This is a genomic window from Acinetobacter sp. YH12251, from assembly GCF_013417465.1.
GTDB classification, from domain to species: Bacteria; Pseudomonadota; Gammaproteobacteria; order Pseudomonadales; family Moraxellaceae; genus Acinetobacter; species Acinetobacter amyesii.
In genome coordinates this window covers 57,672-115,342 of sequence record NZ_VPDZ01000005.1, presented here as the reverse complement: position 1 = coordinate 115,342, position 57,671 = coordinate 57,672, and the positions used below count along the sequence as shown (strand labels likewise).

58 protein-coding genes (2 of these 58 cut by a window edge) are annotated in these 57,671 nt (G+C 40.9%); 34 read left to right on the top strand and 24 right to left on the bottom strand.

Annotation, left to right across the window (positions count from 1 at the left end; translation table 11 throughout):
- Positions 1-363: the 3' end of a TonB-dependent siderophore receptor gene (locus FTV27_RS05695; RefSeq protein WP_180077449.1), read on the top strand. It extends 1,836 nt beyond the left edge of the window; 363 of the gene's 2,199 nt are visible here — the last part of the coding sequence; the start codon falls outside the window, past its left edge; its stop codon occupies positions 361-363.
- Between the two features lie 65 nt (positions 364-428).
- Here the strand turns inward: FTV27_RS05695 and FTV27_RS05690 are convergent, their stop codons facing one another.
- Positions 429-1,493, bottom strand: coding sequence for an aldehyde reductase (locus tag FTV27_RS05690; RefSeq protein ID WP_257229973.1), 1,065 nt, complete (start codon positions 1,491-1,493; stop codon positions 429-431).
- 437 nt (positions 1,494-1,930) lie between these two features.
- Between FTV27_RS05690 and FTV27_RS05685 the strand changes: the two genes are divergently transcribed.
- From FTV27_RS05685 to bfr, 3 genes are all read left to right on the top strand, one after another.
- Positions 1,931-2,098, top strand: coding sequence for a hypothetical protein (locus tag FTV27_RS05685; protein WP_180035875.1), 168 nt, complete (start codon positions 1,931-1,933; stop codon positions 2,096-2,098).
- Positions 2,099-2,479: 381 nt separating this feature from the next.
- A complete protein-coding gene (gene rlmF / locus FTV27_RS05680) occupies positions 2,480-3,454 on the top strand; it encodes a 23S rRNA (adenine(1618)-N(6))-methyltransferase RlmF (RefSeq protein ID WP_180077446.1) in 975 nt (324 codons plus the stop codon).
- A 361-nt stretch (positions 3,455-3,815) separates the two neighbouring features.
- Positions 3,816-4,280 (top strand): bacterioferritin, encoded by a 465-nt coding sequence (gene bfr, locus FTV27_RS05675; RefSeq protein ID WP_067762676.1) that lies wholly within the window; start codon positions 3,816-3,818, stop codon positions 4,278-4,280.
- A 57-nt stretch (positions 4,281-4,337) separates the two neighbouring features.
- Here bfr and FTV27_RS05670 read toward each other — a convergent pair whose 3' ends face one another.
- Entirely contained in the window at positions 4,338-4,904 is a 567-nt protein-coding gene (locus FTV27_RS05670; RefSeq protein WP_180077444.1) for a peroxiredoxin, read from the bottom strand.
- Between the two features lie 190 nt (positions 4,905-5,094).
- On the opposite strand from FTV27_RS05670, the gene FTV27_RS05665 reads away from it, so the two are divergent.
- The 6 genes from FTV27_RS05665 (at position 5,095) to FTV27_RS05640 (ending at position 10,294) form a co-directional block, all read left to right on the top strand.
- Positions 5,095-5,826 (top strand): YqiA/YcfP family alpha/beta fold hydrolase, encoded by a 732-nt coding sequence (locus tag FTV27_RS05665; protein WP_180077442.1) that lies wholly within the window; start codon positions 5,095-5,097, stop codon positions 5,824-5,826.
- Positions 5,827-5,912: 86 nt separating this feature from the next.
- Entirely contained in the window at positions 5,913-7,205 is a 1,293-nt protein-coding gene (gene bioA / locus FTV27_RS05660) for an adenosylmethionine--8-amino-7-oxononanoate transaminase (RefSeq protein WP_180077440.1), read from the top strand.
- The gene (locus FTV27_RS05655; RefSeq protein WP_180077438.1) at positions 7,202-8,359 is read left to right on the top strand and encodes an 8-amino-7-oxononanoate synthase; all 1,158 of its coding nucleotides are present in this window, start codon (positions 7,202-7,204) and stop codon (positions 8,357-8,359) included. Before bioA ends, FTV27_RS05655 begins: the two co-directional genes overlap by 4 nt.
- Before the next feature lie 7 nt (positions 8,360-8,366).
- Entirely contained in the window at positions 8,367-9,155 is a 789-nt protein-coding gene (gene bioC / locus FTV27_RS05650; protein WP_180077436.1) for a malonyl-ACP O-methyltransferase BioC, read from the top strand.
- Positions 9,152-9,796, top strand: coding sequence for a dethiobiotin synthase (gene bioD / locus FTV27_RS05645; RefSeq protein WP_180077434.1), 645 nt, complete (start codon positions 9,152-9,154; stop codon positions 9,794-9,796). Before bioC ends, bioD begins: the two co-directional genes overlap by 4 nt.
- 39 nt (positions 9,797-9,835) lie before the next feature.
- On the top strand, positions 9,836-10,294 hold the full coding sequence (locus tag FTV27_RS05640; protein ID WP_180077432.1) for a nucleoside deaminase: 459 nt from the start codon (positions 9,836-9,838) through the stop codon (positions 10,292-10,294).
- 103 nt (positions 10,295-10,397) lie between these two features.
- Here the strand turns inward: FTV27_RS05640 and FTV27_RS05635 are convergent, their stop codons facing one another.
- The 5 genes from FTV27_RS05635 to FTV27_RS05615 all read right to left on the bottom strand — a co-directional run bounded on the left by FTV27_RS05635 (position 10,398) and on the right by FTV27_RS05615 (position 15,720).
- Positions 10,398-10,811, bottom strand: a complete 414-nt coding sequence (locus FTV27_RS05635) for a biopolymer transporter ExbD (protein ID WP_078190075.1) — start codon at positions 10,809-10,811, stop codon at positions 10,398-10,400.
- An 18-nt stretch (positions 10,812-10,829) separates the two neighbouring features.
- Positions 10,830-11,255 carry a biopolymer transporter ExbD gene (locus FTV27_RS05630; RefSeq protein ID WP_078190074.1) on the bottom strand — a complete coding sequence of 142 codons (426 nt, stop codon included), beginning with the start codon at positions 11,253-11,255 and terminating at the stop codon, positions 10,830-10,832.
- Positions 11,256-11,269: 14 nt separating this feature from the next.
- Positions 11,270-12,133, bottom strand: coding sequence for a MotA/TolQ/ExbB proton channel family protein (locus tag FTV27_RS05625; protein WP_078194237.1), 864 nt, complete (start codon positions 12,131-12,133; stop codon positions 11,270-11,272).
- A 28-nt stretch (positions 12,134-12,161) separates the two neighbouring features.
- Positions 12,162-12,860: an energy transducer TonB gene (locus tag FTV27_RS05620; protein ID WP_180055273.1), complete on the bottom strand. Its 699-nt coding sequence runs from the start codon at positions 12,858-12,860 to the stop codon at positions 12,162-12,164.
- Positions 12,861-13,008: 148 nt separating this feature from the next.
- Positions 13,009-15,720, bottom strand: coding sequence for a TonB-dependent receptor (locus FTV27_RS05615; protein ID WP_078194235.1), 2,712 nt, complete (start codon positions 15,718-15,720; stop codon positions 13,009-13,011).
- A 773-nt stretch (positions 15,721-16,493) separates the two neighbouring features.
- On the opposite strand from FTV27_RS05615, the gene FTV27_RS05610 reads away from it, so the two are divergent.
- The 6 genes from FTV27_RS05610 (at position 16,494) to FTV27_RS05585 (ending at position 25,940) form a co-directional block, all read left to right on the top strand.
- A complete protein-coding gene (locus FTV27_RS05610; RefSeq protein WP_180077494.1) occupies positions 16,494-18,221 on the top strand; it encodes an ABC transporter substrate-binding protein in 1,728 nt (575 codons plus the stop codon).
- Between the two features lie 67 nt (positions 18,222-18,288).
- On the top strand, positions 18,289-20,052 hold the full coding sequence (locus tag FTV27_RS05605) for an ABC transporter substrate-binding protein (protein WP_373687146.1): 1,764 nt from the start codon (positions 18,289-18,291) through the stop codon (positions 20,050-20,052).
- A gap of 23 nt (positions 20,053-20,075) precedes the next feature.
- A complete protein-coding gene (locus FTV27_RS05600; RefSeq protein ID WP_180077428.1) occupies positions 20,076-22,091 on the top strand; it encodes a M3 family metallopeptidase in 2,016 nt (671 codons plus the stop codon).
- Between the two features lie 10 nt (positions 22,092-22,101).
- Positions 22,102-23,040: an ABC transporter permease gene (locus FTV27_RS05595; protein WP_078190067.1), complete on the top strand. Its 939-nt coding sequence runs from the start codon at positions 22,102-22,104 to the stop codon at positions 23,038-23,040.
- A 7-nt stretch (positions 23,041-23,047) separates the two neighbouring features.
- On the top strand, positions 23,048-24,187 hold the full coding sequence (locus tag FTV27_RS05590; protein ID WP_180077426.1) for an ABC transporter permease: 1,140 nt from the start codon (positions 23,048-23,050) through the stop codon (positions 24,185-24,187).
- Between the two features lie 13 nt (positions 24,188-24,200).
- Entirely contained in the window at positions 24,201-25,940 is a 1,740-nt protein-coding gene (locus tag FTV27_RS05585) for an ABC transporter ATP-binding protein (protein ID WP_180077424.1), read from the top strand.
- Between the two features lie 51 nt (positions 25,941-25,991).
- On the opposite strand, the gene rluB is transcribed toward FTV27_RS05585, so the two are convergent.
- From rluB to FTV27_RS05570, 3 genes are read right to left on the bottom strand one after another with little or no spacing between them, the layout of a single operon-like run.
- Positions 25,992-27,110: a 23S rRNA pseudouridine(2605) synthase RluB gene (gene rluB, locus FTV27_RS05580; RefSeq protein WP_180077422.1), complete on the bottom strand. Its 1,119-nt coding sequence runs from the start codon at positions 27,108-27,110 to the stop codon at positions 25,992-25,994.
- 41 nt (positions 27,111-27,151) lie between these two features.
- Positions 27,152-27,748, bottom strand: a complete 597-nt coding sequence (scpB, locus tag FTV27_RS05575; RefSeq protein ID WP_078190063.1) for an SMC-Scp complex subunit ScpB — start codon at positions 27,746-27,748, stop codon at positions 27,152-27,154.
- Entirely contained in the window at positions 27,745-28,539 is a 795-nt protein-coding gene (locus FTV27_RS05570; protein WP_180025022.1) for a ScpA family protein, read from the bottom strand. The genes scpB and FTV27_RS05570 overlap by 4 nt, the downstream gene beginning before the upstream one ends.
- A gap of 339 nt (positions 28,540-28,878) precedes the next feature.
- Here FTV27_RS05570 and FTV27_RS05565 point away from each other — a divergent pair, with 339 nt between their 5' ends.
- Positions 28,879-29,598, top strand: coding sequence for a GNAT family N-acetyltransferase (locus tag FTV27_RS05565; protein WP_180077420.1), 720 nt, complete (start codon positions 28,879-28,881; stop codon positions 29,596-29,598).
- 14 nt (positions 29,599-29,612) lie between these two features.
- Here the strand turns inward: FTV27_RS05565 and FTV27_RS05560 are convergent, their stop codons facing one another.
- The 3 genes from FTV27_RS05560 to FTV27_RS05550 all read right to left on the bottom strand — a co-directional run bounded on the left by FTV27_RS05560 (position 29,613) and on the right by FTV27_RS05550 (position 31,409).
- Entirely contained in the window at positions 29,613-29,939 is a 327-nt protein-coding gene (locus FTV27_RS05560; protein ID WP_180077418.1) for a hypothetical protein, read from the bottom strand.
- A 100-nt stretch (positions 29,940-30,039) separates the two neighbouring features.
- Positions 30,040-30,657 carry an L-threonylcarbamoyladenylate synthase gene (locus FTV27_RS05555; protein WP_078190059.1) on the bottom strand — a complete coding sequence of 206 codons (618 nt, stop codon included), beginning with the start codon at positions 30,655-30,657 and terminating at the stop codon, positions 30,040-30,042.
- An 89-nt stretch (positions 30,658-30,746) separates the two neighbouring features.
- On the bottom strand, positions 30,747-31,409 hold the full coding sequence (locus FTV27_RS05550) for an elongation factor P hydroxylase (protein ID WP_180077416.1): 663 nt from the start codon (positions 31,407-31,409) through the stop codon (positions 30,747-30,749).
- Positions 31,410-31,506: 97 nt separating this feature from the next.
- Here FTV27_RS05550 and FTV27_RS05545 point away from each other — a divergent pair, with 97 nt between their 5' ends.
- From FTV27_RS05545 to FTV27_RS05510, 8 genes are all read left to right on the top strand, one after another.
- Positions 31,507-32,064, top strand: a complete 558-nt coding sequence (locus tag FTV27_RS05545; protein WP_078194223.1) for a DUF177 domain-containing protein — start codon at positions 31,507-31,509, stop codon at positions 32,062-32,064.
- Positions 32,065-32,141: 77 nt separating this feature from the next.
- On the top strand, positions 32,142-32,324 hold the full coding sequence (gene rpmF, locus FTV27_RS05540; protein ID WP_004279227.1) for a 50S ribosomal protein L32: 183 nt from the start codon (positions 32,142-32,144) through the stop codon (positions 32,322-32,324).
- A 205-nt stretch (positions 32,325-32,529) separates the two neighbouring features.
- Positions 32,530-33,510: an ACP S-malonyltransferase gene (gene fabD, locus FTV27_RS05535; protein WP_180077414.1), complete on the top strand. Its 981-nt coding sequence runs from the start codon at positions 32,530-32,532 to the stop codon at positions 33,508-33,510.
- On the top strand, positions 33,507-34,241 hold the full coding sequence (fabG, locus tag FTV27_RS05530) for a 3-oxoacyl-ACP reductase FabG (RefSeq protein WP_078190055.1): 735 nt from the start codon (positions 33,507-33,509) through the stop codon (positions 34,239-34,241). Before fabD ends, fabG begins: the two co-directional genes overlap by 4 nt.
- Positions 34,242-34,326: 85 nt before the next feature.
- On the top strand, positions 34,327-34,563 hold the full coding sequence (gene acpP, locus FTV27_RS05525; protein WP_078190054.1) for an acyl carrier protein: 237 nt from the start codon (positions 34,327-34,329) through the stop codon (positions 34,561-34,563).
- A 191-nt stretch (positions 34,564-34,754) separates the two neighbouring features.
- Positions 34,755-35,228 carry a peptidoglycan-binding protein LysM gene (lysM, locus tag FTV27_RS05520; RefSeq protein ID WP_078190053.1) on the top strand — a complete coding sequence of 158 codons (474 nt, stop codon included), beginning with the start codon at positions 34,755-34,757 and terminating at the stop codon, positions 35,226-35,228.
- Between the two features lie 203 nt (positions 35,229-35,431).
- Positions 35,432-35,869, top strand: a complete 438-nt coding sequence (locus tag FTV27_RS05515; RefSeq protein WP_180077413.1) for a hypothetical protein — start codon at positions 35,432-35,434, stop codon at positions 35,867-35,869.
- Between the two features lie 203 nt (positions 35,870-36,072).
- Entirely contained in the window at positions 36,073-36,303 is a 231-nt protein-coding gene (locus FTV27_RS05510) for a hypothetical protein (protein WP_180077411.1), read from the top strand.
- Between the two features lie 364 nt (positions 36,304-36,667).
- Here FTV27_RS05510 and hemJ read toward each other — a convergent pair whose 3' ends face one another.
- Complete coding sequence (hemJ, locus tag FTV27_RS05505; RefSeq protein WP_180077409.1) at positions 36,668-37,120, bottom strand: protoporphyrinogen oxidase HemJ; 453 nt, start codon at positions 37,118-37,120, stop codon at positions 36,668-36,670.
- 68 nt (positions 37,121-37,188) lie between these two features.
- Positions 37,189-38,418 carry a beta-ketoacyl synthase N-terminal-like domain-containing protein gene (locus tag FTV27_RS05500; protein WP_111885033.1) on the bottom strand — a complete coding sequence of 410 codons (1,230 nt, stop codon included), beginning with the start codon at positions 38,416-38,418 and terminating at the stop codon, positions 37,189-37,191.
- Between the two features lie 273 nt (positions 38,419-38,691).
- Here FTV27_RS05500 and FTV27_RS05495 point away from each other — a divergent pair, with 273 nt between their 5' ends.
- From FTV27_RS05495 to rimI, 7 genes are all read left to right on the top strand, one after another.
- Complete coding sequence (locus tag FTV27_RS05495; protein WP_180077407.1) at positions 38,692-40,152, top strand: EcsC family protein; 1,461 nt, start codon at positions 38,692-38,694, stop codon at positions 40,150-40,152.
- Positions 40,153-40,307: 155 nt separating this feature from the next.
- The gene (gene rpsL / locus FTV27_RS05490; RefSeq protein ID WP_000246374.1) at positions 40,308-40,682 is read left to right on the top strand and encodes a 30S ribosomal protein S12; all 375 of its coding nucleotides are present in this window, start codon (positions 40,308-40,310) and stop codon (positions 40,680-40,682) included.
- A gap of 178 nt (positions 40,683-40,860) precedes the next feature.
- Entirely contained in the window at positions 40,861-41,331 is a 471-nt protein-coding gene (gene rpsG / locus FTV27_RS05485; protein WP_005011815.1) for a 30S ribosomal protein S7, read from the top strand.
- 131 nt (positions 41,332-41,462) lie between these two features.
- Positions 41,463-43,598 (top strand): elongation factor G, encoded by a 2,136-nt coding sequence (gene fusA, locus FTV27_RS05480; protein ID WP_111885035.1) that lies wholly within the window; start codon positions 41,463-41,465, stop codon positions 43,596-43,598.
- Between the two features lie 93 nt (positions 43,599-43,691).
- Complete coding sequence (gene tuf / locus FTV27_RS05475; protein ID WP_180077405.1) at positions 43,692-44,882, top strand: elongation factor Tu; 1,191 nt, start codon at positions 43,692-43,694, stop codon at positions 44,880-44,882.
- A gap of 216 nt (positions 44,883-45,098) precedes the next feature.
- Positions 45,099-45,980 (top strand): metal-dependent hydrolase, encoded by an 882-nt coding sequence (locus FTV27_RS05470; RefSeq protein ID WP_078193116.1) that lies wholly within the window; start codon positions 45,099-45,101, stop codon positions 45,978-45,980.
- A 117-nt stretch (positions 45,981-46,097) separates the two neighbouring features.
- Positions 46,098-46,556, top strand: coding sequence for a ribosomal protein S18-alanine N-acetyltransferase (gene rimI, locus FTV27_RS05465; protein WP_180077402.1), 459 nt, complete (start codon positions 46,098-46,100; stop codon positions 46,554-46,556).
- An 85-nt stretch (positions 46,557-46,641) separates the two neighbouring features.
- On the opposite strand, the gene FTV27_RS05460 is transcribed toward rimI, so the two are convergent.
- The 3 genes from FTV27_RS05460 to trxB form a co-directional block, all read right to left on the bottom strand.
- On the bottom strand, positions 46,642-47,457 hold the full coding sequence (locus tag FTV27_RS05460; RefSeq protein WP_180077400.1) for an arginyltransferase: 816 nt from the start codon (positions 47,455-47,457) through the stop codon (positions 46,642-46,644).
- Positions 47,458-47,478: 21 nt separating this feature from the next.
- Complete coding sequence (gene aat, locus FTV27_RS05455; protein ID WP_180077398.1) at positions 47,479-48,210, bottom strand: leucyl/phenylalanyl-tRNA--protein transferase; 732 nt, start codon at positions 48,208-48,210, stop codon at positions 47,479-47,481.
- A gap of 110 nt (positions 48,211-48,320) precedes the next feature.
- Positions 48,321-49,274: a thioredoxin-disulfide reductase gene (trxB, locus tag FTV27_RS05450; protein WP_180024006.1), complete on the bottom strand. Its 954-nt coding sequence runs from the start codon at positions 49,272-49,274 to the stop codon at positions 48,321-48,323.
- Between the two features lie 253 nt (positions 49,275-49,527).
- On the opposite strand from trxB, the gene FTV27_RS05445 reads away from it, so the two are divergent.
- On the top strand, positions 49,528-52,641 hold the full coding sequence (locus FTV27_RS05445) for a DNA translocase FtsK (protein ID WP_180077396.1): 3,114 nt from the start codon (positions 49,528-49,530) through the stop codon (positions 52,639-52,641).
- A 41-nt stretch (positions 52,642-52,682) separates the two neighbouring features.
- Here FTV27_RS05445 and FTV27_RS05440 read toward each other — a convergent pair whose 3' ends face one another.
- Complete coding sequence (locus FTV27_RS05440; RefSeq protein ID WP_180077492.1) at positions 52,683-53,579, bottom strand: LysR family transcriptional regulator; 897 nt, start codon at positions 53,577-53,579, stop codon at positions 52,683-52,685.
- A gap of 104 nt (positions 53,580-53,683) precedes the next feature.
- Here FTV27_RS05440 and FTV27_RS05435 point away from each other — a divergent pair, with 104 nt between their 5' ends.
- A complete protein-coding gene (locus tag FTV27_RS05435; protein WP_180077394.1) occupies positions 53,684-54,586 on the top strand; it encodes an AEC family transporter in 903 nt (300 codons plus the stop codon).
- 82 nt (positions 54,587-54,668) lie between these two features.
- On the opposite strand, the gene FTV27_RS05430 is transcribed toward FTV27_RS05435, so the two are convergent.
- The 5 genes from FTV27_RS05430 to FTV27_RS05410 form a co-directional block, all read right to left on the bottom strand.
- On the bottom strand, positions 54,669-54,956 hold the full coding sequence (locus FTV27_RS05430) for a PA4642 family protein (protein WP_067766167.1): 288 nt from the start codon (positions 54,954-54,956) through the stop codon (positions 54,669-54,671).
- Positions 54,957-55,242: 286 nt separating this feature from the next.
- Positions 55,243-55,515: a cell division topological specificity factor MinE gene (gene minE / locus FTV27_RS05425; protein WP_078190039.1), complete on the bottom strand. Its 273-nt coding sequence runs from the start codon at positions 55,513-55,515 to the stop codon at positions 55,243-55,245.
- 2 nt (positions 55,516-55,517) lie between these two features.
- A complete protein-coding gene (minD, locus tag FTV27_RS05420; protein WP_067670152.1) occupies positions 55,518-56,330 on the bottom strand; it encodes a septum site-determining protein MinD in 813 nt (270 codons plus the stop codon).
- Positions 56,331-56,395: 65 nt separating this feature from the next.
- Positions 56,396-57,115, bottom strand: a complete 720-nt coding sequence (gene minC / locus FTV27_RS05415) for a septum site-determining protein MinC (RefSeq protein WP_078193110.1) — start codon at positions 57,113-57,115, stop codon at positions 56,396-56,398.
- Between the two features lie 125 nt (positions 57,116-57,240).
- A protein-coding gene (locus tag FTV27_RS05410) for a preprotein translocase subunit SecA (protein ID WP_373687145.1) crosses the window boundary here: on the bottom strand, positions 57,241-57,671 show its 3' end. 634 nt of this gene lie beyond the right edge of the window; only the last 431 of its 1,065 coding nucleotides appear in the window; its start codon lies beyond the right edge, outside the window; its stop codon occupies positions 57,241-57,243.

Genomic DNA, 57,671 nt, shown 5'->3' with positions numbered 1-57,671 from the left:
AAAGCAGCGGTGAAAAAGCGTGTAACTAATCAAGGTAATTCGGTATATGGTATTCCTGACTTTACCGCAACGCTTGGCTTAGATTATGCAGTACCTTATGTAGATGGATTAAATGTGAATGCGCGTGCAAATTATGTGAGTGAACAATATTTAAATGAAACTAATAGTCTTAAACTACCAGACTATACAATCTTAGATTTAGGTGCGCGTTATAAAACCAATTTGGGTGGTGTAAATACTACATTCTTAGCCAATATTGCTAACGTGACTGATGAGAAATATTGGGAAGGTACATTCAACTCAGGTTATGCCTTAGTGGGTGGTCCACGTACCTATAAAGTCGGCGTGACTTTTGATTTCTAAGTTAGTTTAATTTTTTTAATATAAAAAGCCACCTATTTAAGGTGGCTTTTTTGTTGATGAGTTATTCACGGAATATATTGCTTCACCACACCGTCATCGAGGAGTTGTTGGAAATGCTCAACCACACTGTTTTGAATATTGCGGTACTCAATGCCTAATTCTGTTTTACTTTTTTCAGCATTAAAGTAAATTGGGTAACCCATATTCAGTTCAACAAACTTACGTGGGAAACCTGCAAGAGGGCCAAATGCTTTAAAGGCAAACTTCGGTAAGGTATTGCGTGGAAAAGGAAATTTATTACCAAAATGCGAGCGTAATATTTTCCCCATTTCTAATAAACTTAAAGTACCACCGCTAATGATATAACGACCTGATGCTTTAGGGTTTAATGCTGCTTGTACGTGCGCATCGGCGACATCACGGACATCGACAATTCCATTCCACATTGGTGGAACACCCGCCAAAGTCATACCGTTGGCAAACTGCTGTAAAACCTCAACACTGCCAGACTGAGTCGATGCTGTTAATGAAGGGCCCATCACTAAGGCTGGATTTACACAAACCAAATCCCAGCGTTGTTGTGCTTTTTGCATATCCCATGCTTTGCGCTCAGCCATCACTTTTGAATATGGATAAGGCTGATGAGTTTCTGAACTGGAGGTATTCCAATGCGATTCATCAAATTCATTATGCTCGGTCTGTAGAATATCAATGGCATCACCATAGGTTGATGCGATGCTTGAAGTCACGACAACACGTTGTACAGATTCTGTTATATTGACACTGTTGAGTACATTTTCAGTGCCTAAAATAGCCGGCTCAATAATGTCTTTTATTGCGTCTTTATAGTTGGTCACTACAAAAGGGGATGCCATGTGGATCACAATGTCACAACCTTGCATGGCTGAATCAAATGCACCCTCATCTAATAAATTGGCTTGGAACAGTTTTAAAGTGCCAGTTGTATCAGCTGCAATTTTTTCGAGATGTACAAATCCTGATGTTTTATTCAGATCACGAACTGTGGCATGTACCGTGTGCCCTAATTCAAGTAAGTTTTTAATGACCCAACTGGCAATATAGCCTGTCGCGCCTGTGACGAGTATCTGTCTTGTTGTCTTGCTATTCATATTCTTCAACTTTAATAGACGCATTTTTTTATCATATTGAGAATATTTAGTTTTGTCTTTGATTGATTTGAAAAAATATATGTTGATGATTGGGTTTAATGCGCACTAAATTCAGCAGAGAATGCATGTGAACGCTGCAAAAGTACTTTATATTGATTGTAAAAAGCGCGAAGATGGGGGGAGTGTTGGATAGATGGCTATTCTTATGATTATGGATGCAAAACCTCACAGATTAATGGACAAAGAGTCATATCTAACTTGTGCGCTTTAATTTAAAGCCTAGATCAGAGTTATAGGCTTCTTCATTTCGTATAACAGCCATTATGTTAAATGGGATGTTTCATATTTGGTCGTTAAATAAACGTATAGAAGCGACCTAGAGTAAATTAAATAATTATTATATTAAGATAATGATTTATAAGATATTAGGCTAAAAAATGTTATCTAATCTAAAGAAATATTGTCTGGGATGGGGATTAATCATTTTAGGTGTGCTTGCTTGGAAAAGCTTTTTCTTCGCAGGAACGGGATTTGCATTTTTAATTTGTGCAGCAATGGTTATTGGTGGAATTGTAGTTTTGAATAAAAAAACTGACGAAGATTAGTATTAGATCTAGTATTTGTTAAGACTATCTAAAATTAACATAATACACCTTATATAAAATTAAAAAAATTATTTTATATAAATCATTGTGTTATGTGATAAAAAAAGCCCAATCAACACTGATTGGTTTTTTTTGTTGATTCTTCATGTTTCGCGACTATTATTCAATCAATGTTCTGCGGTTTTGTTTAATGATATAGCAAACAAAAATGTCTAGATAAAATAAGAATAGATATTCTAGTCGTTATTAATTTTGCAGATAGATAAATAAAAGGATTGGGGCGTCATTACGGTCAAATTCACGTACAATATTGACTAATTTGCAGGTATAGATCCTGCCTTATCAGTTGATTCTGTTCTCCCGTTGAATATTGGCATACACATGGCGCAAGTAAAGAAATCTTTTCCGCAGCAAAAATCGGAATTACATGCACGAAATCTGCATCGCAGTCGTTACGATTTTCCTCAGTTAATACAGAGCTGTCCGGAACTTGCACCTTTTGTCAGCCCAAATAAATATAATGATTTATCGGTAGATTTTTCTGATCCACACGCTGTGAAAATGCTCAATAAAGCATTGCTTAAGCATTTTTATGGCATTCAATATTGGGATATTCCCAAAGATTTTCTTTGCCCGCCTATTCCGGGCAGGGCTGACTATATTCACTATTTGGCTGACTTGTTAAGTGCCAACAACAAAGGGCAGATTCCAACAGGACACACCGTTCAAGTCTTAGATATTGGGGTTGGTGCGAACTGTATTTATCCGATTATTGGTCATCGCAGCTATGGCTGGAAATTTGTAGGCTCAGACATACATGCTGCATCGGTTAAAAGTGCTCAATTTATTGTGGAGGCCAATCCGAATCTGCGTAAAGGCATTCAGATTCGATTGCAAAAAAAAGCGAGCAATATTTTTAATGGTGTGATTAAACCTTCAGATCGTTTTGATTTGACCATGTGTAATCCACCATTTCATGCCTCGCAAGATGAAGCCAACGCGACAGCAACGCAAAAATTAAGAAAACTGGGCAAGCCAGTTGATCGGAGCAAGGTGGTATTAAACTTTGGCGGTCAAAAGAACGAACTCTGGTGTGATGGCGGCGAAGAGCGATTTGTCTGCCAAATGGTACAAGAGAGCATCCAGTTTGCTGAACAATGTCTTTGGTTTAGTACGCTGGTTTCCAAGAAAACAACATTGCCAGTGCTTTTAAAGGCCTTAGCGAAGAGCGGTGCAGTGGATGTGAAAACCATTAAAATGACGCAGGGACAAAAAGAAAGCCGTTTTGTCGCTTGGACTTTTTTAGATTTAAGGCAACAGCAAGCGTGGAAGAAAGCACGTTGGACTTCAGCTTAAGTCCGTCTTCTTTGGAGATTTTCGCCTTGTCTTTGACAGCAATGCATAGGGCATCAGTATAAAGTTTCCTATAGCGATAAGCACAGTGTGTTGAATCAATCTGGAGATATTTTTGCTAAACAAGACGTATTGTTAATTGTTACAAAAAACAGCATCCAGCGATTTTTGATTATTTCGTGTTCTAAATGCCTTGAATATTCTGCAAGGGCTTCTTTTATATGTGAAAAATGCGCGGAATTGAACTGCAAATGCGTATGTTTATCATTTAAATTATATAAAAATCATAAGCTTACAAAAATTATATTTTGCATTCATTTTGAAACTTGTCCATAATATTTGAAAAGGGTATGGAGTGAAGAAAATGCGTGGCAATCCAGAAGTCGTAGACTACTTAAATATGCTGATCGGTGGCGAACTGGCTGCTCGTGATCAATACTTAATTCATTCCCGTATGTATGAAGATTGGGGCTTAAGTAAAATCTTTGAACGTATCGATCATGAAAGCCAAGAAGAAGGCTCACATGCAGATGCATTGATTCGTCGCGTATTGTTCCTTGAAGGAACGCCGAATATGAATCGTGATGATATTGAAGTCGGTACAGACGTTGTGACTTGTTTAAAAGCGGATTTGGCGCTTGAATATCATGTTCGTGAGAAACTTGCTCAAGGCGTAAAATTGTGTGAAGAAAAGGGTGACTATGTGACCCGTGATATGCTCCGTCAGCAAATGTCAGATACTGAAGAAGATCATACCTACTGGCTTGAAAAGCAAATGCGTTTGATCGAACTCATTGGCCTACCAAATTATATTCAGTCTCAAATGTAATTTAAAAAATATCCAAAAAACTCAGCAGAAGCTGGGTTTTTTATTGGGCCATGAAAACTATTGTTGTAGTTTTTTAATATCTGTCAGGACCTTCGCCGCGTGTGTCTGTGCATTCACGCTGGTATAGTGATAAACAATAATGCCTTTCGGATCAATGAGAAAGGTTTCACGTTTGGCAACTTTCAAAATCCCTAAGTTTCGTACAATACCTAGCTGTGTCGCCAGCTTGTGCTGTTGGTCGGCAAGAATTGGAAAGGGAAGTTGTAGTGCTTTAGAGAACTTTTGATGTGATGCAACATCATCTAAGCTTGCGCCCAAAACAACCGCCTTACTTTTTAAAAATTGTGGATATAGGGTTTTAAATTGATTGGCTTCTTCTGTACAACCGGGTGAGTTGTCTTTGGGATAAAAGTACAGAACGAGCCATTTCCCTTGATATTGCTTCAGTTCGTGCCATTTTCCGTTTTGATCTTGTAATTTAAAGTTGGGTGCGGGTGTGCCTACCCATTGTTTTTGTTTGTTTTGACTGGTGCTGAGTATTGATGTTTCGGCAACTGTGATTTGGGTGGTTGCTATTAAAGCACATGTCATGAAACAGATTTTTAGCAATGAAGAAACTTTCATAGAGCATCAGTTTATATTGTTCTTTATTCGATCTTAACAAATTTTAAAGCGCTGTAGGCTAGCTGATTTTATATTTATTGAAGTTGATTTCGAATGTCTTTTGGCAAATCGGTTGATGTGCTGAAATGCCACTATCAAACGTGCTCTGAACTTTTATACTATTTGGAATCGTTTAATTTTAGAGTTTGTATTGAATCAACATATTTTACTTATTACTGGCTGGGGCGGCGGTCGTAAATTACTTGCTCCTTTACAGCAGGCATTGATCACCCAAGGTTATCAGGTCGAATTATGGAATATTTTTGATGCCTTAAATCTAGCAGTGCTGGAACAGAAAGTTGAATTGGCGCAGCAATTTGATGTGATTATTGGCTGGTCCCTTGGTGGTCAATTGGCGACGATTTTGGTAGATGAAATTCAAAAAAAATATCAACAACAGAAAGTGCTGATCACATTAGGCTCAAATCCAAGTTTTGTAGCTGATGAACAGTGGCCTGCTGCGATGGATCAAGCGAGTTTTCAAAGCTTCAAACAATCTTTCGAGCAAGATGCAATTTCGACCCTAAAGAAGTTTGGTTATATGGTTTGTCAGGGTACTGATAGCACTAAGCAGGATTTCATCACCTTGCAAAGTTTGATTCAAGCGCAAAATTTAGATGTGCTTCGAGCAGGATTGAACTGTTTGGAGAAGCTCAATAATGTCAGTATCTTGAAAAATTACACTGGTCATCAATACCATTTTTTTGCTAAGCAAGATTATTTGGTTAGTTACAAAGTTGGACGCTTACTGCATAATTTAGCTGTAAAGTTTTTGGAGACTGAATTGGTTTCTGGCTCACATGGCTTTCCCTTGTTTCAATCTGAAGTCATAAGTTGCAAAATCTGCCAATATTTAAAGAAAATAGAACAAATCTCTGAATAGCTGGGCTTTATGGCAATTTATTTTTCATTGGCGTGGGGGTAACATCTTGCCACATTGATGTTTAAGCCTGATACATGGAGTGAGGGATGGCCAATTTAACCGATCTACAATTTGATCAGCAGCATATTTGGCATCCCTATACATCGATGACTCAGCCCCTTCCAACGTTTAAAGTGAAACGTGCGCAAGGGGTAATGATTGAGCTTGAAGATGGTCGTCAATTGATTGATGGTATGTCTTCATGGTGGTGTGCAATTCATGGTTATAACCATCCCGAGCTAAATCAAGCTGTGACCGATCAACTGCAACAGATGTCTCATATCATGTTTGGTGGATTGACACATGATCCCGCGATTCAACTGGCTAAATTACTGTTAAAAATCACCCCGCCCAGTTTAGATAAAATTTTTTATGCAGATTCAGGCTCAGTGGCTGTAGAAGTGGCATTGAAAATGGCGGTGCAATATTGGTCGTCATTGGGTCAAACCCAAAAGACTAACTTTGTGACGCCGCGTTCGGGCTATCACGGTGACACTTGGAATGCCATGTCGGTTTGTGACCCTGTGACTGGGATGCATCAAATTTTTGGCCCAAGTTTGCCCAATCGAATTTTTGTTTCTGCGCCGCAAATTGGCTTTGAGCAAGCGTGGAATCCTGCGGATATTGCTGAACTAGAAAAGACTCTCTCAGAACAGCATGAAAATATTGCGGGATTGATTCTAGAGCCGATTGTGCAAGGTGCAGGAGGCATGCGTTTCTACCACCCTGAATATTTGCGTCAAGCTAAATTACTCTGTGAGAAATATCAGGTCTTATTGATTTTTGATGAGATCGCGACAGGTTTCGGGCGAACAGGAAAACTCTTTGCTTGGGAATGGGCCGCAGTTGAGCCAGATATTATGTGTATTGGCAAAGGACTGACAGGCGGTTATATGACCTTGTCTGCAACCCTGACTACGCAGAAAGTCGCGAATACGATTAGCCAAGGCGAAGCCGGCGTGTTTATGCATGGCCCAACCTTTATGGCAAATCCTTTGGCTTGCGCTGTGGCTGTAAAAAGTACCGAACTGCTACTTTCTCAAGATTGGCAAGCCAATATTCGACGTATCGAAACTCAATTGAAGTTTCATTTACCAACACTTTCATCGCTTGAACATGTCAAAGATGTGCGAATACTTGGTGCTATTGGTGTGGTGGAATTGACCTTTAATGTAGATATGAAAACCCTACAACAGGAGTTTGTCCGTCGTGGTATTTGGATTCGTCCATTCGGTAAGCTGGTTTATGTTATGCCCCCATATATTATTTCAGAGCATGAATTAAAAAATTTGTTAGAACACATGGTTGAGGTGGTGAAAAACATGGTGCAGCCAGCATGAATCTGCTCAACCATTTTTCAGATCAACTTGATCAACTAAAACAGCAAGGCAACTTACGTCAGTTCACTTCAAATCATCAGCATGATCGTTACATTAGTATTCACGATCATACCATGTTGAATTTAGCGTCAAATGACTATTTAGGTTTGGCTTCAAACCTACACCTACGTGAACAATTCTTTGATGAAACCCCGAACGCACAGCGTTGGATGAGTTCATCCTCATCGCGTTTATTGACAGGAAACTTTTCTGAATATGAACAACTTGAATCAACATTAAGTGATGCCTTTCATGGTCGATCTGCACTGTTATTTAACAGCGGCTATCACATGAATATCGGGATTTTACCTGCACTGGCAGACAGTAAAACCTTGATATTGGCGGATAAGTTAATTCATGCCAGTTTGATTGATGGCATCCGATTATCGACTGCGAAATATGTACGTTATCGCCATAATGATTTGGCGCATCTTTCTCAGCTTTTATGCAAATATCATGAAGATGAGGCTTTTGAGCGGATCATTGTGGTGACTGAATCGATTTTCAGTATGGATGGTGATGAAACCGATTTGGCTGAACTGGTACGGATCAAAAAACAATTTTCCAAAGTGATGTTGTATGTCGATGAGGCGCATGCGATCGGTGTGCGCGGTGAGCGTGGTTTAGGCTGTGCTGAGCAATATCGGGTGATGGATGATATTGATCTTTTAGTCGGGACATTTGGTAAAGCACTGGCTTCAATAGGGGGATATCTCATCTGTCATGCGATTATTCGTGACTATTTGATTAACTCGATGCGACCGTTGATTTTTAGTACCGCACAGCCCCCGATCTGTATGGCGTGGACAGATTTTATTTTCAAGAATGTTTTAAATTTAAAAGCAGAGCGTCACCATTTACAGCAAATCAGTCAAAATTTGCAACAAGCTGTGCAAGCCAAAGGTTTTGATTGTCCATCTACATCACATATTGTGCCTGTCATTATTGGCGAGTCGAATAAAACAGTTGCCAAGGCTCAAGCTTTGCAAGCGGCAGGTTTTTATATCATGCCTGTACGTCCACCCACTGTGCCGCAGCATAGTTCGCGCTTACGCATTTCACTCACTGCTCAGATTACACAAACTGATTTGGATCAGTTGACTCAATTGTTGTGAGTGACTTGTGAATAATTTTGAGATTGATAAATCCCAAGTGGCGTTACGCTTTGCTCAGGCAGGGCACAGCTATGCTGAACATGCCGTAGCACAAAAAGAGATTGCTCAACATTTATTTGAGTTGATGCAGCAGTATTGTCCAAAGTTGCAAAATCATCCTGTGGAAACGCTTTTTGAAATTGGATGTGGCTCGGGGAATTTAAGCCATTTAATGCTGGAAAATATGCAAATCAATCGTTTGGTTTTAAATGATCTATATGCAGAAATTCAACAGCATTTTCAGTCAAGTCCGCAGATTCAGTACAGACTTGGAGATATCGAACAACTTGAATTTCCACAGCATATCGACTTGATCGCATCGAGTTCGGCTTTGCAATGGGTAGGGAACTTTGCGGGCATTGTCGAAAAAGCCTTTCAAAGTTTAAATCCAGAGGCATATTTTTGTTTTTCGACCTTTGGACAGCAGAATTTACAGGAAATAAAAGCTTTGACTGGGCAGGGTTTGGACTACCTCGATATCGACATGCTTCAAGCTATATTAAGTCAAAATGGTTTTGAAATTCTGCATCTTTCAGAGCAGACAGCGGCATTATATTTTGATCATCCAAAGCAGGTTTTGCAGCATTTAAAAGCGACAGGTGTGACTGCGACAGCCTCACATTTTCGTTGGACGAAACAATCGCTCTTTGATTTTTATTCAGCATATCAACAGTTTTCTTTGCGTGATGAAACTGGGCAGATGCGTTATACACTGACCTATCATCCGATTTTTTGTATTGCACGGAGAATGCCATGACAGGGCAAGTTTATTTCATTAGTGGGATCGATACAGGCATCGGTAAAACATATACCACAGGCTATTTGGCTAAAATATGGAATGAGCAAGGGGCGCGAACGATCACGCAAAAGTTGATCCAAACAGGCAATGTCGATATTTCTGAGGATATAGAACAACATCGTCAAATTATGGGTACAGGGTTGTTGGTCGAAGATGAAACCAAACTCACGATGCCTGAAATATTTAGTTATCCTGCATCGCCACATCTCGCCACCAAAATCGATGGACGTGACATTGATTTTGCTAAAATCGAATACGCGACAAAACGTTTAACTGAAAAATATGACAACGTTTTACTCGAAGGTGCGGGTGGGTTGATGGTGCCATTAACCACGGATCTTTTAACCATCGACTATGTTGTAGAGAAAAAATATCCCGTTATTTTGGTGACATCAGGTCGTTTGGGCAGCATTAACCATACGATTTTAAGTTTGGAAGCACTAAAAAGTCGTGGCTTGGCACTTTATGCACTGGCTTATAATTTAAATCATGAATCGCAAGATGCATTGATTTCTAAAGATACTGCTGAATATTTAAAAGCATATTTAGCCAAACACTTTCCAGAGGCGTTATGGATTGATGTTCCTGTATTGGCATAATGGGCTAACTCTTTATATTAACAATGATTGGGCGTATTTATGACGGATCATGCGTTTATAGAACTTGCGATTCAACTTGCGAAAGAAAATATTGAGCAAGGTGGTCGGCCATTTGGTGCTGTGATCGTTAAGCATGGCGTTGTGGTGAGTACAGGGGTGAATCAAATATTAATCTCGGGCGATCCGACATCTCATGCCGAGTTAAATGCATTAAGACAAGCCGGACAAAATTTAAATACGACGTCTTTGAAGGACTGTGTCGTTTATGCGAGCGGACAACCGTGTCCAATGTGTTTGGCAGCTCTGCGAATGGTTGGAGTTGAAAAAATTGTATATGCCTATTCAAATGCTGATGCAGAAGCCTATGGCTTATCTACAGCAGAGATTGCCGAAAAATTAAGACATGAACCTCATGAACAGCAAGGGTTGAGTTTTAGTCAGTTAAAGCCAAACTGTGATCATGAGCTATATGAATTTTGGAAGCAGAAAAATACTTAATAAATAATAAGAGTTTCTTTCTGAGTCACTAACTGTATAGATTTCTGTGAAGAATTAAAAAAGCCAACTGAGGTGATCAGTTGGCTTTATTGTTGGGGAGCAATTATTGATTTGCTGAGACCCCAATTTTTTTGACATTCAAACGTTGTGCTGCTGCCATCACCATAGCGACATCTTTATATTCTGTCATTTTGTCAGGTTGCACTTTTATCGTATCTTGATCTGCTTGTTGTGCAACACCAGCAAAAAGTGTTTCTAAAGCTTGTTTATTGGCAACGGGTTGACCATTCCAAAATAATTTACCCTGCGCATCAATCCGTAAAGTGACTGGCTCAGGCGGCTTTTCATTGGTTGGCGGTGGCGTACCGTTTGGCAAATCAATATTGATCGAATTATTTGGAATTGGAATTGTGATAATAAACATAATAAGCAAAACCAACATCACATCGATCAATGGCGTCATGTTGACGTCCAACATAACATCATCGTCTTTATCGGAACCGACATTCATTCCCATACCTTGTCCCTCATCCGATTATGGTGCGGCAACAGGAGTAGTGACAAAAGCAATTTTGCCAATTCCTGCTGCTTGTGTCGCACTAATGACTTCATCAATCGCTTCATATTTTGTCACCTGATCGCCACGGATATGAACTTCAGGTTGCGGACGCTTTTTAGCTTCCGCTTGTAGTCGACTGATCAGCGTATCTTTATCTGCAATGTATTTTTCATTCCAGAAGATATCGCCATTTTTATTGACAGCAATCTGAATATTGATCGGTTTAGTTTCATAAGGCGTGTTCTTTTCCTCAGGCAACTTCACCGGAACTGTATGGATTGCAACAGGTACTGTAATTAAGAAAATAATGAGCAGCACCAACATAATATCAACCAAAGGTGTTGTATTAATGGCTGAAATTACATCATCTTCGTCACCATCTGAATTGACCATCATTCCCATGGCTGATGCCTCTCTTATTTTGTGTCGTTATTATTGTTTTTGATCTCACCGCTTAAAAGTACGGTGTGTAGATCTGAACCAAAGGTCCGAACATTATCTAGAACTGCTTTATTACGACGCGTTAACCAGTTATAGCCAAGAACCGCAGGTACTGCTACAGCCAAACCAATTGCCGTCATAATTAGGGCTTCACCGACTGGGCCTGCAACTTTATCAATAGATGCTTGACCTGAAATACCAATTGCCGTTAAAGCATGGTAAATACCCCAAACTGTACCGAACAAACCCACAAATGGTGCAGTCGAACCGACAGTTGCGAGGAAAGCTAATCCACCACTTAAATGGCTTTGAATTTTATCGATAGCACGCTGGATTGAAATAGTCACCCATGTGTTGAAGTCGATACGTTCCAGCAGATTACCGCCATGTTTTTTAGTTGAATTAATGCCTTTTTCTGCAATAAAGCGGTATGCACTCGATTCGTCTAAGGTTTCTGCTGCGCTATCAATTGAAGCAGCATCCCAAAATTTAGCTTCGGCTTCTTTGCCTTGACGTTTAATTTTAGCTTGTTGAATAAATTTAGTGACCATGATGTACCAAGTTCCAATCGACATCAGGACCAAGATAAAGAGTGTCGATTTAGCAACGATGTCACCTTCACGCCATAGTGCTTCTAAGCCATACGGGTTATAGACTTCTTTGGTTGCTGTAGGCATTGGTGGCGGTGCAGGTGTATTTGTTGTATTCGTAGTTTCTACTTGTGTTGTTGCAGTATTTGCAGATTCTTCAGCAAATGCTGCTTGCAGTGGGAGTAATGTACTTGTTACTAAAACTGTAGCAGATGCAAAAATACGCGCAGATTTCATCATTTTATTCATTTATATTCTCCAAATTTTTGTAGATTCATTAATCAAGTTTAAATTCGTATTCAATATCAAACCAATCTTCAACTGGCTCACCATTTTTGAGTGCAGGCTTAAATGTACATAAGCTGAATGCTTTGCTAGCAGCCTTATCTAGAGATTTAGTACCACTCGATTTTTTGACCTTCACTTGTTTCGCACTGCCGTCAGGCCCAACCAATACAGAGATGCGGACAGTTCCTACTTCTTCTGCCATTGCAGCTTCACGAGGGTAATCTGGTTCTTTACATCCAACGCTTCCCTCAGATGCACCACGTGTTTCCCCAGCTGGTTTTGGAGCAGGGGCAGGTGCTGGAGCTGCTGCAGCTACAGGTGCTGGTGCTGCCACAGGACTAGGAGATGGGGAAGCTGTAGGCGTAGGTGTTGAAACGGCTTTAACTGTTTGAGTTGGTGCAGCTTTTTCAACGACCTTTTGTTCAGGTTGAGGGTCTGGTGTTTTGAGCACTTCCTTAACGAGTTTTGGTAATTCAGGTGGTTTTTCAATTGGTTTCGGTTTTTCTGGCTCAGGTTTTTTATCTTGAATAATGATTAATTCAACAGGTTCTTCTACAGTTTTCTCACCTTTTTTGGACAGGCCAGTAATTAATCCGTAGAGTACAATGAGATGCAGAAGAATGACTGCCCCAATTCCGATCAGGCGTTTGCCGGAATTATTTTCTAATTCGGAAAAGCTTTTGCCCATTACTACTCCTGAAATGTGAGACAAACAATCAATAGTGAAATTGGCACTTGAGATATAAGTGTTTTTTGCATTTTTTATGTTTGACTAATTAATTAAATAAATAGTGCAAGTACGATTCCTATTGGAATCGTACTTGCAAATTTAGCTTTTAGAACTTGTAAGTACCGCGGACATAGAATGTACGACCAGTAGGATCGCTATAACGTGGGTCATAGCCATATTGGAAGTTATCTAAAACGTTCGATGCTGCAGGTTCTTCAGCAAAGATATTTTTGATACCACCAGTGAGCTCTAAGTTTTTAAATCCACTGTAAGTTGTTGCAATGTTATAAAGGGTGTAGTCAGGAACACGATGTTTGTCGAACTGTGCTTTCCCAGTTTGGTTTTGGTCGTCATAACCACGGAAGAACTGTTGTTCAAAAATCATTTTCCAGTTTTCATAACTCCAGTTTAGATTTGCTGTGTGTTTCCAACGTAAAACAGCTGGATCGTCATACACGCCAACTAAGCCTTCCCAAGCACCATCTTTTTCTTCTTGATAGTCATTTTTGATGACATAGGTACCATTAATGCCAAAGCCGAAACGACCTGTCGCGGTTAATGGTGAAAGATAATCTAAGCTAATGTCGATACCTTGAGTTTTAATACCCCCTGTATTCATTAGAATGGTATTGATGTATTCAATACGACCATCGGCACCACGCACGAATAATGAAGCATATTTCTCAGGATCTTCAAAAATTGAAGTTTCACCCACTTGGCCAACTAATTCGTCAATTTCAATGTTGTAATAATCAACAGCTAAAACTAAGTTTTTAATTGGTTCGTAAACAAAGCCGGCTGTAAATGTTTTAGATTCTTCTGGTTGAAGATCTGGGTTACCACCTTGCATACGGTAGAACTGAGTATTACATTCGGTTTGATATTGAGTTGAGGTTGGTTTACCGCCTGGGCAAAGGACAGGGTCGTTATATTTTGCGCCAGTGTAGGTTTTACTTTGTTGCGCATTAATTTCCCAAAGGCTTGGAGCACGGAAACCAGTACTGTAGGTACTACGGAACATAAGTTGCTTCATTGGTTCCCAACGAATACCGACTTTTGGATTGAAAGTGTCGCCAAAATCGCTGTAGTCGTCATAACGTGCTGCAAGTTGAGCTTCAATTGTTTTGGTAATTGGAATTTGAAGCTCAGCAAAAGCGGCAGTAATATCTCGGTCACCTTTACTCAGAGGTTTGTCAGGGTCAATACCACTACCTGGTACAAGGCGTACTAACTCAGAGTTTACTTTTGCTTCCCAATCTTGAGTTGTAAAACTTCCACCAAATGCAAAACCAACATCACCAGCTGGTAAGGTGTAAATCGGGCGGCTCACGGTAAAGTCAAATGTTGTGGAATCAAGTGTTGCTTCGTTTGTTGTACCACTCACATTTAATGAGGTCCAAACGTTAGCATCTGCAGATGGACCAAATGGGTTGATTGTGCCGTCATTTAATCCTTCTTGTAGTTTGTTACGATTTAAGTATCCACTAACAAAGCTATCTGATGCTTCGCCTTTTGCGTAAGTTACGCCACCGTTGATATCCCAACCGTATGCTTCACCTTCAAGTCCAGCAAAAATACGATGAGATTCATTGATAGATTGTGAAACACGGTTGCCCGCTTGAGAGCGTAAGTAAAGTTGTAATGGATCACCACTTAGACCATCAACACCAGGGGTAATACCCTCGCCTGGATAATATTGACTGCTTTTAGGAATCGTGACAGAGCGGCTGTAGACGTCTGGAGCAATAGATGTCGTCACTTTGCTTTTTGCATAGACATATTCACCAATAGCGTTGAAGTTATCGCTAAGTTTGATGGTTGCACGACCAATTGCAGACAAGTCCTCAGTTTCTGGCTGAATACCAATTAAAGCTTGCGTATTAAGGAAGCAGAGTCCGCCATCTTCAGTGACATTGGTTAAATTATTACAATTGGCTGCACCACCATACGGGTTCGCTAATACACCTTCAGGATTTCCGTCAGCATCTAAAGGCCCGCCGTTTGGATCAAGAAAGTTAGCAGGGAAGCCATTTGCTGAACCAGCATCGATACCTAACTCAGGTAGAAGGCCACCACGACGGCTGACTTTACGGTCTTTTGCCATAATTTCTTTGGCTTTACGGTAGTCAATTGCGCCATAAACGTTAAAACCTTGTTCATCTAAGTCGCCATAGCCACCAAAAATCGAAACATCGTATTCTTCGCCGCCTTTATCTTCTGGTTTGAGTAAACCACCGCTAATACCTAAGCCAGTGTATTGTTTTTTTGTAATAAAGTTAATTACACCTGCGATTGCATCTGCACCATAAATTGCAGAGGCACCATCACGTAAAACCTCAATACGTTCAACCATTGCAAGCGGAATAGTATTTAAGTTGGTCTCAGATGTACTAAATGGGCTATAAGCCAAACGACGTCCATTAAGTAAGACGAGGGTTTTATCTGATCCTAAGCCACGTAAGTTCGCTGTTGAGCCTGACGTATTACTTGCACCAACGTTTTGCGCTGTACTGTAGCCCGCTTGGTTCGCACTAATTTTAGTTAAGGCTTCTTCAGTCGTTGTAACCCCTTGTTTAGTTAATTCTTCAACTTTAATCACCGTAATAGGTGAAGAACTTTGAGCAGAAACCCCTTTAATGGATGAACCAGTCACAGTTACTTTGGCTACTTTCGTTGGCTTTACTGTTTCTTCTTCATTTGTTTCTGCTGCATGCGCTAAAGATAAACACAGCATACTTAAACTAAGAGTACTTAATTTTAGTATTGTTTTGCTAAATGGTGTGCCCCCCACAGATTTAGCATTTTTTTTCTCTTTCATAGTAAAAGTATTCCTTTTTGTTGTAGTTAGCGATATTGCTTGATTCTTTTTAAGCAATTCAAGTGCCAAATTTATATTTAAATTTTATTTTCAAATATAAAATACTGATAAATATCTACATTATTGAGTTTAAAGTGGAGAACTTTAAGATGAACGGTAAGTATATTTTTTTTAAAGTTATCCTTTTAATTAGGTTTTATCAGGAATTTAACTTTTGATCAAAATTTTTTTAAAAATATGATTAGGTGCAAATTAAACCTTAAAAAGTGTGAATTAATTCATATTTATGTGTTTGATTTATAAGATTAATCAGTGGAATAAATAAAAAATAAAAACATATAATTCATTGGTTTATATGCTGATGACTTGTCATTTCATCTGAAGGTGATCCATTATGAATCAGGAGTGTATTATATTTGTGCAAAATATGCTTGGATGCGTTCAACAACAAGAGTTGAATTTTTGATAAAAACGAGCTTTACTCGGAAAGTCGCTATTAGTATAAATTTATCTTAAAAAATGAATTTAAAAGGATATTTAATTCAGATAACTTTCAACCAAGGAGTGGTGGCATGAATTTCGCTTTATATTAATTACTGTATTAAGTTCTACGTTTAAAACTTAATTTAAACTGGTTCATTTTATTTTAGTAAAGGTGGCTTTATTTAAAGTCTGCTTGCGGCTTTGTATTATTAAAAAATCATCAGAAAGGAAAAGGTTTGGAAACTAGAAAATTTAAAATAGCGCTCCTTGCATTATTAATTTCAACAGGGATGATGGCCGAGGTTCAAGCTTCTGCACAATCGAATAAAGTTTTAAATATTGCATTTGAAGCACCGGATGATGGTTTTGATATGGTCAAAACCTATAATTATTATAGTGGCAATATTGCGGAAGCCATTTTTGAACCCTTATTGAAATATGACTATCTAGCACGTCCTGTTGTTCTTGTTCCAAATACTATTGAAGCGATGCCAAAGATTGAACAAGAAGGAAAAGTCTATACCTTCAAAATCAAACGAGGCATCCATTTTTCAGATGATCCAGCCTTTAAGGGAAAAAAACGCGAGCTAGTTGCGCAAGATTACATTTACGCGATTCAACGAATTTTAGATCCAGCTAACCGTTCTCCGACCTATTCATTTATTGATGGCAAAATCTTAGGCGGGGATGCGGTCGTTGCGGATGCAAAGAAGTCAGGAAAATTTAATTACAATGCGGCTATTGCCGGCCTAAAAGCGATAGATCCTTATACTTTGCAAATTACTTTGACGCGCCCTGACTATAATTTTCAATATATTTTGGCCTATGTTACGTTTGGTGCAATTTCAAAAGAAGTTGTTGAATTTTATGGCAATAAAATTGCACAGCATCCTGTGGGAACAGGACCGTATCAGCTCAGTAAATATGTTCCACGTAGCAAGATAGAATTGGTTGCAAATCCGAATTATCGTGGTTTTGTCTGGAATTTTAAATCGACAGGCACCGCTTGGGACAATCAGTTAGTCAAAGAAATGAACGGGAAGAAAATGCCACAAATCGGCAAGGTTTCCGTCAGTATTATTGAAGAAGAACAGTCACGGTGGTTAGCATTTAAAACAGGGCAGCTAAATTTTGATAAATTGACCTCAAATGCTGTCCCACAAGCCTTAGATTCTCAAAATAAACTTAAGCCTGATATGCAAAAGCTCGGCATTAAGCATTATCCAAATAAAGACGCTGAAATCACCTACAGCATGTTCAATATGCAAGACCCGCTTGTCGGTGGTCAAAGCCTTGAAAAGATCGCTTTACGCCGTGCCATCAGCATGTCATACAATCAAGCTGAATCGATTAAACAGTTATATCAAGGGCAGGCCGTAAAGGCTGAAATGTTTTTACCAGAAGGCGTGAGTGGCTTTAATCCAAAATATCGCAGTAGTTTGGGATATAACCCATTGCTGGCCAATAAATTACTGGATCGATTTGGGTATAAGAAAGGTGCTGATGGTTATCGAGCCTTGCCCGATGGTAAAGCGTTGATCTTAAAAATAAATACTGAAAATAGCTCTAAATCGGTGATTCAATCTGAGTTGTGGAAAAAAAATCTCGATGCCATTGGGATACGGGTACAGTTTAAGGTCAGTAACTTTGCTGACAATTTAAAAGAAGCAATGCAATGTAAATATATGATGTGGTCTGGAGCGTGGATTGCAGATTATCCTGAAGGGGAGAACTTTGCTCAATTACTATATGGGCCAAATTCAGGACAAGGGAATTTAAGTTGTTATCAATCTAAAGCTTATGACGCATTATATAAGCAAGCTATTGTGTTGAAACCTAAAGATCGTGAACCTTTTTATGAAAAAATGAACCGTCAAATTGAAGCGGATAACCCTTGGATTATCCATTCTACACGGATTCGTAATTGGTTAATTCACCCTGAAATTCAGGGGTATAAAACACATCCAATGATGAACACCAGTTGGCAATATCTCGATATTCAGCCTAGTAAAAAATAATTGAGTCAGGATTACAATGAAGCGAAATTCGAATTTTACGCTAACCAAATTTGCTACAGCGTGTTTGATGGGGGGAGTGTTGTTCAATGCGATGCCGACATTAGCATCGGCAAAGAATCCAGCAGATCCAAATAAAGTTTTACGTCATATTTTCCCTGTCGCAGAAACAGGTTTTGACCCAGTTGGCGTACATGATCTGTATTCTGCACATGTGAATACCTCAATCTTTGAAACCTTATATACCTATGATTATTTAGCATCTCCGGCAAAGTTGGTTCCTAAAACGGCTGCTGCGATGCCAGAAATCAGTGCTGATGGTTTGACTTATACCATTCGCCTGCAAAAAGGCATTTTTTTTGCTGATGATCCTGTATTTAAAGGCAAAAAAAGAGAATTAACCTCGGCTGATTATGCATATACCTTTAGACGTTTAGTCGATCCACAACTTCGTTCACCAAACAGTTGGCTACTTGATGGTCGTATTTTAGGGATGGAGAAGGTTCTAGAAAAGGCGAAAAAAACAGGTAAGTTTGATTATGATGCGCCCATTGAAGGCATACAAACCCCTGATCGGTATACCCTTGTCATTCGTTTAAATTCTCCAGATCAAAACTTTCCAATGTTATTGGCTCATCAACCTGCATCGGCCATGGCACGTGAAGTGGTCGAAAAATATCGAGACAAAGCGGGTTTTGTGATGGGTAAACCTGTGGGCACAGGGCCATATATTTTGACACGCTGGACACCTGGTTCACGAATTATTTTAAAGGCCAATCCCAACTATCGTGGTTTTGTCTGGGACTTCAAGGCATCAGATGCCAAAGATGAAAAGATTGTAAAAGCCATGCAAGGCAAAAAAATGCCGCAAATTGGCGTGATTGATATTCAGGTGATGGAAGAATCACAATCACGTTGGTTGACCTTTGCAAAAAATGAAGCGGATTTGTTGGTGCTCGATGGAGATTTGTCGGTACAAGCCTTAAAAGATGGAGAGTTAAAGCCTGAGTTGGCTAAAAAAGGCATCCAAATGTCGCGGATTTCTGACCCCTCTATCGACTATCACTATTGGAATATGCAAAACCCTGTGGTTGGAGGTTTTAGTAAAGAAAAAATTGCATTACGTCGTGCAATGGCGATGGCTTATTCAGCAGATAATCAAATCAAAATTTTGATGAATGGTGATGCACAAAAATTACAAAGCCCAATTCCACTCGGCGTTGTCGGCTATGACCCGAATTATAAGTCGAGTATTCCATACTCAGTTAAAGCGGCAAATTTATTGCTCGATCGTTATAACTATAAAGTCGGCGCAGATGGCTGGCGTACTCAACCGAATGGTAAACCACTTACGATTGAAATGACGATATCGGGCAATAGTAGCCGTAGTCAGCAGTTGGGCGAATTTTGGAAGAAAACTTTAGATAGCATCAAAATTAAAATGACAACAAAGTCGATGCCATTTGCAGAAGCTTTAAAAGCCGAAAAACAGTGTAAAACCATGTTTAAAGCATCTGCATGGATCGCAGACTATCCAGATGCAGACAATTTTATGCAATTGTTCTATGGCAAAAATATCAATGTCACCAACAACGGCTGTTCAAAAATTCCTGAATACGACCGTTTATATGAACAGACGCAGCGTATGAAACCGGGACCGGAGCGTGATGCAATCTATCGGAAAATGTCACGCATATTAGAAGTGTACATGCCTGTCCAAATTAATTATGCACGTTACCGTAGTGTGTTGTCGCAACCACGCGTGATTGGTTATAAAAAGCATCCAATTTTGGCAACAGAATGGATGTACATCGATATTGACCCGAAAAAATAAAATGGAACAAAACTGGAGAAATTATGAAAAATAAAGCTTTGAAACTCACCACCCTCAGTATGTTGATGATCGGCGCTAGCCAATTCGTTCAAGCCGAAGATTCAATACGGAGTACTTTGCCAAAGTTCCAAGCCAAAGAAATACCTGCGCTGTGTGATGCCAAAATTCAGCAAGTGAAAACAGATTTGGCGGCATTTGAGCAAAAAAAGATAAAAAATAATGCAAAAGCAGCACCTGTTTTGGCGGAGTGGGATCAAATTTTTGCCAAATTTGAAGATTTTTATGGACCAATCGGACTGTATAGTAACGTCGATCCTGATGAGGCTTTACGTAAGGCCGCGGAAGATTGTGAAATTAAAATTATGGAGTTTCAAACTTCGGTTTATCAAAATCCAAAACTTTATGAGCAAATTAAAAAACTCAAAACCAATGACGAAATTGATAAAAAAATGCGTCAAGACATCTTGGATGGTTTTGAAAATACAGGGGTGCAATTTACACCTGAAAAACGTGCTCGTTTGAAAGCTATCTTTGATGAATTAGCAAAAATTGAACAAGAATATGCGCGTAATGTACGAGATAATAAAGAAAAACTGGAGTTTACACCGGCGGAGTTGAAAGGCTTGCCAGATAACTATATTTCGGGCTTAAAGAAAAATGAAAAGGGCAATTATTTGCTCGGTTTTGAATACCCAGAATACCGTCCATTTATGGAACTAGCAGAAAGCGATGATGCGCGTAAGCGTTACCAAACTGCATTCACGCGTCGTGGTACTGAGAAAAACTTAGTATTGTTAAAGCAAGCAATGGATTTACGTTATGAAATTGCGCAGCTCTTTGGCAAAAAAAGCTATGCCGAATGGGTGTTGCAACACCGTATGGCAAAAGACCCTGAAACAGTGAATAAGTTCTTAGCCGATGTTCATCAAACGGTGGCACCTTTAGAGAAAAAAGAAGTTGAGACTTTACGTGAATTCAAAGCGAAAAGCCTGAAAATTCCACTCGAAAAAGCTGAAATCAATCGCTGGAGTGAGAGTTATTGGAGTGAAAAACTTCGCAAAGAAAAGTATCAAATCGATCAAGAAAAATTGCGTGACTATTTCCCAACCCAAGCATCTCAAGAATGGATTTTTGCCATTTCATCTGACCTTTATGGCATTGAATTTAAGCCTGCGAAAGTCGATGTTTGGCAGTCAGAAGTTGAATATTACGATGTAAAAGATAAAAAGACTGGTGAACTGCTTGGTGGTTTATATATCGATAAATACCCACGTGAAGGGAAGTATGGTCATGCGGCTGTTTGGGGCGTAAAAGGTGGTAGTACCTTGACTAAGCGTAAACCGATTTCTGCTTTGGTGACTAATTTTAACCGTAAAGGTCTAAATAGTGATGAACTTGAAACCTTTGTTCATGAGTTTGGTCATGCTTTACACGGTATTTTGTCCAATACACGCTATGCATCCCAATCGGGGACTTCAGTAGAGCGCGACTTTGTAGAAGCACCTTCACAAATGTATGAAGAATGGGCGCGTCGTAAAGAAACTTTATCTACACTCGCAAATTACTGTAATCCAGCGTGTCCACCTGTAGATGACGCACTGATTAATAAATTAAAAGCGGTTCATAGCTATGGACGTGGTTTGCATTATGCACGTCAAGCCTTGTATGCAAAATATGATATGGCACTTCACTCATCAGATGCTTTGAGTGTTAAACCCTTAGATGTCTGGAAGAAAATGGAAGGCGAGACAGCTTTAGGCTATGTCCCAAGCACTGAATTCCCAGGACAATTCAACCACATCATGGGCGGTTACCAAGTTGGCTATTATGGTTATATGTGGTCTGAAGTGATGGCACTCGATATGTTGTCTGCTTTCGGAGATAACCTAAATAACCCTGAAGTGGGACAACGCTACCGTAAAACGATCTTGTCGCAAGGTGGTCAATTTGAAGCCGAAAAACTGGTGCATGATTTCTTAGGTCGTAAACCTGATAACAAAGCTTTCTTTGATGAAATTACAGGGCAACGAGTGAAGTAAGGACAACTTTATGCTGGCATATATCATACGGCGTATATGGCAGATGATCCCAACGATGTTGGGGGTTGTTCTGCTCATATTCTTCTTATTTAACTGGGTAGGTGGAGACCCTGCATATATTCTAGCAGGCAAAATGTCGAACCCAGAGCAAATTGAAAACATCCGTCAACAGTTGGGGGTTGATCAACCCTACTATGTCCAATTGTGGATTTTCATTAAGCAGATTTTAACTTTTGATTATGGAATGAGTTGGAGTACAGGTGAGTCGGTGTCAGATATTATTTTGACCCGTCTAGGACCATCACTGACGATTTTAATTCCTTTAACCATTTTGCAAACGATCATTTCAATTGGTTTGGCACTTGCTGTGGCTTCAGTTCGTGGCACATTAACCGATCGTATGATTATGATGCTATGTACGATTGGTATGTCGATTAGTATTTTAGTTTACATTATTGTTTTCCAATACGTTTTTGCATATCAGTTAAGCTGGTTTCCGGTTCAAGGCTGGAGTGATCACTTTAGCGAAAACTTATTTAAATACGGTTTACTGCCTATCTTAATTATGTTGGTGGTAAGTATTGCGCCAACTTTGCGCTTATACCGCAGTTTTGTATTGGATGAAGTCAATCAAGACTATGTTCGAACTGCGCGTGCAAAAGGTGTGGGTGAAAGCCGTATTTTAGGTGTACATGTACTGCGTAACGCCTCAATTCCAATTATTACCGATGTCATGTCGAGTCTACCGGCACTGCTGATAGGCGCTTTCCTGATTGAACGATTCTTTGGTATTCCGGGTATTGGTCGTGAAGTCATTATTGCTGTTGAGCGCAGTGACTTCCCTGTCATTAAGGCGATTACAGTCTACGTTGCAGCGGCTACAATGATTTTTAACTTAATCGCGGATTTGATTTATAAACTTGTCGATCCACGCGTTCAGTTGAAGTAGGTGGCCTATGCTAGGAATATTCAATAAGACCAAAGCAACGGCATCAACACCTGCATCGACTGGCTTGTGGAAGTTGGCGATGCGACGCCTAAAAGCCGATAAATTAGCGATGGTGTCGTTGTTCGTTGTACTGTGTTATTTCGTGGTGTTGCTATTGTCGATGACAGGCTTGGTTGCATCCAATTGGAATAAAGAAGTGGCTGTGAGTTATGCACCTCCAAGTTTTATTGGGGCGAAACTTAATGAAACAGCCAAAACCAAAGCATCAGCAGAAGATATGGCATTGCCTGAAAATCCTGTTGATCCTTTAAAAGATGTAATTGCTGAACTGAATGCAGAGATTGCGACTGAGCAAGGTGGTACCAATGCAATTGACTACTATGGCGTTGTCGATCCACTAGCAGAAGATATGAAAGTGATTGATCAGCAATTGGGTGGTCATTTGTTAGATCAACAAAGCGAGCTAAAACAAACTTTACCGTTTGGTGCGGATAAATGGGGGCAGGATGTTCTGCAAAAAACCATTAAAGGTGCTGAAACATCTATTATTGTTGGCGTGGTAGCTGCATTACTTGCTGTCGTGATTGGGACAATTTTAGGGGCAATTTCTGGCTATTTCGGTGGTTGGGTTGATGACATTTTAAACTGGTTTTATAACATTTTTACTTCGATTCCGTATTTGCTCTTGGTTCTTGCGATTGCAGCTGTATTACAACAAAAGGGGATTTTATCGATTGTCCTCATTCTAGGGCTTACTGGATGGACGGGGGTGTATCGCCTGATTCGTGCAGAGTATATGAAACATACTTCGCGTGAATATGTACTCGCTGCCAAAGCGATAGGAGTGAGTCATTTCCGACGCATCTTTGTGCATATCTTTCCGAACGTCAGTCATATTGCATTGGTGCAAATCTCGATTTTAGTGGTGGCCTTTATTAAGTCAGAAGTGATTTTGAGCTTCTTGGGATTTGGCGTTCCTGTTGGGGTTGTGTCATGGGGAAGTATGCTTAATGAAGCACAAAGTGAATTGATTTTAGGTAAATGGTGGCAACTTATCGCAGCATCTGTAGCGATGGCGGTTTTGGTTACGGCATTTTCGATGTTTACTGATGCATTGCGTGATGCATTAGATCCAAAATTGAAATAAGGAGGAGTAAAGGATGACGGAACAAAATCAAACTGTTAAACCAACGCTCCTCAGTGTTCAAAACCTGAAAGTGAGCTTTAAAGCCGAAGATAAAAGCTATATCGAAACGGTCAAAGGAATATCTTTTGACATTCCTGCCAATACAACTGTGGCACTTGTGGGAGAATCTGGCAGTGGCAAGTCGGTGACCTCGTTGGCAACCATGGGGCTGTTGCCACGTGATCAAAGCCGTATAGATGCAAGCAGTAAAATAGTTTTTGAAGGGCAGGATTTACTGAGTCTGTCTCCAAGAGAAATGCGTAATATCTGTGGTAAAGATATTGCGATGATTTTTCAGGAACCGATGTCGTCACTCAATCCAGTCTTTACGGTGGGTGATCAAATTGCCGAAGTATTACGACTTCATCTAGGTATGGGACGTAAGCAGGCAAGAGCACGGACTTTGGAATTATTGAAGGAAGTGGGTATTCCTTCTCCTGAAACGAAAATTGATGCCTATCCTAGCCAAATGTCAGGTGGCCAACAACAGCGGGTCATGATTGCAATGGCAATTGCATGTGAGCCGAAGTTATTGATTGCCGATGAGCCAACCACGGCACTTGATGTGACAATTCAAAAGCAAATTTTAGATTTACTTGAAGCCTTGCAAAAGAAACGTGAGATGTCGATGCTGTTCATTACGCATGATTTAGCATTGGTAAGCGAAATTGCCGATCAGGTGATTGTTATGCGTCATGGAGAAATCCGAGAACAAGGCTTGGTCAATGAAGTGCTGGATCATCCTAAAGATATCTACACTCGAGCTTTGCTTAAGTGTCGTCCACAGATGTCAGAGCGTCCTTATAAATTACCGATGATCAGTGATTTTATGCGTCAAAATGGTGATGAGCTGATTGAGGATGTGCATTTATCTGAGGAAACCCGTAGACAACGAACGCGTGGTCTTACGGGTAATGAACAGATTATTTTAGATGTCAAAGACTTAAAAAAATCGTTTTATAGTCGCAAGGGTTTATTTGGTAAGGATGAGTATCAGGCGGTCAAAGGTGTCTCGTTTCAACTGGCGAAAGGTAAAACGCTCGGGTTGGTTGGAGAATCTGGCTCAGGTAAAACTACAATCGGCCTTTTACTGATGCGTCTACAGGAAGCGACAGGTGGTCAGGCGCTGTTTGAAGGTCATGATATTTTGGCGATGAGCGAAAAAGAGTTTACCCAATATCAGCGCAAAATACAGATCATTTTCCAAAACCCTTACGCTTCACTTAATCCACGTTTTACTGTGGGTCAAATTCTGATGGAGCCAATGCAAGTGCATCAGATAGGAAAGGATGATGCAGAACGAGAGCAAATGGCGTTTGATTTACTAGAGCGAGTCAGTTTGCCTTCCCAAGCATTTTATCGCTATCCACATGAGTTTTCTGGTGGTCAGCGTCAACGTATTGCCATTGCACGATGCTTGACCTTAAAGCCAGAAATTTTGATCTGTGATGAGTCTGTCTCTGCATTAGATGTTTCGGTTCAAGCCCAAGTTCTGAATTTATTGCAAGATTTACAAGATGAATTTGGTTTGAGCTATATCTTTATTTCACATGATTTATCTGTGGTGAAATATATTTCTGACCAAATCATGGTGATGAACCATGGTGATATCGTTGAAATTGCAAACTCGGATGAGTTGTATCGATCACCTCAGCATGAATATACCAAGCGTTTGCTGAGTGCGATTCCACAAACCACTGAACAATTTGTTTAGTATTGGTATAAAAAAACCGCTCAAATGAGCGGTTTTTTTATACTTAAGAAATTAAAATTTCTTAAAGCCTTTGTTGTTTCCGCTAAATGCGCGACTTGGCACAGAGTCATTACGACGCTCACGATTGCCAAAATTGTCGTTACGACGTTCACGGTTACCGAAGTTTTCACTGTTGCGATCATTACGGTTATTGTTGAAACCGTCGTTGCGACGCTCTGAACGATTAAATCCATTGCCATGGAAACCACCTTCAGTACGACCAGTACGACGTTCGCCACGACTGTCTTGATAACCATTGCTTTGTTGTGGCTGGTTTTCGTCACTGTCACGACGTTGTTGGCGTAAGTAACCACCGCGACGTGCTGCCATTGGTTTGTCTTGCATACGTTCAGTACGACGTTTCGCCATACCAAACAGGCCAGTACCTTGACGTGGTTTAAGTTCAACGGACTTGGTTAAATTGTCGATATCTTGTTTATCTAGCTCGATCCAGCGACCAGTACGCAGTTCGCGTGGCAGAATTACTGAACCATAACGTGTACGTAAAAGACGACTCACTTTTAAACCTTGAGACTCGAAAATACGACGAACTTCGCGGTTACGACCTTCTTTTACAATCACTTGATACCAACGGTTAATACCGTCACCACCAATTTCAGAGAATGACTCAAATTTTGCTGGACCATCATCTAAAACAACGCCTTGTAACATGTTGTTTTTTAACTGAGGGGTGACTTCACCCATGACACGAACGGCATATTCACGTTCGATTTCGCTAGATGGGTGCATTAAACGGTTCGCCAGTTCACCGTCATTCGTGAACAGCAATAGACCTGTAGAGTTAATATCTAGACGACCCACCATCACCCAACGATCACCTGTAATTTGAGGTAATTGTTCAAATACCGTTGGACGGTTTTCAGGGTCATTTCGTGAACAAATTTCGCCTTCTGGTTTGTAGTAAATCAACACACGGCGACGAATTTCGTCTTCAATTTGGAACTGAACTTTACGACCATCGATGCGAAGCTCATCACCTGGTTCGATACGTTCACCCACTTGGGCAACTTGCCCATTTACGCTCACACGACCAGCGGCAATGACTTCTTCCATATAACGGCGAGAACCCAAACCAACGCGTGCGAGCACCTTTTGCAATTTTTCACTCATGACAGCATAACCTTAGAAATTATCATCAACAGTTCACCTATTTATGACTTCGGTGCATTCGCATCGAGGGCCATAAAAGCTTCCTTGGCATCCTGCAGGGGAGGCAATTGGCCCAAAGAGGTTAGACCAAAAGCATTTAAAAATTGAGGCGTTGTAACTAACAACGCGGGTCGTCCTGGGAGTTCACGAAAACCAGATTCTTTAATCCAGTTCCAGTCAAATAGCGTACGTAAAATTTGACTATTGTTGGTCACCCCACGGATTTGCTCAATATCTGCGCGGGTTACCGGTTGATGGTAAGCAATGACAGAAAGAGTTTCGAGCAAGGATGGCGATAAACGAGTTGGTCGTTCAGGCCAGGTCTGTGCAATAATATTACGATATTTTGCACGTACTTGAAAACGGAAACCTTGAGCGGTTTCAACAAGTTCAATTGATCTGCCGTGTTGCAGCATTGAAAGTTGCTGCAAATATTGGCGTAATTCGGTTTTACTGAAACGGTCTTGGAAAGCCTCTTTTAAACGGGCAATACTCACTGCCGCTTCACTGGCAAAAATAATGGCTTCAAGCTGCATCAAAATTTCATGCAGATTATCTTCTGAAGACACCGCAGTCATTTGTTTAAGTTCAGTGTTCATGCACGTGCTCCTTGAATTGCAAGCGGTGCTTCTACACCTGATGCGACAATTTGAACTTTTTGTTGGCGTGTCAGTTCCAACACAGCCATAAATGTCACGACAACACCCATGCGGCCTTGGCTTGGCTTGAGTAAGTCTTCAAAATCTAATACTTCACCTGACTCAAGCTTAGTTTCAATATAAGCAATACGTTCTTCGAGTAAGACAGGTTCTTGTAAAATTTGGTGGGTAACTGGTTCTGGTCGATTAAAAACACAGAGTATGGCATCACGAAGTAATTGAATGTCATAACCGTCATTGGTTTCGACAATCGTTCCTAAACTGACATTGGTATCGAATGTATCTCGATCCAATACTGACATTTGACCTAATCTTTCCGCAGCTTGTTTGATGCGCAAATACGTTTCTAAACGGTCAATCAATTCTTGTTTAGGATCTTGTTCATGTGCTGCGGTCGATTTAGGTTTTGGCAATAATAGACGCGATTTTAAATCGGCCAATAGGGCTGCCATCACCATATAGTCTGCAGTTAATTCAATATCTAGAGATTTCATTGCATCCATATAAGACAAATATTGGGATGCAATCGGGGCAATATCGACTTGTAATAAGTCGAAGCCATTTTTTTGAATCAGGTAAATCAGAAAGTCGAGTGGTCCTTCGAAATGCTCTAATAGAATTTCAAATGCAGCGGGTGGGATGTACAAATCTTCTGGAATAGCTTCTTGCCACTCATCCAAAACGCGAATGTGTGGAGCATCTTCCATAGAATTATGGACAGTTTGGTTCATTGCAATTATAGGCCACGCGAATTTTCAAAGGCATGCAGACAGCTTTCGCTTCGATCTCACATCGAAAGTAAAAGCACAAAAGTTATAGGGAATAGTGTAATGGAAAAATGCGTTTAAAGAAATTACTGAACGGTTGAATTGGGTAAAAAACTTAAAATTTATAGGGAATAGGCTTTATTTATACACATGTAAAATTTTAAAGCTGTGATATCGATCACATCTTGTGTTAATTATAAAAAATACACTCATCAATCCGTGAGCGCATTTAAGCTGTGATGTCTGGATGATGGGCGTCCAACATGAAATGATTTGAATGAACTGACTAAAAGAATATTAGCTATGCCACAACAATATAATCAATGGGGTCAGTCTGTAGGGATGACGTTGACGCAGTTTGAACCTTGCCAGTTCAGATGTAAAACCGAAGTGGGGCAATCTGTTCGGCTTATTCCGATGTTGCCCGATCAGCTTGATGATAGTCTTTTACAGCGGCTATGGCAGACAGTACAACAAGAACCCGATGAACGTTGTTGGACGTATTTGCCTTATTCTCAAATTCAAAGCATGCAGCAATTGCTTGATTATTTTCAGCAATCCTTTCATTTTGCCGGTTCGATGCATTATGTCATTGAGGTTGGTGATGCCATTGTAGGATGGGTTGGTTTGCTTAATGTACGCCCAGCACATGCTGTCATTGAAATTGGCAATGTCTATTTTTCAAGTTTAATGAAGCAATCAACCGCAGCAACAGAAACCATTTATCTATTGTTAAAAGCATGCTTTGCAGCGGGATATCGACGGGTGGAGTGGAAGTGTGATGACTTGAACACGCCTTCGAAAAACGCTGCTTTGCGTTTTGGCTTTCAATTTGAAGGGTTGTTTCGTCAACATGTGATAGTGAAAGGTCGTAATCGTGATACTGCTTGGTTTGCGATGTTGGATCAGGATTGGCCAATGTTGTCTCAAGCATATGAAGCTTGGCTCAATACAAATAATTTTGATGAGCAGGGACAACAAAAAATTCACTTAAAAGAATTTATGCAGCTTTATTGCGCTTGAGCAAAAGCACACTATCAAGGTTTTAAGCCTGTTAGTAAGACCCTTTGTTCAAGTGCAAATTCGATAATGTGTTGGCACTGTGCTTGCGAGCAGAGATTTTGACTAGCTCTACGTTTAAACAGCGATTTGACCATTGATGCATGTAGAAAGTAAGAAAAAGCCTGCGGCTGTGTTGTCGCTATTGGTGAAATTAAATTTTTATCTATTGCCCTTAGTTGAGCCGTGGATTCTAAAGTCCAATGCTCAGTGGCATATATAGCAAGATGATTGAGACTGCTTTGCTCGGAGACACTGAGGTCTGTCGCATTTTGGAGCTTGAGTAAAATCTGAAATAAAGTCATCAGGTCGATTCCTTTATCGAAAGGTGCTTTAACCGCGTTTTGAGCCGATGTATTTTACATGCTGTGCTTCTAATCGACAGCATGTATTTAATAGTACATGCTATTCAAATGCACTGACATCACCGACACCACGGCGAATCACTTCAGGGTATTCACCTGCAAGGTTTACAACGCTAGTGGTATTTAAAGTACCTAAACCGCCATCAATCAATACATCTATGCGTTTGCCGATTTGCAGTTCAATTTCGTAAGGATCATCAATCGGTTCTTTTTGGCCCGGTAAAATTAAGGTCGATGTTAATAAAGGCTCACCCAATTCTTTGAGTAATAATTGGCAAATCGGGTTGCTCGGAATACGCAGTCCAATGGTTTTCTTTTTAGGATGCATTAAACGGCGAGGAACTTCACTGGTCGCAGGCAAAATAAAGGTGGTGACCGCAGGGGTGTTATTTTTCAATAGACGATACATGGCATTGTCGACTTTGGCATACGTGGCAATGTCAGATAAATCTGCACAAATAATCGCATATTGATGTTTAGCATCGAGCTGACGAATTTGGGCAATGCGTTCCATGGCATTTTTGTTCCCAATCTGGCAACCGATGGCATAGGCGGCATCTGTAGGATAAACCACCACATCGCCGGCACGAATCCGTTCAACGGCCTGCGTAATTAAACGGGGCTGAGGATTTTCCGGATGTATTCTTAAATGCAACATGTCGTTTTCCTCTTATTATTAAAAGCTCTAGACATTATGTCGCGGTCTATTCGCTTTGTGCAACGTGAAATGCAGTCAAATTGTATAATTTAATCAAGCATTTCACGTTGAAATTCATTTGCCTGTAACATTTTGCCAGCACGTGTACAGTGGCAAATGCATTGGATAAAGCGCCAAGCATCGCGTGGAAGTTTGGCTTCACCTTTAAAATAAGCCTGTAATTGTGCATAGACATTATCTTTAAAGCTACTGCCATCACCGCCTTCACCAGTGAGGTTATCAAGTGAGACACGAAATTTACGTCCAAAGGCTTTGGCAAATAACCATTCGATCGCTTGGGGCTTAATTTCTACCTGTTCAAAGAGGGCTTGTTGCTCTTTGCTACGACCATCTGGTGCATACCAATAGCCTAAATCGGGAAGTAAACGGCGTTGCTCGCCAGCAATAGTCCAATGGCTAATTTCATGCAAAGCGCTATTGAAATAACCATGAGCAAATTGAATACGGGCAGGGCCGTTTAAATCGGCAGGAAAGTACTCGGGCTCACAGTCACCTTTCACTAAGCACACATTCAGGTGGGAAAACCAATGATTAAAGTGTAAGATGAGCCAATCGACGTGTTCTGCTTCTGTGGAAAGTTTCTCCCAAGCCGAGAGTTGCACTTGGTCGGTTGAAATGTCAGAATCAAGCGTTGAAATTGTGCTCATAAGTGATGAAACATTCACTTCTGTTTGCGGCTGCAACAGATGCATAACTTAAGTTACCCAAATGGTCTGTCTAAATAAGTACAAAATTGTATCTTAATCTTTGACAGAGTACTGATGAATTTGTAGAATTGCCGCCTTAATTATGTCAGCAAATACCTTTCCGGCACAGATTGAGCCGTTTAAATGGGCTGAACAGGGCTTTAAATGGTCAGGAACACTGCCATTATCTCGCTTTGTTCGTATTGCTCGTGAAGCTGTTGGATCAATTGATGATCAATTGATTAACATAGACTGTAAGCTATCAATGGATGCTTATCATCGCATTGTATGGCTAGATGGTCATGTTGAAACAAATGTTCCAATGGAATGCCAGCGTTGTCTGGATACTGTTGAGATCCCACTTGTTTCAAGTTTTCATCTAGCTCTTGTAGATGACGAGTCACTGATAGAGCGCTTGGATGAGGATGCTGATTTCATCGTTTTAGGTGAAAGTGAAGCAACAACCAAAGGTTCATATGATGCACCTGCGACTGCTGATTTACTCTCACTGATAGAGGATGAATTGTTATTGTTGATGCCTTTGTCACCTAAGCACGACGCTTGTGAACATAAGCATCAACCTGCCGCTGAAGAGCTTGTTGAAGAAAAACGGGACAACCCGTTTGATGTTTTGGCAGGTTTGAAGGGTAAACTTAACTAATTTTTGTGTTATACTCTTGAGTATAAGACAATCGAATTTGTTCTGATCCATTTTTTCGATCTTTGTAAGGAGCCATCATGGCCGTTCAGCAAAACCGTAAAAGTCGCTCTCGCCGTGACATGCGCCGTTCACATGACGCTTTAACCGAGAATGCATTAACTGTAGACCAAGCTACTGGCGAGACTCACCGTCGTCACCACGTATCTAAAGATGGTATCTACCGTGGTCGTCAATTATTCGCTAAAGCATCTGCTGAATAATTGGTGATGTATTAAGCGTCAAGCTTAGTAGAAAAAATGGGAGCGTTAAGCTCCCTTTTTTTGTACCGATTTTTTGTTGCATTTGGCAATTACCAAGACAAAAATTAAGTGTTAAATTTCCGTCCCTGAAACAAGCTTACATGGGATTGTGTTGAATAAATGTCCAAATAGCATAAATTCACCAGTCTTGATAAAGGATTTTTTTATGTCTGCTAAACAACTCGAGCAAGCAGCTCAAGCTACTAAAACTGCATTCGTGTTCCCGGGTCAAGGGTCACAGAAAGTCGGCATGCTCGCTGAACTTGCAGAACAGTTTAGTAGTGTGCAAGCAACATTTGCAGAAGCATCAGAAGCGGTTGGCTTTGATCTTTGGCAAATTGCGCAAAGTGGTGAAGGGTTAAACCAAACAGAATTTACTCAACCTGTACTACTGACGGCCAGTATTGCTTTATGGCGTGTGTGGTTAGAGTTAGGTGGTGTTGCACCGAAATACCTTGCGGGTCACTCATTAGGTGAATACAGCGCCTTGGTTGCTGCGGGAGCGGTGAGCCTAGGTGATGCCGTTAAACTGGTGAACCTACGTGGTCAGTTAATGCAAAGTGCTGTACCTGAAGGTCAAGGTGCAATGGCGGCAATTTTGGGTCTAGATGATGCCAAAGTCATTGAACTTTGTGCTCAAGCAGAAGGCCCAGGTTCAGTAGATGCTGCAAACTATAATGCACAAGGTCAAGTTGTCATTGCGGGCGATAAAGCCATGGTTGAAGCGGTTATGGCTGCTGCTAAAGATAATGGCGGTAAGGCAATCGCACTTCCGGTTTCTGTGCCATCGCATTGTGCATTGATGAAACCTGCTGCTGAACAGTTTGCGACAGCATTGGAACAAACTGCCATTGAGCTGCCTACTATACCTGTAATACAAAATGTAGGCGCTGAAATCGCGACTGATGTAGCGCAATTACGTCAGGCGTTAACTGCACAGTTATACCAATCTGTACAGTGGACAAAGACCATGCAGTATTTGCAAGACCAAGGTATTCAGTACATTGCTGAATGTGGTCCGGGTAATGTCCTTGCGAATCTCGCAAAACGTTTGCCAAATATTGAAAAAGCATTCCCACTCGACACGAAAGGTCGTATGGAAGATGCACTGAATGCCATTTTAGTGGCAGAAGGGAAAATTGCATGACACAAGAACGCAAAGTTGCTTTAGTAACAGGTGCGAGCCGAGGGATTGGAGCAGCAATTGCTCAGCAATTGATTCAAGACGGTTATTTTGTTGTAGGTACTGCAACTTCAGAAGCGGGTGCGGAAAAATTATCTGCTGCTTTTGCTGAAAATGGTGCGGGTAAAGTTCTAGATGTACGTGATGCAACTGCAATTGATGCATTGGTATCAGACATTGAGCAAAACTTTGGTTCAGTATTGGTTTTAGTGAACAATGCTGGTATTACCAAAGATAATTTGTTACTTCGTATGTCAGAAGATGATTGGGATGACATTCTCAACATTCATTTGAAAGCCGTTTATCGACTTTCTAAACGTGTTTTAAAGGGTATGACCAAAGCACGTTTTGGCCGAATTATTAATATTAGTTCTGTGGTTGCACATTTTGCTAACCCAGGACAAGCAAACTATTCTGCTGCAAAAGCAGGGATTGAGGCCTTTGGTCGCAGCCTTGCAAAAGAGATGGGAAGCCGCCAAATCACTGTAAATGCAGTGGCTCCGGGCTTTATTGCAACAGAAATGACAGAACAGTTAAGCGAAGAAATTCGTAAAAAGATGAGTGATCAAGTGGCTTTAAACCGTTTAGGTGAGCCACAAGATATCGCAAATGCCGTAAGTTTTCTTGCTTCTGAAAAGGCAAGTTACATTACCGGAACTGTATTACATGTAAATGGTGGTTTATACATGAGCTAAGCGCTCAAGTATAAACTTTCAAAACGATTTAGATTCAATTAAACTAACGGCATTAAAAACGCCACAAGCAATGAGGAGAATTCCTGTGAGCGATATCGAACAACGCGTAAAACAAGCAGTAGCTGAACAACTTGGTCTTAAAGCAGACGAGATCAAAAACGAAGCTTCTTTCATGGATGACTTAGGTGCAGATTCTCTAGACCTAGTTGAATTAGTTATGTCTTTCGAAAACGATTTCGACATCACTATTCCTGATGAAGATTCAAACGAAATCACTACTGTACAATCTGCAATTGACTATGTTTCTAAGAAACTAGGTTAATTTTAGATTTCAGCGATGCTGATTTAAAAAGCCACCATTCGGTGGCTTTTTTTATGCCGAATATTTTGTTTTTACATTAGCTTACGTTTCTGTCACCAACAACAACTCAAAAGCGGTTATTTTTTAGCTATAAGAATAGAGTTTGAACAATAGTTAAATGATTTAAAACAGTAAAAACAACGGAGAAAAACATGGGTCTTTTTGATTTTGTAAAAGGTATTGGTAAAAAAAATACAGCACCTGCAGAGCCTCAGGCAGCGCCAGCAACACCTTCTGAGCCATCTGCACAAGAAATTGCCAATAAGTTATTGGGTCATATCAAAGCACTGGGCTTACCTGTAACAGGCTTGTCTGTGAGTTATAACGGGACTTCAGATCTAGCAACAGTGAAAGGTCAGGTACAAAGCCAAGCAGATCGTGAAAAGATTATCTTGGCAGTAGGGAATATTGATCATGTGGCGCAAGTGGATGATCAGTTAACAGTGACGAGTCCTGAGCCTGAAAGTAAATTCTATACTGTTAAGTCGGGAGATAACCTGTCTAAAATCTCTAAAGAATTTTATGGTGATGCAAATCAATACAATAAAATTTTTGAAGCGAACCGTCCTTTGTTAAAAAATGCCGATGACATTTTCCCAGGGCAAGTACTGCGTATTCCTGCATAAGTATTTGCGTTTAAAACAAAAAGCCATCTTGTGATGGCTTTTTTTTGTATGCGTGAATGGTGGAGTTGAATATAATGCGGCTGAAATAATTCAAAATAAGAAAGCAATGAAACAAAAAAATCATCTTTATTTTCTTGCTGTTGCTTGCAGTTGTTGTGTGTTTTTGTCTTTGGCTGCGGTGGGAGGAGCGTATTGATCCTCGGGTGCTCAAGTGGCAGCAGTCTGAAATTTCTTATCTTTCAAATTACACACAAGAGCCGTATTTTAACTTGCTTGGGCTGAATGCTGGAGATCGGTTTTCGGCATTGAATGTTGGGCGCTATCGTTATCATCAAGATTGGGCATTTAGTTTGTTGGGGCAAGAGCATCAGAATGCATTGGGCCAGCCATTGAATGCGAAGCTAACGCGTGAAAAGTGGTCAGAAGAACAGACGAATTTAGTTGCTGAGTTTCAGCAATTGCTGGTCGATGATCCTACGGCGGTTAGTGCATTTGTTGTTGAGCATCGTCTGGTGCTTGGTGCGTTGATACAGCAAGAAAAGGTGCCGTTGCAGCGCTTTAACACATGGTTGCAGCATGCAGACCAATACCGCAGTCTAAGTATGCCGAGCAATTCCACATATCCAGACTTAAGTATTTAAATCAGTTGGCGATCCTTTATCAGATCAATATTGCGTTAAATAAAGAGGATAAGCTGGATGCATATATGGCTGAATATCAATGATTGCAGCAGATGCTTGAGCGCCCGAACTCATTGGTTGAAAGGATGCTGATTCAAAACTGGCTGGCACGTTATGTCTGAATTATACGTAATGAACAATTAAAGACTGGACAAGTAGTTTATTTGGAGCCTTTAAGTACTCGTCAGTTGAGTTTGCGCTCAGCAGCGCAATTGGAAGCCTATGGCGTATATGCGGTGTTGAAGCAGGTGCAGCAATCATCGGGCTGGAATACCTCCTTGATGTATTGGTTGTATTTGCCAAATCAAACTGCAAATCAATTGTTTAAGCAATATGAAGAGGCGGCACAGCTATCTGAGCTTTCTTATGATTCGTTTAGGATGCAGGGTGGTTAAAAACAGGGACAGTATTCATCTTGGTATATCAAAAATTATTTGGGCAATACTTTGTCCAATATAGAGGGGGTGCCTTGGGAGCACTCTGTGCTTGCAGGGCATATTTTGAATGATCGTATTATGATTTTTAATTTGTTGAATCAGGGGGGCGACTGATTTAACGCAGTTGAGTCAAAATAGCCACGGTCGACGTTTCTTTAAGAAAGAGGGGATGTTGTGTGCTGAAGTGCCGTATCCGCGTGAGCAATTTAGAGCACACAATTGGAATATTTTAGATAGCTGTGTGCAGTTGTAGTTTTTGTATATAAACATTTTGGTATAGAAATAAAAAAGCCCCAATGAGTAGGGGCTTTTTTACAGTCGTTTAGAAGCTTGGCTTCACTACAACTAAAATGACAACCGCAAATAAAATCAAAGTGGGCATTTCATTAAAATAACGCCAGAATTTATGCGACTTATAATGTGCATTTTCGATAAGCTTTTTACGGTAATAACCACAAACAAAATGATAAATCACCAATAGTCCCACCAATCCAACTTTTAAATAGAACCAAAGCGCTTCATGGTAGTGTCGTGTTGCATCACCCCAATCGACGAGGAAGTGCGCAGTGATCAGTGTAGCAATCATAGCGGGCCACATAATGCCGCGGTATAGCTTACGTTCCATGATTTGAAAGCGCTGATGACTGGTAGCATCTTCACTCATAGCATGGTAGACAAAAAGGCGAGGGAGATAAAATAGCGCTGCGAACCAGCAAACAACTGCGATGATATGCAATGCTTTTACCCAGAGGAAAGCATCTGATGGAGCATCCATATATTAACCCTTAAAAGGGCGGTGGGTATGTGCTTTGGCACCGAAGCGCCAAAGCAGCAAACTTTATATTATGCTTCCCATTTTTTGAAAACGAGGCAAGCGTTTACACCGCCAAAACCAAAACTGTTACTCATCACAGTATTCAATTTTGCATCACGTTTTTCAAGTACGATATCAAAAGGTTTTGCGCCTTCGTCAAGTTCAGTCACGTTGATGTTCGGTGCAATAAAGTCATTTTGCATCATTAAAATAGAGTAAATCGCTTCTTGTACACCTGCAGCACCCAGACTGTGACCGGTCATCGACTTGGTTGAGCTGAGCGGAGGAACTTGCCCTTCACCGAAAGCACGCTCCATCGCTTTAAGTTCAGTGACATCGCCTGCCGGAGTAGATGTACCATGTGTATTAACATAGTCGATGGTATCTACACCATGTTGTTTAGCTTCTTCTAAAGCCATAAGGATACAACGCGTCGCACCTTCGCCCGATGGTGCAACCATGTCAGCGCCGTCAGAATTTGCTGCATAGCCGACAACTTCAGCCAAAATGTTTGCACCACGTGCTTGAGCATGTTCAAGTGACTCTAGTACAACGAAGCCACCGCCGCCAGCGATCACGAAACCGTCACGGTCAGCAGAGTAAGGGCGGGAAGCAGTTTCAGGAGTGTCATTGTATTTTGAACAAAGTGCGCCCATTGCATCAAATAAAAGACTTTGTGACCAATGGTCTTCTTCACCACCACCGGCAAGCATTAAGTCTTGTTTGCCTAATTGAATCAGGTTGTATGCATAACCAATGGCATCTGCAGATGTTGCACATGCGCTAGTAATGGTGTGTGCAATACCTTGCATTTTAAATGCAACACCCACGTTTGCGGTAATGGTGTTGGTCATGTTACGTGGTACAAAGAATGGACCAACTTTACGTGCACCTTTGGTGTCTAGAAGTTCTTTCATTTCAACAACAGATGCAGTTGAACCACCACCTGAACCACCCGCAATACCGTAACGTGGATTACCGCCAATTTGTTCTGCTGTTAAGCCTGCATTTTCTACCGCAGCCAAAGCTGAGTTGTATGCATACATTGCGCATACGCCCATAAAGCGTTTTAAACGGCGGTCAATACCGTCAAAGTTTTGTTCTGCAGCCGCACTGACATGACTTTTAAAATTAAGTTCAGCATAACTTGGGTTGAAACGTGTTCCAGAAATCCCGTTTTGCAAAGAATGAGTGACATCTTCTAATGTATTACCAATGCATGAGTTGATGCCCATACCAGTGATTACAACACGTTTCATCTACAGATCCTTTATAGGTAGTGTGTGAGCAAGCTATAGAAAGTATACGAAGGAAACTTTCTAAATAGGCGAACTCATATAATTTGATTGGAATAATGATAGCAGAAAGCTTTTTGAATTCTTATGGCAAATCCTATGCCTATTGTTGACTGAGCTAATTTGCAACTTTGCAGCAAAAAACTTAACTTAAAGATACATATTCAAGTTGTGATAAAGTTTGACTACACCTAGTATTTATCAATAATTTCAAGAATAGTTTTAATGAGGTAGGGAATGGTGAAAACGAATAATAAACCAACGGCAGGTCTACTCTCAAACGCCTTTGGAGTGGCTAAAAAGCTCAGTTCTACTGGGGTGTCTATCATTAATCATGTCGCACCCGAATCCGTAACTAAGGTCATTCAACCTCAAAAAAATGGTCAAACCTTGGAGGGTCAGTCAAGGCAAGCGGGCGTATTTGATGTAAAAAAATATGATAATCCTCAGCAAATCTTGCGTGAACACGTTCCAAATGTTTCTAGACAATTATTGGGTCGACATTTTAATACCGTAAATAATGTGGCTAATTTTGTTGCTCCTCAATTTAGTGACAAAATTTCTGATTATTTATTTGATCGACTTAATCATTTTAGTTCGGATATTTCATCTGTAGATGCTGTACTGGATGAAGCTGGGGTACGTGATTTAGAAGAGTTGACACAAGATGTCGATCGTTCGCGTCGTATTAGTCAGGCCTTGGGCGAGCAAAATAAATGGATTGCTTCGATTCAAGGGGCTTTAACAGGTGCGACAGGTGTCATTGGTTCAAGTGTTGATATCCCTGCTTCACTGATTATGACTCTGCGAGTGATTTATCAAGTTGGACGTTCTTATGGTTTCGACTTAAGCAAAGAAAGTGACCAAGATATTGTTCAGTTTATTTTTAAACAGGTCGACTTGAGTTTAATTGCAGAAAAACAAACTTTGCTTATGGCAATAAAAGCTCTGAGTAGTACGCTACAAAATAGTGATTTACATCAATTGCAGCAATTGGTGGGTTCAGATACTGATGCAGCAGCATTGAAAAAATATGTACTAGATGAAAATGGTCAGTTTAAGTGGGCATGGCTCAATCAAATGCCAAAAGTTTCATTGTTAAATCAGCTATCACGATTATCTCCTGTGGCGAGTGTTGGTGTAAGTGTGGTGTATAGTCGCCGTTTAGTGGATGAAGTGAATCAGAAGGCACAGCAAGTCTTTTCTAATGCGCGCCAATATATTTTGCAGCATCAGGATATTAGCTTGTCACCTTTACATGCCTATGAGCGTTCTCTTGAGTTGCTTGCTCAAGCAACACCTAAATTACTAGAAGGTATTAAGGCGAAAGATATTGATTTGGCTGAGCCTGTACTAGATCAGACCATAGATGTTACAGGTCATGAGAGTATCCGCACAGTAAAAGTCATCAAAAAAGCACAAGTTAAAAACTCTGATGCAGCCGAAGTGGAAGTAGAGCAGGAACAAAAAGTCTCAGAAGGTTTGGAGGCACTTGCGGAGAAAGTTGTTGAGCCTCATGCACCCGGGGCTGCGCAAAAACCTGCTTTAGCTGAAAAAGATGAGTTTGATGTGTTGGAATCTGTACAGCAGGAGGATGTCCCAGTGGAAAAAGCTGCACCCAAAACTAAGCCGCGTAAAGCCAAAACAGCAGCCGTAGATAAAGTTACAAAAAAATCAGCAGATTCTTCTGAAAAATAAACTATTTATTTGTGGGTGAAAAATTGCGCAAATCATGATGAATAAATGTTTTCGATGATCGTATATTGTTGACCAATTTTAAGTCTTCGCTTACAATTGCATGCCCTCAAAAAGTAGTATTTTTTGGGGCTTTTTATTAACGGGAGAATTGCCAAATGGCAACAACAAATCAGTTGATCCGTAAGGGTCGTACAACTTTAGTTGAAAAATCTAAAGTTCCTGCGTTGAAGGCTTGTCCACAACGTCGTGGTGTTTGTACACGTGTTTACACAACTACACCTAAAAAACCTAACTCAGCAATGCGTAAAGTTTGCCGTGTTCGCTTAACTTCAGGTTTCGAAGTTTCTAGCTACATCGGTGGTGAAGGCCATAACCTACAAGAGCACAGTGTTGTTCTTATCCGTGGTGGTCGTGTTAAAGATTTACCGGGTGTACGTTACCATACCGTTCGTGGTTCTTTAGACTGTGCTGGTGTTAAAGATCGTAACCAGTCTCGTTCTAAATACGGTGCTAAACGTCCTAAGAAATAATCTGAAAAGATTAACTTCTTAGTTCCTTAGAACTGCAATCCTTTATCGTCTCGCTTGTCTGATTTCTGCATTTTTTGTGAAAATTCCAAGCGACGTATAGTAAGGCCAGCGAAAGCACATGACACTTTGTGCACCTGCTGGAGTAACCTGAAGTGTCATATTTATTAGGTGTATTAAAATGCCAAGACGTCGCGTAGTTGCTGCCCGTGAAATCCTTCCGGATCCTAAGTTCAGCAGCCAAACAATCGCTAAATTCATGAACCACGTAATGCAAGATGGTAAAAAATCTATTGCTGAAAGTATCGTTTACGGTGCTTTAGACCGCGTTCAAGAAAAATCTAAAGTAGACCCAGTTGAATTTTTCGAGACTACTCTTGAAAAAGTTCGTCCTATGGTCGAAGTAAAAGCACGCCGTGTTGGTGGTGCTACATACCAAGTGCCTATGGAAGTACGCCCATCCCGTCGTACTGCCTTGGCTATGCGTTGGTTAGTAGATGCTGCTGCTAAGCGTTCTGAAAAAACTATGGCTTTACGTCTTGCTGGTGAGTTGCTTGATGCAGCTGAAGGTAAAGGCGCAGCGATCAAAAAACGTGAAGATGTGCATCGTATGGCTGAAGCCAACAAAGCCTTCTCTCATTACCGTTTCTAAGCGGATAAAACAGCCCCTATTCAGGAGGGTGACAAATCAGTTGTCACTGTTTTGTCATCGAATCGCTTTAAGTTGCTATGCAGCTTAAAGCGTCCTGTTTTAAACAACAAAATTTAGGAATGCTAGAAATCATGGCTCGTCAAACCCCAATTTCTCGTTATCGTAACATTGGTATCTCTGCGCACATTGATGCTGGTAAAACTACCACTTCAGAACGTATTTTGTTCTACACAGGTGAGAGTCACAAACTTGGTGAAACTCACGAAGGTTCTGCAACTACAGACTGGATGGAACAAGAGCAAGAACGTGGTATTACTATTACCTCAGCGGCAGTAACATGCTTCTGGAAAGGGATGGGTAACCAATTTGAACAGCACCGTATTAACGTAATTGATACCCCAGGACACGTAGACTTCACTATTGAAGTTGAACGTTCTATGCGTGTTCTTGACGGTGCATGCATGGTTTACTGTGCTGTAGGTGGTGTACAACCTCAGTCTGAAACTGTATGGCGTCAAGCAAATAAATATAAAGTTCCACGTATTGCATTCGTGAACAAAATGGACCGTACTGGTGCGAACTTCTTCCGTGCTGTTGAACAAGTTAAAACACGTCTTGGTGGTAATCCAGTGCCAATCGTTGTTCCAATCGGTGCAGAAGAAAACTTCCAGGGTGTTGTTGACCTAATCGAAATGAAAGCGATTATCTGGGACGAAGCGTCTCAAGGTATGAAGTTTGAATATGGCGAAATCCCTGCTGAATTAGTTGATACTGCTAACGAATGGCGTACTAACATGGTTGAAGCTGCTGCGGAAGCATCAGAAGAACTCATGGACAAGTACCTTGAAGAAGGTGAGTTAACTAAAGAAGAAATCGTTTCAGGTTTACGTGCACGTACATTGTTGAATGAAATTCAACCAATGCTTTGTGGTTCAGCGTTCAAAAACAAAGGTGTTCAACGTATGTTGGATGCTGTAATTGAATTCTTACCTGCGCCGACTGACGTTGAAGCGATCAAGGGTATCCTTGACGACAAAGACGAAACTGAAGGTTCTCGTGAAGCGTCTGACGATGCTCCGTTCTCTGCGCTTGCGTTCAAAATCATGAACGACAAATTCGTAGGTAACTTAACATTCGTACGTGTTTACTCTGGTGTGCTTAAAGCAGGTAGCCCTTGCTATAACCCAGTTAAAATGAAGCGCGAACGTGTTGGCCGTATCGTACAGATGCACGCAAATGACCGTCACGATATTGAAGAAATTCGTGCGGGTGATATCGCAGCATGTGTAGGTCTTAAAGATACTACGACTGGTGATACATTATGTGATGAAAACAATGTAATTACACTAGAGCGTATGGAATTCCCAGAGCCAGTAATTGCGCTTGCGGTTGAGCCTAAAACTAAAGCTGACCAAGAAAAAATGTCTGTTGCTTTAGGTCGTTTGGCGAAAGAAGATCCATCATTCCGCGTACGTACTGACGAAGAATCTGGTCAAACAATTATTGCTGGTATGGGTGAGCTTCACCTTGACATTATTGTTGACCGTATGAAGCGTGAATTCAACGTTGAAGCGAACATTGGTAAACCAATGGTAGCTTACCGTGAAACGATCAAAAAATCAGTTGAACAAGAAGGTAAGTTCGTACGTCAAACTGGTGGTAAAGGTAAGTTTGGTCACGTATACGTACGTTTAGAACCACTTGCTGAAGATGCTGGTAAAGACTACGAGTTCGCTGAAGAAGTTGTTGGTGGTGTAGTACCTAAAGAATTCTTCGGTGCGGTTGACAAAGGTATCCAAGAACGTATGAAGAATGGTGTCCTAGCTGGTTATCCAGTTGTTGGCATCAAAGCGACATTGTTCGATGGTTCTTACCATGACGTCGACTCTGACGAATTATCGTTCAAAATGGCTGGTTCTTACGCATTCCGTGACGGTTTCATGAAAGCAGATCCTGTTCTTCTTGAGCCTATCATGAAAGTTGAAGTAGAAACTCCAGAAGACTACATGGGCGATATCATGGGTGACTTAAACCGTCGTCGTGGTCTTGTTCAAGGTATGGACGATTTACCTGGTGGTACTAAAGCTATCCGTGCAGAAGTTCCACTTTCTGAGATGTTTGGTTACGCAACACATATGCGTTCTATGTCTCAAGGTCGTGCGACTTATTCTATGGAATTCGCTAAATACGCTGAAACACCACGTAACGTGGCTGAAGGCATCATCGCTAAGTTCCAATCTGGCGGTAAAAAAGGTGACGACGAGTAATCTTTCGATTACTATAAGCCCAAACTAATTCATAGTTAAAAACCAAATGCTCATGCAGTATCCCTGCATGAGTAGTTTAAAAAGGAAGATCTCATGGCTAAGGCTAAGTTCGAACGTAATAAGCCACACGTTAACGTGGGTACAATTGGTCACGTCGACCACGGTAAAACTACTTTAACAGCTGCAATTGCAACTGTATGTGCAAAAAAATTCGGTGGTGAAGCGAAAGATTACGCTGCAATCGACTCTGCACCAGAAGAAAAAGCACGTGGTATTACAATTAATACTTCACACGTAGAATACGATTCTCCAATCCGTCACTACGCTCACGTAGACTGCCCAGGTCACGCCGATTATGTTAAAAACATGATCACTGGTGCGGCTCAGATGGACGGTGCGATCCTGGTTTGTTCGGCGACTGATGGTCCAATGCCACAAACTCGTGAACACATCCTTCTTTCTCGTCAGGTAGGTGTACCTTACATCGTTGTGTTCTTGAACAAATGTGACATCGTTGATGATGAAGAATTAATTGAATTAGTAGAAATGGAAGTTCGTGAACTTCTTTCTACTTATGACTTCCCAGGCGACGACACTCCAGTAATCCGTGGTTCTGCTCTTGCAGCGCTTAATGGTGAAGCTGGTCAATACGGCGAAGATGCTGTGGTTGCTCTTGTTGAAGCTCTTGACTCTTACATCCCAGAACCAGAACGTGCTATCGACCAAGCATTCCTTATGCCAATCGAAGACGTATTCTCAATTTCAGGTCGTGGTACAGTAGTAACTGGCCGTGTTGAAACTGGTATCGTGAAAGTAGGCGAAGAAGTTGAAATCGTTGGTATTAAAGATACAGTTAAAACAACTGTAACTGGCGTAGAAATGTTCCGTAAACTTCTTGACGAAGGTCGTGCGGGCGAGAACTGTGGTGTTCTTCTACGTGGTACTAAACGTGAAGACGTTCAACGTGGTCAAGTACTTGCTAAACCAGGTACAATCAAACCGCATACTAAATTCGACGCAGAAGTATACGTACTTTCTAAAGACGAAGGTGGCCGTCATACTCCATTCCTTAACGGTTACCGTCCACAGTTCTACTTCCGTACAACTGACGTAACTGGTGCGATCTCGCTTAAAGAAGGCGTTGAAATGGTTATGCCTGGTGACAACGTAGAAATGTCAGTAGAATTAATCCACCCAATCGCAATGGACGCTGGCTTACGCTTCGCGATCCGTGAAGGTGGTCGTACAGTTGGTGCGGGTGTAGTTTCTAAAGTAACTGCATAATCACTAAATGTGTGTAAAAAAGCGCCTCTTTGAGGCGCTTTTTTTTATGCTTATTCAATGTGATAGGAAAATTGTCTGACAATATTTTTTAAAGCTGTCCTTTAGTGATAATTCACTGTCCTTAACTGAAATAATTACGCGTCAATAAAACCGTAATATGAACTCAAGAAAACCAATAAAAGTTTGAGTATTTCATAACTCAAAAAGGAGTTAGGCATGAACGCTAAAGTAAAGATTACTAATCGAGCAGGTGCAAGTTTCCCTGTACGTCGCATGAATTTTGATTTTGATGCGGTACCAGAGTACTGGATGAATGGCTCAGCAGGTTTGACACATTTTATGACCGCATTGTCTGCTTTATTTCCCGCGGGTGAAATGTTCTTTATTGATAGTGTGCGTGCAGTACGTAAACACCCCGCGATCGCAAATAATGAAGCCCTACAAAAAGAAATTAGTGCTTTCATTGGTCAAGAAGCAATGCATACGCAAGAGCATGAGGGTTTTAATGCTTCTGCACAAAAATACGGTCATGATGTCGAAACACTTGATAAGGCAACGGGTCGTGTTATCCAAGGTGTGCGTAAAGTCTTTGCACGTATTGGTAAACCTGTTGGTATTACTCAAGAAATGGTGGATCTTACTGCAACTACGGCACTTGAGCATTTCACTGCAACAATTGCTTCACAGTTATTGGTAAACCCACATATTCAAGCCTTGATGACTGATGAAACCATGAAAAATATGTGGTTATGGCATGCGATTGAAGAAAATGAGCATAAAGCCGTAGCTTATGATGTATTTGAAGGTGTCTTTGGTCAGGGAATAAAGGCCTACGCACTCCGTACAGGTTCATTGATTGGCGCGATGGTGACTTTATTCTTCGTACAAAGTTATTTTGTCGCTCGTTTATTAAAAGAAGATAACAAGCTTAATTTTGAAGCATTAAAAGATATTTATACCTATGGTTATAGCCCTTCAAAAGGCATCATCACTGGTATGGGTAAAGAAATGCTGATGTATTTTAAACCAGGTTTTCACCCGAATGATTTAGATACTTCTGGTTTGTTAAAAACGTGGAAAGCATATTTGGGTCTCTAATCACAGCGCTGTGGTGACTTTTTCAGAAGGGCGATGTAAATCGCTCTTTTTTTTATTCAACTTTATAGACAAACTTTTTATAATGCGCATACCCTAGCTATAGAAAGATAAACGAAGATGATTCGTTTGATGCAAGACGCTGATGTCCAGCAGGTTTACGATATCGAGCGCCGCGTACAAAGCCATCCTTGGACCATAAAACAATTTCAAGAATCGATTGCTGCCTATCAAAGTACGGTGATTGAGCGACAAGGAAAAGTTGTAGGTTTTTGCATTTTACAACCCGTTTTAGATGAAGCAAATTTATTGTTAATGGCGATCGATCCGAGCGAACAAGGCAAAGGCTTAGGTTTTCAATTGCTTGATGAATCTATTGCCTTACTCAAAAATAATCCTGTACAGATATTTTTAGAAGTACGTGTAGGTAATCAACCTGCGATCCGTTTATATGAAAAAGCGGATTTTCATCAAATCGATTTGCGAAAAAATTATTATCCAAATGCCGATGGAACACGAGAACATGCCATTATTATGGTGAAGACTTGTAGTGATGATTTTGCAGCTTTATTTAAATAAAAGCGGTGAAGAGTGATCAAATTTAAAGAAAGCATTCGTGAATAAACGAATGCTTTTTTATTGAATATCTATTGTTTGATCTCTTTTATTTAATAATAGGATTGTTCCAGCCGGAAGGTAAGGTGGTCATCAGGGAATCCCCCAGTTGGCTAATTTCTTCTTGGGTCAGTGGTCGGTTGAGTCGACGCCATTGTCCATCAAGCAGAAGTTCCAGTGGAATATACTGAGATTTATAATTCATTTTTTGCGAATCGGGTACCCAATAGCCCAAGTAGACATATTGCAGTCCAAGCTTTTGCGCATGCTCGATTTGTTTCAGAATGGCAAAAGTCCCTAGGGAGCGACGGCTTTCATCAGGATCAAAAAAGGTATATACCGCTGAAATACCATCATCAAGTGGATCACAGGTAGATACACTGATCAGTTGCTCATCTAACCACAGCTCTAAAAAGAAACTGTCAGTGCAGCTATTAATTAAAAATTTTTCAAATTGATCTTGGCTAGGTGGGTACATATCACCATCAGCATGCCGCTCATTAATGTAGCGTTCGTACAGCGCATAATGCTTTGCATCGGCATCTTGAGGGCGGCTAATTTTCACCGTTAAATCTTGATTCCGTTTCCACGCTTTTTTTTGCATGCTGTTCATTTGAAATTCATGAACAGGAACGCGAGAGGACAAACATTGGCGACAAAGATGACATTCAGGGCGATAGACAAAATCACCACTACGACGAAAACCCATGCGGGAAAGTTCAGATAATGTGACCACATCAATACGATGGACAGGATCAAGAAAGACCATCCGAGCAGATTTATTTTCTAAGTAGCTACAATCATGCGGAGGCGTGATGTAGTACTGTAATTCGTTCAACAGGGACTTCGGTTGATAGGAATTCATCGTAATATCCCTCTTTTATTGTCATGCGCTGAGACTTGCCCATTGCGCTATTGTTTTACTTGAAAATACACTGTCCTGATACTTTTTCCAATCGATAGAGGGTTGTTTAACAACATCTTGTAACGAATTAAGGTATTGTTGGCGAGAAAGTGTACTCGCACCTAAGCTTAAGAGGTGATCGTTGACCAATTGGCAATCAATCCATGGCAACTGATTCTCTCGCCCGATGAGCATTAAGGTGTAAAACGCCATTTTAGAGACATCTGTTCGTGTACTAAACATAGACTCGCCAAAGCAGCCATGGCCAATATTGACACCATAGAGGCCACCGACAACAGTCTCATTTTCCCAAACTTCAATGCTATAAGCATAGCCTGCGTCAAACAGCGCAGAATATCCCTGAATAATATCTTCTGAAATCCATGTTTCATTGGCATAACTACGCGGCAAAGAACATGAGCGAATTACAGTTTCAAACGCATGATTAATGGTGATCTTATAGTCCATTTTTTTCATGCTGCGTAATAACGATTTGCTTGGATGATAGTCCTGCGGTCGAATAATGCAGCGGGGTTCAGGACACCACCAACAAATTGGATCACCTTCACTGAACCATGGGAAAAGACCGTGACTATAGGCTTCAAACAGTGTGGAAGGGGAGAGGTCAGCACCGATGCAAATTAAGCCTTCACCATCAGGATCGCATTCAACAGGATCGGGGAAAGTAAATTCAGAAGGAGGGAGTATCGGCATGCCAAGCTTCTTATTGAGGTACACGGATATTTATCATACATAAAAAAGCCGACCATCAGGTCGGCTAATTTTTAAAACTATTTAGCTAAGCAAATGACTTAAGCAAAAGATTATTCGCCGAGTGCATCAAGGTATTTTTCAGCATCGAGTGCAGCCATACAGCCTGAACCTGCAGAAGTAATCGCTTGACGGTAGATACTATCGGCAATATCACCCGCAGCAAATACGCCTGGAATAGACGTTTGTGTTGCGTTGCCTGCGGTGCCACTTTGAACTTGGATGTAGCCATCACGTAAGTTCAATTGACCTTCAAAAATACCGCTATTTGGTTTGTGACCAATCGCCACAAACATACCAGTGACATCAACGTTTTGAGTTGAATCATCTTGCGTAGATTTAATACGTACAGAAGTCACACCGGTGTTATCGCCAATGACTTCATCTACTTGGTGATTCCAGATAATACTGATTTTACCTTCTTTTTCTTTTGCAAAAAGATGATCTTGCAGAATTTTCTCTGAACGTAAAGTATCACGACGGTGTACTAGAGTGACATGCGATGCAATATTTGAAAGATACAGCGCTTCTTCCACAGCAGTATTACCGCCGCCGACAACCATAACTTTTTGGTTTTTGTAGAAGAAGCCGTCACATGTTGCACATGCGCTCACGCCTTGACCCATAAATGCAGCTTCAGATTCGAGACCTAAATATTGTGCAGTTGCACCTGTACAAATAATCAACGCATCACAAGTAAACTCTTCCATATCGCCTTTAAGCACGAACGGACGAACATTGAGATCTACTTCGTTGATATGGTCATACACAATTTCTGTGCCAAAACGTTCAGCATGCGCTTGCATTTGTTCCATTAGGGCAGGGCCTGTTAAACCTTCTGCACCACCTGGCCAGTTGTCTACTTCTGTTGTCGTAGTCAATTGACCGCCTAATTGAATACCTGCGATGAGTGTCGGTTTCAGGTTCGCACGGGCAGCGTATACCGCAGCGCTATAACCTGCAGGACCAGAACCTAAAATAATTAGACGTGAGTGACGAGCGCTCATCCGTAGAATCCTTTTTTTATATGATAATTTGTGGAATTATACGTCAAAGTTTGAAACGATTGTGTGAGATTAAAGTCGATATTATTGATCATCGAAATCGTTTTGAGCTATATACAATAAAGTTAACAACTATACTTAAATTATCTTGCATCTTTTTTATTGAACAGGTGCATAATAACAGGTTTAGATTCAGCCCATTTTTGTTGTGGGTAATGACAAAAACATTCATGAAGAATTGGTTACAGGAACGTATATGACAGCGGTGTCGGGTGCATATGCACAGCGCTTAATAATGACATTATTCCTTGTTTCATTTGGGATATATCTGTTCCTTGCAACAGTCACATATACGCCATTTGATCCGGGATGGATGCATTTATCCAGTGATACTCAGCAAGTTTCAAATGCCAGCGGCGTCGCAGGCGCATGGATAGCTGACTTACTCTATGGATTTTTAGGTTGGGCAAGTTTGCTGATACCTGTCTATTTATTTCTCGAAGCAATTCAAGTGTGGTGGCCACGTAGTTTTCTAAACCGTCCATTTCGCTATGCCGCTCAGTTCTTTATTTTACTGGCAACTTCAAGTTTACTTTTCCTGTTTTGGAATGTTCCCGAAGATACCTTAGAAAATGCATCGGGCGGGATTATTGGTTATGAACTGGGTCAAAGTCTTGAACAAATTTTAACGGTCTATGGTGCAGCAATATTTCTTATTGCATTTTGGATCATGTTGTTCACTTTGGCCTTTGGCATCAAGTGGAATAAGACATGGGCAACCATGAAATCGACACCAGCTTATCTGCAAGATTTGTTCTATCGCAATGTGCCTGAAGGCGACACCGCATTTGACCGTACAGTACCAACGACTAAAAAAGAGAGTGCTGCTGCGCATGCATCAAAAGTGGTTGCACCAGTTACACCCGCCCATGAACATCATGCTGTAGAGGTTGACCCTGTAGTACGCGATCGTGTTGCTGAGCGTTTATTTGATGATATTGCTGATAAAGAATGGGCAGACAAAGAAGGCAATGCACAGCTTTTATCTACGGTAAATTCGCCGGAGACTGCTACACCATCCGATGAAGATTTTGAACATACTTTGGCGAAAGTGCGTCAGCTTGAGCAAGATCAACAACGTGTTGTTGCGACGGGAGAGGTTTGGCGTGCCTTGCATTCAAATGATGACCAACGGCACAAACAAGATATTGATGCTTTACTGAAAGCTGCAGAAGAAGAGCAGCCTGCCAATCAAACTGAATATTTCAACAAAGCAGCGGATGTGCATTCGACTTCTCCGACAGAAGCGGTGCAACCTGCTAAAAAATCAGTGGATTGGGATGATGATGAAATCTTCGATGAGCTGTTAGCGGCTGTCCCGAATGGTAAAACAGCGACGGATGTGCATAGCCCATTTAATACATCGCAAAATGAAAGTCTAGCAACGCATTCAAATGAATTTGCTACAGGTGCTGCTGCAACCGTTGTAGAATTAGGTGTGGCAGCTGCACAAACGACAACGCTCACCACACCGAAAAATATCAGTGCTGAAGCTGAATTTAATGATCTCGATGATTTGCTGGTTGAAGAAGCAGAGCGAGCAATGGAACAGTCACAACCGGTTCGTACAACCAGTAGTTATGCGCAATCTACGCCTTTGGTTCGTGCTGAAATTAATACGCAGCCACAGACTTTTGTATCTGACGATGAAAAAGCCTTAATCAGCTCGAATAAAGATGCTTTCCGTGAAGTGTGGCAAGAAACAGCAGGTAAGCCTGAAGACATCGATTTAGATCTCGAAGATGATTTTGACTTTGATGCGCCTTTAACCGATGCCTCTGGTCGTCCAATGTCTCGTGCGATGCAAGTGGCACAAAAACGTTTGGATTTACCGACTTTGCCGGGCTTGGAAATATTAGATCCTGTAGATCCGAATAAGAAAGTTAATTTTACCGCAGAGCAATTGTCTCGCTTGTCTGAACTTTTAGAAATTAAGCTGCAAGAGTTTAATGTCAAAGCTAAAGTTGTAGAAGCACAGCCGGGCCCTGTCGTGACACGTTTTGAACTAGATTTGGCACCCGGTGTAAAAGCATCGAAAGTGACCAATATTTCACGTGACTTGGCACGCTCAATGTCTATGGCTTCTGTGCGTGTGGTGGAAGTCATTCCGGGTAAACCGTATATCGGGATTGAAGTCCCAAATAGTTCACGTGAAATGGTTCGTCTTATTGAACTGTTAGAAACACCTGCATACCGTGATCCAAATGCCTTACTTAGTATGGCGATGGGTAAAGATATTTCGGGTAATCCTGTCTTGGCAGATTTGGCGAAAGCACCGCATATGTTGGTGGCAGGTACCACGGGTTCTGGTAAGTCAGTCGCAGTTAATGCCATGTTGTTGTCGATGTTGTTGAAATATACACCTGAGCAACTGCGACTCATCATGATTGACCCGAAACAGTTGGAACTTGCCAACTATAACGATATTCCACATTTATTAACGCCTGTTGTAACCGACATGAAAGATGCGGTGAGTGCATTGAACTGGTGTGTGAATGAAATGGAGCGTCGTTATAAGCTGATGTCTTTGATGAAAGTGCGTAAGCTAACTGACTTTAACCGCAAAATTGAAGAAGCAATGGCCAACGGGGAAGATCTCATCGATCCAACTTGGAAGCCAGATGACTCAGCAACGCAAAGTCGTGCGCCACGTTTACAGCCTATGCCGTTGATCGTAATTGTTGCCGACGAATTTGCTGACATGATCATGCAAGTGGGTAAAAAAGCTGAAGAAATGATTACCCGTCTTGCACAAAAATCACGTGCAGCAGGGATTCATTTGCTGTTGGCGACGCAGCGTCCAACCGTAGATGTGGTCACAGGTTTGATCAAAGCCAATATTCCAACGCGTGCTGCGCTACGTGTTAACAGTAAACTGGATTCACGTACTATCTTAGATGCTGGTGGTGCGGAAGACTTACTGGGTCATGGTGATATGTTGTTCCTCGGACCGGGTAAAATTGAGCCTGAACGAGTACATGGCGCGTTTATTTCAGACGATGAAGTGAACCGTATTTGTGATGCATGGCGTGAGCGCGGTGAACCGAATTATGTCGATGAAATCCTAACGCCTTATGATGAAGAGCCGACATCTCGCGGTTTTGAAGATGGTGATGGTGGATCAGACCGTGATGCGTTGTATGATCAATGTGTTAGTTTCGTTTTGGAAACTCGTAAAGCTTCTACTTCTTCGCTGCAACGTAAATTTAGCCTCGGTTATAACCGTGCTGCACGTATCATCGACCAAATGGAAGAAAATGGTATCGTAAGTAGTATGGGGCCAAATGGTAAACGAGATATCTTGGTCTAAGTTCTAAAACAAAAAACCTGCTTCGGCAGGTTTTTTTATTTTTAGATTAAGAACTCATCTTGGTAGAACATGCACTGGGCAATTTCGATAAAGGCTTTGCAGGCAGGGCTCATGAGTTTTTGATTTTTTACCGCGAGTCCAATCTGCCGTTGCGTATTAGGTGAAAGTGGACGTTTCACCACATGCGGATGTAAAGCTAATAATTCTTTGGGCATAGCCATATCTGCAACGATAGCGATACCTTCTTGTAAATTCACCATATTTAAAATGGTTAAAAGTTGCGACATTTGATAGGTGATTTTGGGTTGAATTTGATGTTGTTGCAGTAACTTTTCCACATGAGACTGACTACCTGCACGGGTCATAATAAAAGGGTAGTTTTGAATATCTTGAATATTCAGTTTAGCTTGTTGCGCGACTTCAAATGAATCCGGAATGAGCGCAATAAAGATGTCTTTTATCAGTGGGAATGTGACCAGTTGAGATTTTGGAAGAACAGCAAAACCGACATCAACTTGTCGCTCCGCAATCCACTGAGATACTTCCGCATCGGTGCCTTCCTCGACAAAAATTTCAATATGTGGATAGCGTTCACGATAGGCTTTTAAAAGTTCAGGTAAAAGGTGGATTGAGCTAGAGGAGCCAAAAGAACCAATTCTTAAAGTTCCTTGTTGAATACCATGTGCGGCATGCACTTCTTGTTGCATGATTTGTGCGGTATTGATGACTTCTTTAGCATGCAGTAATAACTGCTGACCAATATGAGTCAGGCTAATTTCGCCTTGTTCACGGCTAAATAAGCTGACATTCCAATGTTGTTCTAAACACTTTAGGGCATGAGAGACAGCTGACTGAGTAATTCCCAGCTGTCGAGCAGCGAGAGTAAAGCTTTGTTGTTCTGCGACTTTAATAAAGATTTCAAGCTGAGAAAATGTCATTGCCATGAGTAATTACTCATTTTGTTATGAGTCTAGATGAGGATTATATTGTGCTACATAAATGGTTAAAGATGAAATAGCTACTTTATTTCAAGGCGTACAGCATGAATATCGTCGTCGCATTGTTTCCCCTCGTTGCATTAATCGCGATGGGCTATGTGCTTAAATACACACAATTTGTTCAGGATGAATTTTGGGCAAATTCAGAAAAACTCAATTACTACGTTTTATTTCCTGTGCTGCTATTTTTGAATGTATCAGCCGTGCAATTGGATATGAACACTGTTTCACGAATGTTGACAGTACTGGTTGCGGGCACCTGTTTGATCAGCATAGTGTTGTGGGGGATCAAGCAGTTTATGCATATCCCCGTGCAGCGTTTTGGCGTGTATATCCAAAGTCATATTCGTTTTAATACCTATATTGGTTTATCCCTTATGGGCGCTTTATTTGGCTCCACAGGCATGCAGATGTTTGCCATGTTAATTGCCGTTGCAGTGCCCTTAGTCAATATTATTTCAGTCTTGGCGTTTTCAAATTTAAGTGTGAAGCAATTGGGGCAGACCTGTCAGTCCATCGCAAAAAATCCCTTAATTTTAGGCTGTGTTGTAGGGGTGTTGTTTAATTTATCAGGCTTGAGTCTGTTTCATGGCTTACCTGAATTATTAAAAATATTGGCAGCCATGAGTTTACCGCTCGGACTACTTTCTGTTGGGGCAGCATTACAGTTTCAGCAAATGCGTGCCGATCTACGTCGTTTAAGTTTAAATACGATAGGGCGTCTCATGTTAATGCCATGTATTGCTTATCTATTGAGTACTTGGATGGGGCTGACTGATTTTGAGCGAATGATTTTAGTGGTCTTTTTTGCTTTGCCGACTGCATCATCGTCTTATATTTTGACACGCTATTATCAAGGTGATTCACAACTGATGGCGGCCATTATTAGTGTACAAACCATTGGTTTTGGCTTGATGTTTCCATTGCTCATGTTGATCGTGCATTAATCATGCTGAAATACAATAACACTGATTTTAAATAAGATAAAAAAAGGCCCGCATGATGCGGGCTTTTTTTTGTTACTCGAAATTAAGCAAATTTTGCCAATACTTCGAGGAAACCTGCGCTTTGACGTGGATATTGAGCAATCACGTCATGAATACGCTGACCTTCAGGATTAGTTGCGTTCACATCACGGCCATCGGCAACGAATTGAGTCAAAAGACGCTCATAGTCATTTGGACGCATATGTTTGAAAGCATGGTAAAGCACGTGAAAGTCGCCATTCACTCCTTCAGGAGGAAGCTGAGTAAGGTAGGCAAAAACACGCTCATCTGACCATTCTTCGTTGAACGTTGCTGGCTGAGATAATGCCATCGCAATCTCCTTGCTGGTATAAAATACAAAAAGGCAAAAATGAGTACGCAAGTAAAATGGTTTTATTCGCCATCTCTAAGTTAAGCGACTCATTTTATGGTTGGATCAAAAGTTATTTTTTTATCCCGTTTACTCGAAGCAAAGCTTTTGATCTAACACAGGAATAAAACTAATCCAGCCCACTCGAAGCAAAGCTTCTCGTCTTGTGGCTGGGTAAAGCAGCGCTTTACTGATCCAGCCTCACATTTTGCCTTGATTCAATTTACTTGGCTAATCAGAATTCAGATTAACGTTCTTCAGGCAAATTGATATTCATTTCAAGCATTTCAATATTCGCTTCAGAACGAACAGACATTTGAATATGTTGCTCATCTACACCACGAACATAGCGGTTTACTACTTGCATGATTTCTTTTTTCATCATGTCAATCTTATCTTGGCTGAGGCGTTTACCTAAACCATTTTCAGATGCCACGATGACTTTTAAACGGTCTTTTGCCGTTTGTGCGCTTGACGGTTTCTCGTCGCTGCTAAAAAGTTTGCTCCAGAATCCTGCCATGATTACGCTCCAAATAGACGTGCTAACCAACCCTTAGGTTTTACCGTAATATGACGGTAAGGGCGCTCTTCACCAAGGAAACGTGCAACAAGGTCATCATACGCTTGGCCAGCCGCTTCTTCTGTAAACAGAATCACTGGTTTACCTTCGTTCGATGCTTGTAAAACGCTTTTACATTCAGGAATAACACCTAAAGTCGGTACGCGTAAAATATCTTTTGAAATGTCATCAATCGTCAACATCTCTTGTTTATCCGCACGTTCTGGATTGAAACGTGTAATACAGAGATGCTTACGGATACGACCTTCGTTTTGTTCTACTTTTTTGGTTTTGCTGTCGAGCATACCAATAATACGGTCAGAGTCACGTACCGAAGAAATTTCTGGGTTCGTCACAATGATCGCTTCATCAGCATGATACATTGCTAAAATTGCACCACGTTCGATACCCGCAGGTGAGTCACAAATAATGTAATCAAACTCTTGAGAAAGTTCGTCCATTACACGAGCTACACCTTCATCTGTTAACGCGTCTTTATCACGTGTTTGAGATGCTGGCAAAATATAGAGATTTTCAATATCTTTATCGCGAATAAGCGCTTGTTGTAATCGAGCTTCGTTATTCAATACGTTTACAAAGTCATATACAACGCGGCGTTCACAGCCCATGATCAAGTCAAGGTTACGTAAACCCACATCAAAGTCGATCACAACAGTTTTGTGGCCGCGAAGGGCTAAACCTGTTGCAAAAGATGCGCTTGTAGTTGTTTTACCTACGCCACCTTTACCTGATGTTACGACAACAATTTTCGCCACCGAATCCACTCCTGTTATGGTTTAAATCCCCTTTTTTAATTAGGGGTTTGGTGATTATTTATACATTAAAATTGCAAAGCTTCAAATACTAGCTCTTGCTGGTCATTCAAATAAATATGTACTGGCTGTTTGACCACATGAGGTGGAATGTCATCAGCGACACAGTAAGTCCCTGCAATTGAAACCAATTCAGCTTCTAATGAATGGCAGAAAATACGTGCAGCCGTGTTCCCACCAGCTCCGGCAATGACTCTACCACGAGCACTACCATAAATATGTATATTTCCTGAAGCAATTACTTCTGAACCGCTATTAATACCAGCATTAATAATGATATCGCCATGGTCTTGGACTAAACATTGACCTGTACGCAAGATTTCATTGTGATACGACGTAGCATGACGAATGGTCGGTACTTCGACTGCAGCAATTTTATCTTCGGTTTTTTCTTCTGCAGGCGCGGGTTCTTCAACCACTTGTTCGCGTGTCGGTTTAACTTGTTGTAGTTTGCGATCCGCAGGAACTACGGGAAATTGGATAGCACGTGCTTGGTCCGATAGCGGACCTTCAGTGACACCAATCGGTTGAATTTCAATACTAATAAGTAGTTGAATCAGTGCAATTAGTTCTTGATCAACCGTACTTTCAATCACGGCTAATGTTCCGGGTGGAAAAGCCTTTTGGAACATTGGAGTAAGTTGCTGGCGGATCGCATCATGATCATTGGTATCGAGGTGAATGCGAATCGCATTGACCATTTTGCCTTTTATCCGTATATCAGCCATATTGAATCCTTGAGACTTCTAACTATTACTTTTGTGCCGAAGTAGTTATGTTGTAAATAGAGCAAATCCTAGAACAATTTGCATGAATACTCTAGCGGAGTTCGCAATTATTTTTGACTAAGTGTTTATTCTGTAGCTTGGTCCTGTTCCTGCATAATCTGCTGCCACTGTTTTACTTTCACTTGCTTACGAATAGCCTCTAGACTTTCAAAAACCGCAGAGCGAACCAACTCATCCAGCTGGACATTATTTTCGATTTCAATACGGCTAACACGCTGTGAAATGTCTAAATATAGATTGGGTTTTTGAGCCGTCGATGTATTGGGATAAGCCAATGGGGAAATTAAACCTTGGGTAATATTTTCACCTAAACGTTGCCCGATACTTTGAATCTGCTGTTCAATGCGGCTGCCAACGATTGGCACTAAGCGCAATAGCTGCGTGAGTTCTGGAGTGTCTTCGATGGCCTGACTGACGATTTGTCCGACATTTTTGGCGATCAATTCACGTTCAGTACGTAGCTCTTTGCTTAAATTTTCTTGCAAAATCTCAGCTA

What these genes read in the sequence shown, in the direction of transcription:
- FTV27_RS05615 (WP_078194235.1), bottom strand. Translation starts at nt 15,720, where the DNA reads ATGAAAGAGAAAAAAAATGCTAAATCTGTGGGGGGCACACCATTTAGC.
- FTV27_RS05435 (WP_180077394.1), top strand. Translation starts at nt 53,684, where the DNA reads ATGAATATCGTCGTCGCATTGTTTCCCCTCGTTGCATTAATCGCGATG.
- minE (WP_078190039.1), bottom strand. Translation starts at nt 55,515, where the DNA reads ATGGCAGGATTCTGGAGCAAACTTTTTAGCAGCGACGAGAAACCGTCA.
- FTV27_RS05585 (WP_180077424.1), top strand. Translation starts at nt 24,201, where the DNA reads ATGACGGAACAAAATCAAACTGTTAAACCAACGCTCCTCAGTGTTCAA.
- FTV27_RS05460 (WP_180077400.1), bottom strand. Translation starts at nt 47,457, where the DNA reads ATGAATTCCTATCAACCGAAGTCCCTGTTGAACGAATTACAGTACTAC.
- rpsL (WP_000246374.1), top strand. Translation starts at nt 40,308, where the DNA reads ATGGCAACAACAAATCAGTTGATCCGTAAGGGTCGTACAACTTTAGTT.
- FTV27_RS05565 (WP_180077420.1), top strand. Translation starts at nt 28,879, where the DNA reads ATGCCACAACAATATAATCAATGGGGTCAGTCTGTAGGGATGACGTTG.
- hemJ (WP_180077409.1), bottom strand. Translation starts at nt 37,120, where the DNA reads ATGGATGCTCCATCAGATGCTTTCCTCTGGGTAAAAGCATTGCATATC.
- FTV27_RS05625 (WP_078194237.1), bottom strand. Translation starts at nt 12,133, where the DNA reads ATGAATAAAATGATGAAATCTGCGCGTATTTTTGCATCTGCTACAGTT.
- FTV27_RS05635 (WP_078190075.1), bottom strand. Translation starts at nt 10,811, where the DNA reads ATGGGAATGAATGTCGGTTCCGATAAAGACGATGATGTTATGTTGGAC.
- FTV27_RS05685 (WP_180035875.1), top strand. Translation starts at nt 1,931, where the DNA reads ATGTTATCTAATCTAAAGAAATATTGTCTGGGATGGGGATTAATCATT.
- FTV27_RS05690 (WP_257229973.1), bottom strand. Translation starts at nt 1,493, where the DNA reads ATGAATAGCAAGACAACAAGACAGATACTCGTCACAGGCGCGACAGGC.
- trxB (WP_180024006.1), bottom strand. Translation starts at nt 49,274, where the DNA reads ATGAGCGCTCGTCACTCACGTCTAATTATTTTAGGTTCTGGTCCTGCA.
- rimI (WP_180077402.1), top strand. Translation starts at nt 46,098, where the DNA reads ATGATTCGTTTGATGCAAGACGCTGATGTCCAGCAGGTTTACGATATC.
- FTV27_RS05570 (WP_180025022.1), bottom strand. Translation starts at nt 28,539, where the DNA reads ATGAACCAAACTGTCCATAATTCTATGGAAGATGCTCCACACATTCGC.
- rluB (WP_180077422.1), bottom strand. Translation starts at nt 27,110, where the DNA reads ATGAGTGAAAAATTGCAAAAGGTGCTCGCACGCGTTGGTTTGGGTTCT.
- FTV27_RS05445 (WP_180077396.1), top strand. Translation starts at nt 49,528, where the DNA reads ATGACAGCGGTGTCGGGTGCATATGCACAGCGCTTAATAATGACATTA.
- FTV27_RS05670 (WP_180077444.1), bottom strand. Translation starts at nt 4,904, where the DNA reads ATGAAAGTTTCTTCATTGCTAAAAATCTGTTTCATGACATGTGCTTTA.
- FTV27_RS05440 (WP_180077492.1), bottom strand. Translation starts at nt 53,579, where the DNA reads ATGACATTTTCTCAGCTTGAAATCTTTATTAAAGTCGCAGAACAACAA.
- fabG (WP_078190055.1), top strand. Translation starts at nt 33,507, where the DNA reads ATGACACAAGAACGCAAAGTTGCTTTAGTAACAGGTGCGAGCCGAGGG.
- bioA (WP_180077440.1), top strand. Translation starts at nt 5,913, where the DNA reads ATGGCCAATTTAACCGATCTACAATTTGATCAGCAGCATATTTGGCAT.
- FTV27_RS05630 (WP_078190074.1), bottom strand. Translation starts at nt 11,255, where the DNA reads ATGGGAATGATGGTCAATTCAGATGGTGACGAAGATGATGTAATTTCA.
- scpB (WP_078190063.1), bottom strand. Translation starts at nt 27,748, where the DNA reads ATGAACACTGAACTTAAACAAATGACTGCGGTGTCTTCAGAAGATAAT.
- FTV27_RS05560 (WP_180077418.1), bottom strand. Translation starts at nt 29,939, where the DNA reads ATGACTTTATTTCAGATTTTACTCAAGCTCCAAAATGCGACAGACCTC.
- bfr (WP_067762676.1), top strand. Translation starts at nt 3,816, where the DNA reads ATGCGTGGCAATCCAGAAGTCGTAGACTACTTAAATATGCTGATCGGT.
- FTV27_RS05605 (WP_373687146.1), top strand. Translation starts at nt 18,289, where the DNA reads ATGGGGGGAGTGTTGTTCAATGCGATGCCGACATTAGCATCGGCAAAG.
- bioD (WP_180077434.1), top strand. Translation starts at nt 9,152, where the DNA reads ATGACAGGGCAAGTTTATTTCATTAGTGGGATCGATACAGGCATCGGT.
- fusA (WP_111885035.1), top strand. Translation starts at nt 41,463, where the DNA reads ATGGCTCGTCAAACCCCAATTTCTCGTTATCGTAACATTGGTATCTCT.
- FTV27_RS05470 (WP_078193116.1), top strand. Translation starts at nt 45,099, where the DNA reads ATGAACGCTAAAGTAAAGATTACTAATCGAGCAGGTGCAAGTTTCCCT.
- FTV27_RS05545 (WP_078194223.1), top strand. Translation starts at nt 31,507, where the DNA reads ATGTCAGCAAATACCTTTCCGGCACAGATTGAGCCGTTTAAATGGGCT.
- FTV27_RS05640 (WP_180077432.1), top strand. Translation starts at nt 9,836, where the DNA reads ATGACGGATCATGCGTTTATAGAACTTGCGATTCAACTTGCGAAAGAA.
- FTV27_RS05555 (WP_078190059.1), bottom strand. Translation starts at nt 30,657, where the DNA reads ATGTTGCATTTAAGAATACATCCGGAAAATCCTCAGCCCCGTTTAATT.
- FTV27_RS05590 (WP_180077426.1), top strand. Translation starts at nt 23,048, where the DNA reads ATGCTAGGAATATTCAATAAGACCAAAGCAACGGCATCAACACCTGCA.
- rlmF (WP_180077446.1), top strand. Translation starts at nt 2,480, where the DNA reads ATGGCGCAAGTAAAGAAATCTTTTCCGCAGCAAAAATCGGAATTACAT.
- FTV27_RS05550 (WP_180077416.1), bottom strand. Translation starts at nt 31,409, where the DNA reads ATGCATCTGTTGCAGCCGCAAACAGAAGTGAATGTTTCATCACTTATG.
- FTV27_RS05655 (WP_180077438.1), top strand. Translation starts at nt 7,202, where the DNA reads ATGAATCTGCTCAACCATTTTTCAGATCAACTTGATCAACTAAAACAG.
- FTV27_RS05430 (WP_067766167.1), bottom strand. Translation starts at nt 54,956, where the DNA reads ATGGCATTATCTCAGCCAGCAACGTTCAACGAAGAATGGTCAGATGAG.
- aat (WP_180077398.1), bottom strand. Translation starts at nt 48,210, where the DNA reads ATGCCGATACTCCCTCCTTCTGAATTTACTTTCCCCGATCCTGTTGAA.
- FTV27_RS05600 (WP_180077428.1), top strand. Translation starts at nt 20,076, where the DNA reads ATGAAAAATAAAGCTTTGAAACTCACCACCCTCAGTATGTTGATGATC.
- lysM (WP_078190053.1), top strand. Translation starts at nt 34,755, where the DNA reads ATGGGTCTTTTTGATTTTGTAAAAGGTATTGGTAAAAAAAATACAGCA.
- fabD (WP_180077414.1), top strand. Translation starts at nt 32,530, where the DNA reads ATGTCTGCTAAACAACTCGAGCAAGCAGCTCAAGCTACTAAAACTGCA.
- tuf (WP_180077405.1), top strand. Translation starts at nt 43,692, where the DNA reads ATGGCTAAGGCTAAGTTCGAACGTAATAAGCCACACGTTAACGTGGGT.
- rpmF (WP_004279227.1), top strand. Translation starts at nt 32,142, where the DNA reads ATGGCCGTTCAGCAAAACCGTAAAAGTCGCTCTCGCCGTGACATGCGC.
- rpsG (WP_005011815.1), top strand. Translation starts at nt 40,861, where the DNA reads ATGCCAAGACGTCGCGTAGTTGCTGCCCGTGAAATCCTTCCGGATCCT.
- FTV27_RS05500 (WP_111885033.1), bottom strand. Translation starts at nt 38,418, where the DNA reads ATGAAACGTGTTGTAATCACTGGTATGGGCATCAACTCATGCATTGGT.
- FTV27_RS05620 (WP_180055273.1), bottom strand. Translation starts at nt 12,860, where the DNA reads ATGGGCAAAAGCTTTTCCGAATTAGAAAATAATTCCGGCAAACGCCTG.
- FTV27_RS05610 (WP_180077494.1), top strand. Translation starts at nt 16,494, where the DNA reads ATGATGGCCGAGGTTCAAGCTTCTGCACAATCGAATAAAGTTTTAAAT.
- FTV27_RS05595 (WP_078190067.1), top strand. Translation starts at nt 22,102, where the DNA reads ATGCTGGCATATATCATACGGCGTATATGGCAGATGATCCCAACGATG.
- FTV27_RS05495 (WP_180077407.1), top strand. Translation starts at nt 38,692, where the DNA reads ATGGTGAAAACGAATAATAAACCAACGGCAGGTCTACTCTCAAACGCC.
- minC (WP_078193110.1), bottom strand. Translation starts at nt 57,115, where the DNA reads ATGGCTGATATACGGATAAAAGGCAAAATGGTCAATGCGATTCGCATT.